At 62.6% G+C, this 57,671-nt stretch carries 44 protein-coding genes (2 of these 44 cut by a window edge); 24 read left to right on the top strand and 20 right to left on the bottom strand.

What is annotated here, in order from left to right; genetic code table 11:
- Positions 1-466, bottom strand: the 5' portion of a protein-coding gene (locus tag ACEW7X_RS03755) for a MarR family winged helix-turn-helix transcriptional regulator (RefSeq protein WP_127773275.1). Its footprint begins 29 nt before the window's first position; only the first 466 of its 495 coding nucleotides appear in the window; the start codon lies at positions 464-466; its stop codon lies off the left edge, out of view.
- A 270-nt stretch (positions 467-736) separates the two neighbouring features.
- Between ACEW7X_RS03755 and ACEW7X_RS03750 the strand changes: the two genes are divergently transcribed.
- From ACEW7X_RS03750 to ACEW7X_RS03735, 4 genes are all read left to right on the top strand, one after another.
- Positions 737-1,525: a crotonase/enoyl-CoA hydratase family protein gene (locus tag ACEW7X_RS03750; RefSeq protein WP_253103190.1), complete on the top strand. Its 789-nt coding sequence runs from the start codon at positions 737-739 to the stop codon at positions 1,523-1,525.
- Positions 1,526-1,685: 160 nt separating this feature from the next.
- Complete coding sequence (locus tag ACEW7X_RS03745; RefSeq protein WP_253103188.1) at positions 1,686-3,965, top strand: acetate--CoA ligase family protein; 2,280 nt, start codon at positions 1,686-1,688, stop codon at positions 3,963-3,965.
- Between the two features lie 81 nt (positions 3,966-4,046).
- Positions 4,047-5,228, top strand: coding sequence for a thiolase domain-containing protein (locus tag ACEW7X_RS03740; protein WP_068374867.1), 1,182 nt, complete (start codon positions 4,047-4,049; stop codon positions 5,226-5,228).
- 3 nt (positions 5,229-5,231) lie between these two features.
- A complete protein-coding gene (locus ACEW7X_RS03735) occupies positions 5,232-5,615 on the top strand; it encodes a Zn-ribbon domain-containing OB-fold protein (protein WP_068374868.1) in 384 nt (127 codons plus the stop codon).
- Positions 5,616-5,728: 113 nt separating this feature from the next.
- Here ACEW7X_RS03735 and ACEW7X_RS03730 read toward each other — a convergent pair whose 3' ends face one another.
- Positions 5,729-7,021, bottom strand: coding sequence for a DUF445 family protein (locus tag ACEW7X_RS03730; RefSeq protein ID WP_253103186.1), 1,293 nt, complete (start codon positions 7,019-7,021; stop codon positions 5,729-5,731).
- A gap of 253 nt (positions 7,022-7,274) precedes the next feature.
- On the opposite strand from ACEW7X_RS03730, the gene ACEW7X_RS03725 reads away from it, so the two are divergent.
- From ACEW7X_RS03725 to ACEW7X_RS03710, 4 genes are all read left to right on the top strand, one after another.
- Complete coding sequence (locus tag ACEW7X_RS03725; protein ID WP_068374877.1) at positions 7,275-8,138, top strand: helix-turn-helix transcriptional regulator; 864 nt, start codon at positions 7,275-7,277, stop codon at positions 8,136-8,138.
- Positions 8,139-8,330: 192 nt separating this feature from the next.
- Positions 8,331-8,966 (top strand): LysE family translocator, encoded by a 636-nt coding sequence (locus tag ACEW7X_RS03720; protein ID WP_420177617.1) that lies wholly within the window; start codon positions 8,331-8,333, stop codon positions 8,964-8,966.
- A gap of 34 nt (positions 8,967-9,000) precedes the next feature.
- Positions 9,001-9,495 carry a MarR family winged helix-turn-helix transcriptional regulator gene (locus tag ACEW7X_RS03715; RefSeq protein ID WP_420177616.1) on the top strand — a complete coding sequence of 165 codons (495 nt, stop codon included), beginning with the start codon at positions 9,001-9,003 and terminating at the stop codon, positions 9,493-9,495.
- Positions 9,492-10,685 carry a multidrug effflux MFS transporter gene (locus tag ACEW7X_RS03710; RefSeq protein ID WP_068374882.1) on the top strand — a complete coding sequence of 398 codons (1,194 nt, stop codon included), beginning with the start codon at positions 9,492-9,494 and terminating at the stop codon, positions 10,683-10,685. Before ACEW7X_RS03715 ends, ACEW7X_RS03710 begins: the two co-directional genes overlap by 4 nt.
- 25 nt (positions 10,686-10,710) lie before the next feature.
- Here the strand turns inward: ACEW7X_RS03710 and ACEW7X_RS03705 are convergent, their stop codons facing one another.
- Both ACEW7X_RS03705 and ACEW7X_RS03700 read right to left on the bottom strand, forming a co-directional pair.
- A complete protein-coding gene (locus ACEW7X_RS03705; protein ID WP_415358842.1) occupies positions 10,711-11,919 on the bottom strand; it encodes an MFS transporter in 1,209 nt (402 codons plus the stop codon).
- Positions 11,920-12,064: 145 nt separating this feature from the next.
- Positions 12,065-13,474, bottom strand: coding sequence for a diguanylate cyclase (locus tag ACEW7X_RS03700; RefSeq protein WP_130487296.1), 1,410 nt, complete (start codon positions 13,472-13,474; stop codon positions 12,065-12,067).
- Positions 13,475-13,712: 238 nt separating this feature from the next.
- Here ACEW7X_RS03700 and ACEW7X_RS03695 point away from each other — a divergent pair, with 238 nt between their 5' ends.
- The 3 genes from ACEW7X_RS03695 (at position 13,713) to ACEW7X_RS03685 (ending at position 18,493) form a co-directional block, all read left to right on the top strand.
- On the top strand, positions 13,713-14,873 hold the full coding sequence (locus ACEW7X_RS03695; protein WP_083969752.1) for an efflux RND transporter periplasmic adaptor subunit: 1,161 nt from the start codon (positions 13,713-13,715) through the stop codon (positions 14,871-14,873).
- Entirely contained in the window at positions 14,870-17,977 is a 3,108-nt protein-coding gene (locus ACEW7X_RS03690; RefSeq protein WP_420177615.1) for an efflux RND transporter permease subunit, read from the top strand. The genes ACEW7X_RS03695 and ACEW7X_RS03690 overlap by 4 nt, the downstream gene beginning before the upstream one ends.
- A 129-nt stretch (positions 17,978-18,106) precedes the next feature.
- Positions 18,107-18,493 carry a thioredoxin family protein gene (locus tag ACEW7X_RS03685; protein WP_127773263.1) on the top strand — a complete coding sequence of 129 codons (387 nt, stop codon included), beginning with the start codon at positions 18,107-18,109 and terminating at the stop codon, positions 18,491-18,493.
- Between the two features lie 71 nt (positions 18,494-18,564).
- Here the strand turns inward: ACEW7X_RS03685 and ACEW7X_RS03680 are convergent, their stop codons facing one another.
- From ACEW7X_RS03680 to ACEW7X_RS03670, 3 genes are all read right to left on the bottom strand, one after another.
- On the bottom strand, positions 18,565-20,025 hold the full coding sequence (locus ACEW7X_RS03680; RefSeq protein WP_134838100.1) for a DEAD/DEAH box helicase: 1,461 nt from the start codon (positions 20,023-20,025) through the stop codon (positions 18,565-18,567).
- A 278-nt stretch (positions 20,026-20,303) separates the two neighbouring features.
- The gene (locus ACEW7X_RS03675; protein WP_165390040.1) at positions 20,304-20,639 is read right to left on the bottom strand and encodes an AzlD domain-containing protein; all 336 of its coding nucleotides are present in this window, start codon (positions 20,637-20,639) and stop codon (positions 20,304-20,306) included.
- A complete protein-coding gene (locus tag ACEW7X_RS03670) occupies positions 20,636-21,349 on the bottom strand; it encodes an AzlC family ABC transporter permease (protein ID WP_257740794.1) in 714 nt (237 codons plus the stop codon). The genes ACEW7X_RS03675 and ACEW7X_RS03670 overlap by 4 nt, the downstream gene beginning before the upstream one ends.
- A gap of 300 nt (positions 21,350-21,649) precedes the next feature.
- Here ACEW7X_RS03670 and ACEW7X_RS03665 point away from each other — a divergent pair, with 300 nt between their 5' ends.
- The 3 genes from ACEW7X_RS03665 to ACEW7X_RS03655 all read left to right on the top strand — a co-directional run bounded on the left by ACEW7X_RS03665 (position 21,650) and on the right by ACEW7X_RS03655 (position 23,545).
- Positions 21,650-21,880 carry a zinc-finger domain-containing protein gene (locus tag ACEW7X_RS03665; protein WP_127773262.1) on the top strand — a complete coding sequence of 77 codons (231 nt, stop codon included), beginning with the start codon at positions 21,650-21,652 and terminating at the stop codon, positions 21,878-21,880.
- Positions 21,881-21,907: 27 nt separating this feature from the next.
- On the top strand, positions 21,908-22,330 hold the full coding sequence (locus tag ACEW7X_RS03660) for a YybH family protein (RefSeq protein ID WP_068374901.1): 423 nt from the start codon (positions 21,908-21,910) through the stop codon (positions 22,328-22,330).
- A gap of 123 nt (positions 22,331-22,453) precedes the next feature.
- Positions 22,454-23,545 (top strand): YheT family hydrolase, encoded by a 1,092-nt coding sequence (locus ACEW7X_RS03655; RefSeq protein WP_068374904.1) that lies wholly within the window; start codon positions 22,454-22,456, stop codon positions 23,543-23,545.
- A gap of 6 nt (positions 23,546-23,551) precedes the next feature.
- On the opposite strand, the gene ACEW7X_RS03650 is transcribed toward ACEW7X_RS03655, so the two are convergent.
- Positions 23,552-26,065 (bottom strand): TonB-dependent siderophore receptor, encoded by a 2,514-nt coding sequence (locus ACEW7X_RS03650; protein ID WP_134838098.1) that lies wholly within the window; start codon positions 26,063-26,065, stop codon positions 23,552-23,554.
- A 577-nt stretch (positions 26,066-26,642) separates the two neighbouring features.
- Here ACEW7X_RS03650 and ACEW7X_RS03645 point away from each other — a divergent pair.
- Positions 26,643-28,553 carry a hypothetical protein gene (locus ACEW7X_RS03645; RefSeq protein WP_420177614.1) on the top strand — a complete coding sequence of 637 codons (1,911 nt, stop codon included), beginning with the start codon at positions 26,643-26,645 and terminating at the stop codon, positions 28,551-28,553.
- 55 nt (positions 28,554-28,608) lie between these two features.
- Complete coding sequence (locus tag ACEW7X_RS03640; protein WP_339138053.1) at positions 28,609-30,570, top strand: hypothetical protein; 1,962 nt, start codon at positions 28,609-28,611, stop codon at positions 30,568-30,570.
- Positions 30,571-30,702: 132 nt separating this feature from the next.
- Here the strand turns inward: ACEW7X_RS03640 and ACEW7X_RS03635 are convergent, their stop codons facing one another.
- Entirely contained in the window at positions 30,703-31,557 is an 855-nt protein-coding gene (locus ACEW7X_RS03635; RefSeq protein ID WP_165390042.1) for a helix-turn-helix transcriptional regulator, read from the bottom strand.
- Positions 31,558-31,763: 206 nt separating this feature from the next.
- On the opposite strand from ACEW7X_RS03635, the gene ACEW7X_RS03630 reads away from it, so the two are divergent.
- A complete protein-coding gene (locus ACEW7X_RS03630; RefSeq protein WP_165390043.1) occupies positions 31,764-32,711 on the top strand; it encodes an alpha/beta hydrolase in 948 nt (315 codons plus the stop codon).
- 33 nt (positions 32,712-32,744) lie between these two features.
- Here the strand turns inward: ACEW7X_RS03630 and ACEW7X_RS03625 are convergent, their stop codons facing one another.
- Both ACEW7X_RS03625 and ACEW7X_RS03620 read right to left on the bottom strand, forming a co-directional pair.
- Positions 32,745-34,280 (bottom strand): M48 family metalloprotease, encoded by a 1,536-nt coding sequence (locus ACEW7X_RS03625; protein WP_130487347.1) that lies wholly within the window; start codon positions 34,278-34,280, stop codon positions 32,745-32,747.
- A 219-nt stretch (positions 34,281-34,499) separates the two neighbouring features.
- Complete coding sequence (locus tag ACEW7X_RS03620) at positions 34,500-34,829, bottom strand: hypothetical protein (RefSeq protein ID WP_068374925.1); 330 nt, start codon at positions 34,827-34,829, stop codon at positions 34,500-34,502.
- A 600-nt stretch (positions 34,830-35,429) separates the two neighbouring features.
- On the opposite strand from ACEW7X_RS03620, the gene ACEW7X_RS03615 reads away from it, so the two are divergent.
- The 6 genes from ACEW7X_RS03615 (at position 35,430) to ruvA (ending at position 40,846) form a co-directional block, all read left to right on the top strand.
- Positions 35,430-36,578: an FAD-dependent monooxygenase gene (locus ACEW7X_RS03615; RefSeq protein WP_253103170.1), complete on the top strand. Its 1,149-nt coding sequence runs from the start codon at positions 35,430-35,432 to the stop codon at positions 36,576-36,578.
- Between the two features lie 92 nt (positions 36,579-36,670).
- Positions 36,671-37,696 (top strand): tRNA dihydrouridine synthase DusB, encoded by a 1,026-nt coding sequence (dusB, locus tag ACEW7X_RS03610; protein WP_068374935.1) that lies wholly within the window; start codon positions 36,671-36,673, stop codon positions 37,694-37,696.
- Positions 37,697-37,722: 26 nt separating this feature from the next.
- Positions 37,723-37,965, top strand: coding sequence for a helix-turn-helix domain-containing protein (locus tag ACEW7X_RS03605; RefSeq protein ID WP_068374937.1), 243 nt, complete (start codon positions 37,723-37,725; stop codon positions 37,963-37,965).
- Positions 37,966-38,001: 36 nt separating this feature from the next.
- Entirely contained in the window at positions 38,002-39,594 is a 1,593-nt protein-coding gene (gene purH, locus ACEW7X_RS03600; protein WP_134838094.1) for a bifunctional phosphoribosylaminoimidazolecarboxamide formyltransferase/IMP cyclohydrolase, read from the top strand.
- A gap of 6 nt (positions 39,595-39,600) precedes the next feature.
- On the top strand, positions 39,601-40,149 hold the full coding sequence (gene ruvC / locus ACEW7X_RS03595; RefSeq protein ID WP_068374944.1) for a crossover junction endodeoxyribonuclease RuvC: 549 nt from the start codon (positions 39,601-39,603) through the stop codon (positions 40,147-40,149).
- A 121-nt stretch (positions 40,150-40,270) separates the two neighbouring features.
- Positions 40,271-40,846: a Holliday junction branch migration protein RuvA gene (ruvA, locus tag ACEW7X_RS03590; RefSeq protein WP_130487309.1), complete on the top strand. Its 576-nt coding sequence runs from the start codon at positions 40,271-40,273 to the stop codon at positions 40,844-40,846.
- Between the two features lie 79 nt (positions 40,847-40,925).
- Here the strand turns inward: ruvA and ACEW7X_RS03585 are convergent, their stop codons facing one another.
- Positions 40,926-42,209 (bottom strand): hemolysin family protein, encoded by a 1,284-nt coding sequence (locus ACEW7X_RS03585; RefSeq protein ID WP_068374960.1) that lies wholly within the window; start codon positions 42,207-42,209, stop codon positions 40,926-40,928.
- Between the two features lie 99 nt (positions 42,210-42,308).
- Positions 42,309-43,283 carry a threo-3-hydroxy-L-aspartate ammonia-lyase gene (locus ACEW7X_RS03580; protein WP_068375099.1) on the bottom strand — a complete coding sequence of 325 codons (975 nt, stop codon included), beginning with the start codon at positions 43,281-43,283 and terminating at the stop codon, positions 42,309-42,311.
- A 228-nt stretch (positions 43,284-43,511) separates the two neighbouring features.
- On the opposite strand from ACEW7X_RS03580, the gene ruvB reads away from it, so the two are divergent.
- The gene (gene ruvB / locus ACEW7X_RS03575) at positions 43,512-44,585 is read left to right on the top strand and encodes a Holliday junction branch migration DNA helicase RuvB (RefSeq protein WP_068374963.1); all 1,074 of its coding nucleotides are present in this window, start codon (positions 43,512-43,514) and stop codon (positions 44,583-44,585) included.
- Positions 44,586-44,672: 87 nt separating this feature from the next.
- Here the strand turns inward: ruvB and ACEW7X_RS03570 are convergent, their stop codons facing one another.
- The 7 genes from ACEW7X_RS03570 to ACEW7X_RS03540 form a co-directional block, all read right to left on the bottom strand.
- Positions 44,673-47,090 carry a membrane-bound PQQ-dependent dehydrogenase, glucose/quinate/shikimate family gene (locus ACEW7X_RS03570; protein WP_420177613.1) on the bottom strand — a complete coding sequence of 806 codons (2,418 nt, stop codon included), beginning with the start codon at positions 47,088-47,090 and terminating at the stop codon, positions 44,673-44,675.
- 450 nt (positions 47,091-47,540) lie between these two features.
- Positions 47,541-49,436 carry a S9 family peptidase gene (locus tag ACEW7X_RS03565; RefSeq protein WP_420177612.1) on the bottom strand — a complete coding sequence of 632 codons (1,896 nt, stop codon included), beginning with the start codon at positions 49,434-49,436 and terminating at the stop codon, positions 47,541-47,543.
- Positions 49,437-49,828: 392 nt separating this feature from the next.
- Positions 49,829-52,243: a PKD domain-containing protein gene (locus tag ACEW7X_RS03560; protein WP_153044160.1), complete on the bottom strand. Its 2,415-nt coding sequence runs from the start codon at positions 52,241-52,243 to the stop codon at positions 49,829-49,831.
- Positions 52,244-52,291: 48 nt separating this feature from the next.
- A complete protein-coding gene (locus ACEW7X_RS03555; protein WP_420177611.1) occupies positions 52,292-55,123 on the bottom strand; it encodes a TonB-dependent receptor domain-containing protein in 2,832 nt (943 codons plus the stop codon).
- 181 nt (positions 55,124-55,304) lie between these two features.
- Positions 55,305-56,297 (bottom strand): FecR domain-containing protein, encoded by a 993-nt coding sequence (locus ACEW7X_RS03550; protein WP_420177610.1) that lies wholly within the window; start codon positions 56,295-56,297, stop codon positions 55,305-55,307.
- Positions 56,298-56,320: 23 nt separating this feature from the next.
- Positions 56,321-56,827 carry a sigma-70 family RNA polymerase sigma factor gene (locus tag ACEW7X_RS03545; protein WP_134838090.1) on the bottom strand — a complete coding sequence of 169 codons (507 nt, stop codon included), beginning with the start codon at positions 56,825-56,827 and terminating at the stop codon, positions 56,321-56,323.
- 197 nt (positions 56,828-57,024) lie between these two features.
- Positions 57,025-57,671 carry the 3' end of a PKD domain-containing protein gene (locus ACEW7X_RS03540; RefSeq protein WP_420177609.1) on the bottom strand. Its footprint extends 1,984 nt past the window's final position, so the window shows 647 of its 2,631 coding nt (coding positions 1,985-2,631); the start codon falls outside the window, past its right edge; its stop codon occupies positions 57,025-57,027.

The raw sequence follows: 57,671 nt of genomic DNA, 5'->3' as shown, positions 1-57,671 counted from the left end.
CAAGCAAACGCATCAACTGTTGCCGCTCGCCGGTGTCCAGCCGTTCTGCCAGCGCACGCTCGTAGGTATCCATTTTCCGCCGCAGTGCCAGCAGCTCTTCGCGTCCCGCGCCCGTCACCGCCAGCGCATGGCTGCGCCGGTCGCCTGGTACCGGGCAACGCTGCACAAAACCATGGCGCTCCAGCGTATCTATCACCTTGACCACGCTGGCACGGTTGACCTGCAGGTGTTCCGCCAGCGCCGACTGGTTCATTCCTGGATGCGTGGCGATCAACGATAGCGCGGTAATTCGCGCAGGCGTCAGTGCATCCGCACCCAGTATGCCGAACAACAGCTCGTAGGAACGAACCTGTGCGCGCCTCAGCGCATAGCCCAGCGCGTCGCGGCACAGATCCAGCGCCGCATCCTCCGGCGCGGCAGGCGCCTGCCCGCCAGTAGCCAGCACCCGGTCGTCAGCGTTCATCATCCCATGCCTCCCCGCCTCGGCGCATGCACCCTCCGGCCACAATATAAATTATAAAAAAACAAAATATCTAATTTCAGGGTCTGTATTCCCATCTGGAAAACCGCTCGCCAATTAAGGGAAAAACCTATGAAAAATTGCGTTGCCTAGCCCTTGCAGCAAAAAGAATAGCATGACAGACTGTTATCCAACATAACAGTTAATAAAGATAATTAAATAGCTACGGACATACCGCGTCTGCAACAACGCGTCCGGACCTGCCAGGAGAAGACAATGCCCACCCCCCGGAACACCCCGCTGGTGACACTGGAGATAGACGGCGCCATCGCCACTATCACCCTCAACCGGCCGGAGAAATGCAACGCGCTCAGCATGGGCGTCATCCGTGAACTGCAGGAGTGCTTCGCCGGGCTGCCCGGTAGCGTCCGGGCTGCCATCCTCAACGGCGCAGGGACGCACTTCAGTGCTGGGCTGGACCTGAGCGAACTCGCCGACACCAGCACGGCCGAAGGCATACAGCAGTCGCTGGCCTGGTATGAGGCATTCTCGCGCATTCAATTCGGCCGCGTCCCGGTGGTGGCCGTGCTGCATGGCGCAGTCGTCGGCGGCGGGCTGGAGCTGGCCAGCACGCTGCACGTCCGCATTGCAGAGGAAAGCGCCTATTTCGGCTTGCCGGAAGGACAGCGCGGCATTTTCCTGGGCGGCGGAGGTTCGGTACGAATCGCCAAGCTGATCGGTTTTTCCCGAGTCACCGAAATGATGCTGACGGGCCATGTCCTGGACGCACGCGAAGCCCATGCCAGCGGCCTGGTGCATTACGTCACGCCGCCCGGCGCAGGCCTGGCCAAGGCCAGGGAATTGGCGGAACGCATCGCAGGCAATGCGCCGATGTCCAATTTTTCCATCCTCAATGCCCTGCCCCTGATCGCCGAACAGCCCATGTCCCACGGATTGTTCACCGAGGCGCTCATGGCGGCGATCGCGCAAGGAGAACCGGCCGCCAAGGAACGCCTGCAGGCATTCCTGCAAAAACGTGCCGCCAAAGTAATGCCCGGCCATTAAGGCAGCCTGCTGCCGCCGGCATGCCGCACGCCACCGATCCCGCGCCTGCGGCAGCGATACATAACAAGAAGCAGCCCCACCGCTGGCCGCGCCCCATGCGCCCGCCCCCCCAGGCTGGCGTTACGGCGGCGTGCAACCAGTCCTGTTGCCCGAGGAGACCATGAAACCCACCCCCAACACGGCGCCCCACGCCCCCGACACGGCCACGCCGGATATCCGCCCGTTCTTCCGCCCAGCTTCCGTCGCCATTATCGGCATGTCCAGCAAGCCCGGTTCCGCCGGGCAGGTGGTACTGGCCAACCTGCTTAATGGCGGCTACCAAGGACCGATTCATCTGGTGGGCCGCAGCGGCGGCATGCTGGACGGCCGGCCGGTGCTCACCGATATCTCGCAGTTGCCGGACGGTATTGAACTCGCCATCCTGATGCTGCCCTCCGAGGCTGTGCGCGACGCGGTGCAGGCCTGCGTCGCCAAAGGCATACGGGGCGCCGTCTGTTTCGCCTCGGGCTTTGCGGAAATGGGCGAGGCCGGCCGCCAGCAACAGCAGGAAATCGCCGCCATAGCCCGCGCGGGCGGCCTGGCCCTGCTGGGCCCCAACACCGTGGGCTATTTCAACTACGCCGATGCGTTCTACGTGATGATGGTGCCCTTGGTTCTGCCACCGCGCCTGAACCCGGAAGATGGCCCGGCCATCGCCATCGTGGCCCAGAGCGGCGGCGTGGGCGCCCATATCGCCGCCTCGCTGCTGGCACGTGGCGTACCGCTGTCATACATGATGACCACCGGCAACGAAGCCCAGACCGGACTGGCGGAAATGGTGCGTTTCTATGCCGCAGACCCGTATACCGGCGCCATTGTCATTTACGCCGAGCAAATCCGTTCAGCCGCCGATTTCCTGGATGCCGCCCGTGCGGCGCGAACGCAGGGCAAGCCTGTCATCATGCTGCACCCAGGCCGCAGCGAGCAATCCCAGGCAGCGGCGCAATCCCATACCGGCGCTCTCGCTGGCAACCACGCCGCCATGCGCTTGATGGCCCGTCATGCCGGCGTGCTGGTGGTGGACACCCTGGAAGAAGTCATTGACGTCGGCCAATTGATGCTGCGTTACCCCACCCCGCCCACCGGCGGACTGGGGCTGGTCACCGCCTCGGGGGCCATCTGCGGCCTGGCGCAAGACTATGTGGACACCCTGGGCCTGGCCATGCCGCCGCTCTCCCCGGCGCAGGCCGAAACGCTGCGCGGGCACTTGCCGGCTTTCCTGCCATCGCGCAATCCGCTGGATATCGGCACTTTATCCGCCTACCAGCCCTCGATTCTGGAGACCGGTGTGGCCGCACTGCTGGCCGATCCCGGCATAGGCAGCCTGCTGGCCTCCATGCCCATGCCCGAACCGGCCGCCTCGGTTGAATGGCTGAACTACTTTCTGGCGGGCGCCGCAGACAGCGGCAAACCGGCGATCTATGTCATGCAAAATGAGGACACGCCACCGGCAGCCGACTTTATTGCGCTGGCGCGCAAACATCGCGCCGTCATCATGCGCTCCCCGGAGCGCGCCTTGCGGGCGCTGGCTTGCGTCACCCGCTTCGGCCTCGAACAGTCCACCGCTCAGTCCACCGCTCAAGCCGCGGCACAGACCGCTACACACACTGCTGCACAAACCGCCAAGCAGCCCGCCATGAACACGCCTGGCGCCATGGCTGCTCCCGCTGCCACCGCCACTGCCATCATTACCTCTCGCGCCCATGCCTCCAGCGCCCCGCCCGAGCCATGGCCTGCGATGGCGCCAGGCGCCCAAGCCGAATGGCTGGGCAAGCAGGTTTTGCGGACGCTTTCCATTGCCACGCCGCCGGGAGACCTGGCGCGCTCCCTGGAAGACGCCCTGCATATTGCTGCCGGTATCGGCTATCCCGTCGCCCTCAAGGCCCAGGCTGCCCATCTGACACACAAAAGCGACGCCGGCGGCGTCTTATTGAATATTGCCGATGCGGACGCCCTGCGCGCGGCCTGGCAGACTTTGCAGGACAACATCCGGCGTGCCGCGCCAGATGTGGAACTGGACGGCGCTTTGGTCGAGAAAATGGGCGCGCGCGGCCTCGAACTCGTGGTTGGCGCCAGCCGTGACCCGCAGTGGGGGCCGATTCTGATGGTTGGCCTGGGCGGTATTTGGGTCGAAGCGCTGGGCGACGTGCAATTGCTGCCGCCAGACCTGCCGCAGGACGCCATCATCAGCAAGCTGCTGGCTCTCAAGGGCCATCAGCTGCTGCGCGGGTTCCGCGGCCAGCCTGCCGTGGATCTGCCCGCCGTGGCCAAGGCCGTCGCGCAGATCGGGCACTTGATGCTGACGCGCCCTGAGATTGCGGAAATAGACATCAACCCCCTGGTGGCCTACCCGGAAGGCCAGGGCGTCATGGCGCTTGATGCGCTGCTGGTGACCCGCTGAACCCGCGGCATGGCGCCTGCCAAACACGCGCCATGCCTTCGTCCGGCAGCGCCGCCCCGCTGCCACACAAGGAAACCGAGCATGAAAGGACAGGCATATATCGTTGGTGCCTACGAGCACCCAAGCCGCGACGCCGCTGACAAAACCCTGGCCCAGCTGCATATTGAATCCGCGCTGGGCGCGCTGGCCGATGCCGGGCTGAGCCTGCAGGATGTGGACGGCTATTTCTGCGCCGGAGATGTGCCGGGCTGGGAGTCCCCCGGCTCCGGCCCGATGTCTGTCGTGGAATACCTGGGACTGAACCTACGGCACCTGGACACCACCGAGACCTGGGGCTCGGCCTACATCAATCACGTCGCCCATGCGGTGCAGGCCATTGCCGCCGGCAAGTGCCGCGTGGCGCTCATCACCCAGGGCGGCCGGCCAAGGGCGGAAAAATTGCCCCCCGAGGCCGCCATGCGCCTGCAGCCGCAGCACGCCCCGGAAGCGCAGTTCGAACTGCCCTACGGCGCCGTGGTCACCAATGTGTATGGCATGTGCGCCGCGCGCCACATGCATGAACACGGCACGACCGCCGAACAGCTGGCCTGGATCAAGGTCGCCGCGTCCCACCACGCCAGCCACAATCCGCATGCCATGCGGCAGGAAATCGTGACCGTACAGGATGTGCTGGATTCCCCTGTCATCGCCACGCCGCTGCACCGGCTGGACTGCTGCATCATCAGCGACGGCGGCGGCGCGCTGGTGCTGGCGCACCCGGATATCGCCCGCAGCCTGAAACGCCCGCTCGTCACGCCCACTGGCGCGGGCTTCAACGTGCGCCACCTCAATGGCGGCTATTTCGACATCCTGGCTTCGGGCGGCGTGCGCAGCGGCGCCGAGGCCTTTGCCCAGGCCGGCGTGCGGCCTGCGGACATCCAGTACGCCTCGCTCTACGACAGCTTTACCATCACTGTCCTGATCCAGCTGGAAAACCTGGGCTTCTGCGCCCCCGGCACCGGCGGACGCTTCGTCGCCGATGGCGGGCTGATTTCAGGTACCGGACGCCTGGCGGTCAATACGGACGGCGGCGGCCTGTGCAACAACCATCCCGGCAACCGGGGCGGCATGACGCGCCTGCTGGAAGCCGTGCGCCAACTGCGCGGCGAAGCCCACCCGGCCGTCCAGGTGCCCGATTGCCGGCTAGCGCTCGCGCACGGCACCGGCGGGCAACTGGGCGGCCGCCACGGCAGCGCCACCATGATTCTGGAACGTGAGGACTGATCCATGAGCTCCCGCAACATCATCCCTCCCCAGCCCAACCCGGAAACGGCGGCATACTGGCAAGCAGCCAATCAGGGCAAACTGATGCTCAAGCGCTGCTGCGACACGGGCACCGCCTTTTACTACCCGCGCGACCATAGTCCCTTTACCGGCGGCGCGACCGAATGGTTCGAAGCCAGCGGCCAGGCCACGCTATACAGCTACAGCATTTTGCTGCGCAGCCCGGCGCCCTATTGCCTGGCTTATGTGCAACTGGCCGAAGGCCCCCTCATGATGAGCAACATCCTCACCGAGGATTTCAACAGCCTGAGCATTGGCCAGGCCCTGCGCCTGGACTTCCTGGACAGCGGCAACGGCCAGCAACTGCCGGTGTTCCGCCCGGCCTGAAGCCGTCCCTCGCCGCCGCAGGCCTATGTGTGAACCGCAGGCCTGTGTGAAACATTGATGCCTGCCGCCTGGGGCAAGCGTCCGCCAGACCTGGGGGCACCTTGCCCCCAGGTCTAGGCTGCCATCAACAAGACCAGCGCATGCAGGGCCAGGCCGATCAGGCCGCCGACCAGCGTGCCGCTGAAGCGGATGTACTGCAAGTCGCTGCCCACGCTGCGCTCCAGCTCCTGCACGAGCTGGCGCTCGTCCCAGTTCCGTACCGTCCGGGAAATGTGCTCGGTCACGCCATCGCGCAGCCGGTCGGCCAGTTTGGCGGCATTGCTCAAGATGTGCTCGTTCAGGGCATCGCGCAGCGAGTCATCATCACGCAACCGTTCCCCGAAACCGGCCAGCGCTTTTTCCAGATGACGGCCTATGGCCGAATCCGGCGCGGCCAGATCGGCCCGCAGCAAGGCCATGATGTCTGCCCACACGCCGTCGATATAGGCCTGCACCTGCCCATGCGCCAGCAGACGCTGCTTCATGGCATCCACCTGCTCGGCCAGCGCCGGGTCGCTGCCCAGGCGGCGCACGTAATCCGCCACCCAGGCTTCATAGTCGCGCCGCAACGGGTGCCCAGGCTCTTCCAGCACGGCCTGCATTTCCTCCAGCAGCGCCCGCGCCAGGCGGTCGGCCAGGCGGCCGGACAGTTCGTCCACCGACGTCACCGCCCCCACCACCTTGAGCAAGGTGGGCCATTCGCGGCTGGCATAACGCACCATCATCGCAGAGATGCGCTGCTTGACGGCCTCGTCGCCGATGTAGCCGCCCAACTGGCGCAGCGCTTCGTCCAGCAGTACCTGGTGACGGCCGTCGCGCGTCAGTAGATTCAAAATTTCGCTGGCGGTGCCCGCCGCATTCCAGCGCAGCAAATAGCCGCGCAGCGAATCGGTCAGCGCCGCCTTGACGGCCTTGTCATCCAGCAAGTCCAGGCCCTGCAAGGCCGTCTGGCGCAGGCCCGCCCCCAGGCGCTCACGTTGTGCCGGCTCAGCCAGCCAGGCGCCCAGGCGGGCGGCAGGGTCGAACAACTTCAGTTTTTCCAGCAGGGTTTCCGGCGCCAGGAAATGGTCACGCACAAACACGGCCAAGCTGTCGCCGATCCGTTCCTTCTTGTTCGGAATAATGGCGGTATGAGGCAAGGGCAGGCCCAGCGGGTGGCGAAACAGGGCAACCACAGCGAACCAGTCGGCCAGCGCCCCGACCGTGGCCGCTTCACAGAAGGCGCGCAACCACGCCCAGCCGCCCTGGCCGCCCATCAGGTGGCTGGTGATGAAACCCGCCAGGGTCAGCGCCAGCAAACCCAGCGCACGCCGCTTCATGCGGCGCAGCGTACGATTCTGTTGCTCCAGCGCAGCGCTGTCTGTCATGACTGTCCGTCCGTGAAGCCCTGCATTGTCCGGCCCGCTCCGTTCCGGCCATCGACCGCAACGAGGCCTCGCCTTGGCGGGCCGTGGGCTGAAAGAAATGAATGCGAATAAGGAATACGCATAATATTAGGCTACTGCGATAGCCGGTATCCGCCCTGTTTTCTCAAGCGCCCGGTCTGTCTGCCCCAAAACGTGCACTGCGTTTCCCTGTTGTCCTTCACGATCCCGCCAGCGGGCCTGTCCCGTCCTGCCCATGCCATCCACCGCCACTGCCATCCCGCCCGTTCCTGCCGCCGATGTCCGGCTCTGGCGCGACCCCCTGCTGCCGCATGTCGAACTGCGGCAGGCCAGCCACAGCCGTGCCTGCTATGTGCCCCACAGCCACCCCAGCTATTCCATAGGCGCAATCGACAGCGGTCATAGCCTGTTCACCGGCGCCCAGGGCGGCCTGCGGCGTACCGGCCCCGGCACCCTGGTGTACGTACCGCCAGCGCATGTCCATGCCTGCAATCCGGCCTCCCTGGAAAGCTGGAGTTATCACATGCTGCACCTGGATGCCGCCTGGATGGAAGACCTGCGCATCGAACACGCAGCACTATCGGGTGCGTCGCATGCGCCCCGGTACATGGATCAGGTCATGCTGGCCACCGCGCCACCACGGTATGCGGCCTATCGCCAGCTGGCGCAAATACTGGGCACTGGCCAGCCAGCTTGCGCCAAGGATGCCGCACTCATTGAATTCGTCATGGACAGCGATACCCGGCCAGCCGCTGCCCCCTTGCCACCGCTGGCCCGCTGCGCCCCCGGCCCGGCACTGCTGCGGGTGATGGACGCCTTGCGCGACGACCCGGCGGCCAATCCGTCGCTGGCCGGGCTGGCCGCCCTGGCCGGCATGGGCCGCTACCAGCTGATACGCGCCTTCCGCGCAGCGACGGGCATGACACCCCATGCCTACCAGCTGGATTTCCGCATCAATCAGGCGCGAGACTGGCTGCGCCAGGGCGCCAGTCTGGCCGATACGGCCTATCGGCTGGGCTTCGCGGACCAGAGCCATTTCCAGCGCATGTTCAAGGCCCGCGCCGCCATGCCGCCTGGCCGCTACCGCAGCGGCGCCTAGCGCGGCCGCCCACCGGGGCGCGGTCATACCGGCGGCTGCCGCCAGCCTCTCTCGCTGCTCCTTCCGCAGCCCCCGCCCAGGGGCGCCACGCCTGCTGGCGGCAGGGGTACGCCATATCCGCCGCAATTTCATTCAATACCTGATCCCGGACACCGGACACACTGGCGGCCATCGCCTCTGCCTGTCCTTGCCATGTCCACCTTTCTTCTGATTGCCACCGCCCATTTCTTCGCCCTCCTTGCTCCCGGCCCGGATTTCCTGCTGATCACCCGTCTCGCCGCTGGCAATGGCCTGCGCGTCGCAGCCAGCGCCTGCCTGGGCATCGCCCTCGCCAATGGCCTGTTCATCGCCATCGCATTCGCCGGGCTGGATCTGCTGAAACCGGACACAGTGTTGTTTCGCGGCCTGCAGATGGCAGGCGGCGCCTATCTGCTTTACCTGGCGCTGGCCTTGATGCGCAGCAGCAAGCCCACCTCACCCGGCGCAGAGCGCCAATTGCCCGCCCATGCGCCACGCTTGTCCTGGGCGCGCGCGCTGGGCATGGGCGGGCTATCGGCCCTGCTCAACCCGAAAAACGCATTGTTCTACGGCAGCCTGGCCTCCATGCTCGCCAGTACCCATACCCCGTCACTCTGGCTCTGGCTATGCGGCATCTGGATGTTCTGCGTCGTGCTGGCCTGGGATCTGCTGGTCGCCGCGCTCATCGGCAACCCTTGGGCGCAGCGCCACTATCATCGCTGGCTGCCAGTGGTAGAACGGATCTGCGGCCTTTTACTCGGCTTGCTGGGCCTGCTGATGTTATGGCAGGGATTAACTCCAAAAAAATAGATTGCATACCATCAATTGATATATAATCTATTTTATGGACACACACCCTGACTCTCTTTCAGGCGCGCAGGATTCCCCTCACGTCAATGCCAACACTACCTTTCCGTCGCTGGTCAGCTGTGTCGCGCGCCAATGGCGCCGCGCACTGGATGCCGAATTGCAGCCTCTGGGGCTGACCGAGGCAACCTGGCGTGCCCTGCTGCATGCGTCTCGCGCAGCCGCGCCGCTGCATCAAAAAGATCTGGCTCGCACCATGGGGCTGGACAGCTCCTCAGTGGTGCGCCTGCTCGTCACCCTGGAGCGCGACGGCCACATCGTGCGCGTCGAAGACGCCGACGACAAGCGTGCCAAGCGCATCCTGCTGACCGAATCCGGCCGGGCGCTCAGCCTGCGGGTTGAAAGCATCGCCGGCGAAGTCCGCGCCCGGCTGCTGGGCGGGCTGCCCGAAGACGAGCTCGCCCTGGCCATGAAAGTCCTGCGCCAGGTATCCGCCACCCTGGCCGCCAACAACAGCGATACCCAATCATGATGTCCGCGCCTCAGGGCCGGCCGCCATTCTGGCTGCTGGCCGTCATTACCATCGCCAGCACCATGGCGATGAATCTGTTCGTCCCGGCCCTGCCCGCCGCCGGGCTGGAACTACATGCCAGCAACGGCGCCATGCAGGCCACCATCAGCGTCTATATCCTGGGTTTGTCGGCCGGCCAGCTGGTGTACGGCCCGATAGCAGACAGTATCGGCCGCCGCCCGACACTGATGGCCGGCCTGATCCTGTACGTTGCCGGCAGCCTGCTCGCGGCGTTTGCCGGCAGCCTGTCAGGCTTGCTCGGCGCACGGCTGCTGCAGGCACTGGGCGGCTGCGCCGGCCTGGCGCTGGGGCGCGCCATCGCCCGCGATACTTCGGAAGCCCATGACGCGGTACGCCGCCTGGCGCTGCTCAATCTGATGATGATGCTGGGCCCCAGCCTGGCGCCGCTGCTGGGCGGCATCATGACCAGTCACACCGGATGGCGCACCGTTTTCTACATGATGACCGTAATCGGCGCGGCCACGCTGGTGCTGTCCTGGCGCCTGCTGCCCGAAACCCTGCCCAGTGCCAACCGCCAGACCTTCCACCTGGGCCAGGTCGCGCGCAACTACCACACCCTGCTGCACTCACGCGCCTTCGTCTATCTGTCCATCGGCGGCGGGCTGACCACCACCAGCATGCATGCCTTTATCTCTAGCGCTCCCTTCATCTTCCACGACCGGCTGGGCCGCCCGCTACATGAAGTCGGCCTCTACCTGTGCGCGCTCATCTTCGGCATGTCGCTGGGCAATGCCGTGACCAGCCGGCTGGTCACGCGCATGGCCGCCAATCGCCTGCTGATCGGCGGCACCCTGCTGAGCCTGGCTGCCGCTGCCTCTCTGGCCGCCCAGGTTGCCATCGGCCACCTGAGCGTCACCGGCATCCTGTTGAGCATGACCGCCCTGACCTGCGGCGCTGGCATCGCCAGCCCGGCCATCCTGACCAAAGCAATCAGCGTCGATGCCAAACTGATCGGTTCGGCTTCCGGGCTGTACGGCAGCACACAGATGCTGATGGGTGCCATCTGTACCGGGCTGGCAGCCGCCATCGGCAACCCGGCAGTCGGCGCTGCCGCCGTGCTGCTGGGTGCAGCGATACTGGCCCAGGTCTGCCTGCGGCGCGGGCTGCAACACCTGCCGCCCGAGGCCTGAACCCCTTGCCGCCCCGGCGCTGCCGTCAGGCGCTGGGGGTGCTGCCCCGCGCATAGCGCGCATCCAGCCACAAGGCGAAGAAATTCAGGCAGCCTATCCCTGCTCCCGTCAGGCAGACGGCCTGCCAGCCGCCATGTTGCCACGCCAGGGAACCCAGGGCGGAACCCAGCGCCGCCCCCCCGAAATAACAGGTCATGTAGACTGCATTGATGCGCGAACGGGCCTCTGGCAACAGGCGGTAGATCACATGCTGGCTACTGATGTGTATGCCCTGCAAGGCCAGGTCTATCATCAATACCCCAGCCAGAAACCAGGCCAGGGAATCACGGCCCAGCCAGAGCATGCCCCACCCCAGCACCAACAAGACCGCGGAAGTCCGCATCGTCGTCTGGCCCCAGCCGCGATCCGCCAGGCGGCCCGCTACATTGGCCATCAGGGCGCCGGCCACGCCAGCCAGTCCAACCAGCCCGATGGCCATGTCCGACAATCCGTGCCCTGGACCGGCCAGCAGCAACGCCATCGTGGAAAACAGCACACTGACTGCGCCAAAGGAAATTCCGCCCATCAAGGCCGTGCTGCGCAGCCGTGGCAGACGCACCAGCAAGCCCCCCAGCGAACGCAGCGTCGCCAGATAACTGGTGCGCGCTGCGGTCGCCGGAGCATCGGGCAGGGAACGCCACAGTGCCAGCGCCACCAGCAGCATGGCCACGCCGCCTACGCGGTACACCAGTTGCCAGCCCCCTGCTTCCGACAGCACGCCAGCCACGCTGCGCGCCAGCAGAATGCCCATCAGCAGGCCGCTCATGACCAGCCCCACCGCCCTGCCGCTGGCGCCCGGCGCGGCCAGCGCAGCTGCCATCGGCACCAGCACCTGGGCCGCCACCGAAAACAGGCCCGTCAGCAAGGTCCCCACGGCCAGCCAGGCAAACGAGGCGGAAAAACCGCTGAGGAACAAGCCCGCGGCGGCCAATAGCATCATCACAACGGCCAGGCGACGACGGGCCAGCATGTCACCCAGCGGCACCAGCAGAAACAAGCCGACGCCATAGGAGACCTGGGCGATGGTCACCGTAATGGATGAGGTGGATTCCGACACGCCGAAAGACCGGGCAATGGAATTGAGCAGCGGCTGATTGAAATAATTGGCCCCCGCGCACAGGCCACAGGCAATAGCCATCAACAGCAGGATACCGCTGGACAACACCGGTGTACCTCCGGCAGTTGCCGCCTGCACGGGCTGCGCGCGCAAATTTCCCTCCGACACTGCTTCTCCTTTTTGCATGGGCAAGCCGGCCTCGACGGGCCGAACGCTGCATCCGGCGCCAGGCAGCGCCATCTGCCCGGAAGCCGGGCGCGCGGCCGGATGCGCGCCCGATACTCTACTCCAGGCCCCGGCTCAACTCCACCCGGTTGCGTCCCAGATGCTTGGCACGGTACAGCGCCTGGTCTGCCGCCTTGAGCAGCAACAGATAATCCGGGTGCCCGGCATACAGGGCCACCCCTATGCTCAAAGTCATGTTCAGATGAATATCCTGCCCCAGTGGAATCCGCTCGTTTTCAGCCCGGCGCCGCAGGTTCTCGGCGACCAGCATGGCCGTTTCCGGCTCGACATCCACCAGCACGACCAGGAACTCCTCCCCGCCCAGGCGGAACAGGTAGTCGCTGCTGCGCACCGCCTGCGACATGAACAGCCCGACGTGGCGCAACGCCGCGTCGCCACCATCGTGACCGTACTCGTCGTTGATACGCTTGAAGTGGTCGATATCCACCATGAGCACCGCCAGGCCGCAGCCATTGGTACGGGCGAATTCGATCTCGCGATTCATGATCACCTGGAGATACTTCCGGTTCAGCAGCCGCGTCAGCACGTCCCGGCCAGACTCCAGGTAGCCGGCCTGCTGAAACAGGCCTTCAAGCAAAAAACCCACCGTGCGGCAATGGTCACGGATCCGTCGCAGCACCTCCACCTGGCCGGCGTCCTTGCCTTCGCTGCTGCCGGCCATGCTGCCCAACTGGCTTGCGGCGGCATCGACCCGGTCGATTTCCGCAAGAATGGACGCCACATCCGCGCTGCCTTCGAAGGCATGAGCCGCCTTGTGCGTAAACCACAGCCCGAACTCGGACTTGCCCAGCAGGGGCAGGTTGGCGCGCGCCTGGTTCACTGCGACTTCATACATGAACTGGTTTTCCCAGCCCAGCAGCGCCGCACGCTGTTTTTCGCGCTCGGCGCCGATATCCTGGGAAATCGCAAACAGCCGGTAGGCTTCCTCCGCCCGGGAATTGCGGTCGTGCGACACAGCATAGGACTGGCACATCACTTCCATGGCCAGCGACGTCAGCTCCGCCACATAGGCCACGGCATTCGTGCGCTGCACCACATCGACATCCTGCAGGCGCGCGAAAATGGCTTCATTGAGCGCCCGCGTGCCCCGCATGACCAAATGCGTAGGAATGCCGATACGGGCATGCACGCCGCCGACACGTTTCTGGTAGGCGACAGTGCCTTCGTAATCCCCATTCAGGGCTACCGAAAATACCCCTTCCAGCCAGGCTTGCAAAGCCGGGTGCAAACGATTCTGCACCAGTTGGGCAGACAGGAAAAACGAGGCAGCGGCATCTTGCATCATCTGCTCATAGAACCGCGTCGCCAGAAATGCCTTGTGCTCCCGGACGATGCCCTGCACCAGCACCCAGATGTCTTCCCCGTAACGACCACAAATGCGGCGCCAATCGGCAACCCACTCCTCAGGCGAGGTATTTTTTCTTAACATTTCAAAACCTTGCTTCATGTATCAATATTCTGGCATGGAAGCGAACTCGGCTGGAAGATACGACCAGAAAAAAACGACCAGAAACTATCCAGAAAATGCCATGCGGAGTCAAAACATTGGGAATATCCGATGGCTGCCAATGCCAAAAGACCTCGCCCGGCATGGCTGAAACAAGGCGGAACAAGAAGCAACCGTATTTCCGTCCTCTTTTCAACAGCGCTGGCATAATTCAGCCGACCGTCCCTGGTGCCTGGACATGAACCCCGATCTCACCTCGCCTAACGCCATGCCGACCTGCTCCCGACCTGCGCTCCCTTCTGCCCGACGCGTCATGCCCGGCATGATGCTGGCCATGACCCTGGCCCTGGCCGGCCTGCTTGCCGCCTGCGAGCGCACGCCTCCGGCAGCGCCCGGCGCCGTTCCGGTACGCCTGGAGTCCGTGGGCAGCCGCGCCCCTGCTGCAGCTATCTCTCTGCCCGGCGTCGTCGCGGCACGCACGGAAAGCCAGCTGGGCCTGCGGGTTGGCGGCCGCCTGGCCAGCCGTCCCGTCGACCGTGGCGCCACAGTCCGCCAGGGCGATATCCTTGCCACCCTGGACCCCATCCCCCTGCAACTGGCGGTACAGGCCGCCGAAGCCCAGTTGGCACAGGCGCGCAGCGCACTGGAACAGGCACGCAGCGACGTCACGCGCAACCGCCAGCTGGTGGCGCGCGGCGCCATCGCCAGGGCCGATTTCGAACGCATGGAAACGGCAGCTGCCACCGCCGCCGCGCAATCACGGGCAGCCGCCAGCCAACTGGAGCGTGCCCGTACCGACCTGGGCGACGCAACCTTGCGCGCCCCGCATGACGGCGTGGTGACCGCCGCCTGGGCCGAACCGGGCCAGGTCATTGCCGCCGGCGCGCCGGTTGTCTCACTCGCCTATGCCGGAGAACTGGAAATCCAGGCAGACCTGCCGGAACATCTGGTTGCCAGCATCTCGCCCGGCGCCGCTGCGCAAGTGGCCCTCCTGGAACAGCCGGCGCAGCAGTTTCCTGCCAGCGTGCGAGAAGTCTCGCCCGCTGCCGACACCACCACGCGCACCTTCAGGGTACGCCTGACCGTACCAGGCCTGGACCAAGCCGCACGCCTGGGCATGAGCGCCACAGTGACCCTGCCGCGGCAGGCAACGGGTGACACTCCCGCCTGGACCTTGCCACTTTCTGCCCTGTTGCAGCAGGACGGCCAGACCTCAGTCTGGGTCCTGCCGCCGGAATCCTCCCGGCTGGAACTTCGCCCCGTCACCGTGGGCCGCCTGGGCGCCGATGATTTCACCGTCACCGCCGGCCTGGCGGCCGGTGAGCGCGTTGTGACGGCTGGTGTCCATCGCCTGGACGCTCAGCTGGAAGTCAAACCCTGGGACGGCCGCCTGCCATGAGCCATTTCAACCTGTCGGCCTGGGGGCTGCGTCACGGTGCCCTGGTGCTGTTCGCCATGCTGATGTCGCTGGTGCTGGGCGTCCAGGCCTATTTTCAGCTGGGACGCTCGGAGGACCCGGAAATGACCATCATGGTCATGACCCTGGATGTCGCGTGGCCAGGCGCCAGCACCGAGGAAATGCAACAGCAGGTGGTGGAAAAAATCCAGCGCACGCTGCAGGAAGTGCCCTACTACGACTACGTCAACAGCTATGTCCGCCCCGGCCGCGCCACTCTCTTCCTGGTCCTGAAGGACTGGGCCGGCAAGGAAGCCATTCATGAAAGCTGGTACCAGGCCAGGAAACGCGTCGGCGACATGCTTTACACCTTGCCCGAGGGCGTCATCGGCCCATTCTTCAACGACGACTTCGGCGACACCTTCGGCTCCATCTATGCTTTCCATGCCGATGGCTTCGACGACGCCACCATGAAGCAGGTGCTGCTGGCCGCACGCGAGCACGTGCTGGCCCTGCCGGATGTCTCCAAGGCCACGCTGCTGGGCGTGCAGGACCAGCGCTTCTACCTGGAATTCAGCCACGCCCGGCTGGCGCAACTCGGCCTGTCACCGGACCAGGTGCTGGCCAGCCTGGCGCAACGCAATATCGTCATGCCTGCCGGCACGGTAGAAGGCCCGCGCGCGCGCATCGCCGCACGCGTGGACGGCGCCGTGCGCAGCATCGAGGATATCGAGAACACGCCAGTTTCCGCCAATGGCCGGACTTTCCGCCTGGGAGACATCGCAACCGTCACCCGGGGCTTCATTGACCCGCCCGAGTCCTCGATGCGCCGTGACGGCGAGCGCGTCACCGGGCTGGCGGTTTCCATGGTCGAAGGAGGCGACATCCTGAGGCTGGGGCGGCAATTGCAGGAAACGATGGATGCATTCCAGCGCCAGCTGCCCGCCGGCATCCAGATCGAGAAAATCGTCGACCAGCCCACCCTGGTGGATCACTCCATCAACGAATTCCTCGGCCACTTCCTGCTGGCGCTGGCGATCGTGCTGGCGGTCAGCCTCATGGCCCTGGGGCTGCGCACCGGCATCGTCGTTGCGCTCTCGGTGCCATTGGTGCTGGGCATCACCTTCTTCATCATGTGGCGCATGGGCATACATTTGCACCGGGTATCGCTCGGCGCGCTGATCATCGCGCTGGGCCTGCTGGTCGATGACGCCATCATCGCCGTAGAAATGATGCTGGTGAAAATGGAACAAGGCTGGGACCGCTTCCGCGCCGCTTCCTTTGCCTGGACGTCCACGGCCTTCCCGATGCTGACCGGCACCCTGATTACTGTCGCCGGTTTCGTCCCGGTCGGTTTCGCACGCTCTTCGACCAGCGAATTCACGCAATCCATCTTCTGGGTGGTCGGCATTTCGCTGATCGTATCGTGGCTTGTGGCCGTCCTCTTCACGCCCTACCTGGGCGCCAAGCTGCTGCCCGACATGCCGGCGCACAGCGGCCAATCCAAGCCGGAAAGCCCCGCGCGCCAGCGCATGCGCCGCTGGTTCGCATCCCACATAGACTGGTGCGTGGCGCATCGCAAGACCGTGCTCATCACCACCACCCTGGCATTCTTTGCCTCGGTTGCCGCATTCACCCTGGTGCCCAAGCAATTCTTCCCGGATTCACCGCGCGAGGAAATCCTGATCGACGTTCACCTGGAAGAAGGCGCCAGCTACGCCGCCACGCTGTCCGAAACCCTGGCCGTCGAGCAAATGCTGCGCGACGATGCACGCGTCGGCCATTACACCGCCTATGTCGGCGGCGGCGCCCCGCGCTTCTACCTGGCGCTGGAACCGGAATTGCCCAAGCTGAACTACGCCCAGCTGATCGTCTACCCGAAAGATATCCGCGATACGCCTACGCTGGCCCATGAACTGCGCGAACAGTTGCGCGAACGCTTCGCCCATATCCGTACCCGCGTCTACCTGCTGGAACTCGGACCGCCCGTCGGCTACCCGGTACAGTTCCGCGTGCGCGGCGCCGACCCCGACACCGTGCGCGGCATCGCCTACCAGGTACGCGACATCATGCGCGGGCATCCGCATATCCGCGATGTCAACCTGCAGTGGAATGAACGGACCAAGGCCGTCCGCCTGGTGGTCGACCAGGACCGGGCCCAGGCGCTGGGCCTGAGTACCCAGGCCATTGCCCAGACGCTACAGACCATGTTGAGCGGCCATACCGTCACCCAAGTGCGCGAAGGCGACGAACTGATAGATGTAGTGGCCCGCGCCGTTCCGGGCGAACGCCTGGACGCCGCCAGGCTGGACGAAATCAGCCTGCGCAGCGCCAGCGGCGCCGTCGTGCCGCTGGGCCAGGTGGCCCGCCTGCAGCCGGAGCTGGAAGAAGGCGGCCTTTGGCTGCGCGACCGCCTGCCAACGCTCTCGGTCCGGGCAGACGTGGCCGACGCCCAAGCGCCCGACGTCTCGGCCGAAATCGAACCCATGCTGGCGGAACTACGCGCCAGCCTGCCGGTGGGCTACACCATAGACACTGGCGGCTCATTCGAAGAAAGCGCCAAGGCCAACGGCGCCATCGCGCTGGTGATACCGCTGATGTTGCTGCTCTGGGCGATGTTCCTCATGATCCAGCTGCAAAGCTTCAGCCGCATGTTCATGGTGCTGCTCACTGCGCCGCTGGGCATGATGGGGGTCAGCCTGGGCCTGCTGATCACGCAAGTCCCCTTCGGCTTCGTCGCCACCCTGGGCGTCATTGCCCTGGCCGGCATGGTCATGCGCAATGCCGTGATCCTGGTCGACCAGATCGACCGCGACATCGCGCAAGGAGATCCCCGCTGGGAAGCCATCATCCATGCCACCATGCGCCGCACCCGCCCGGTCGTCCTGACTGCGCTGGCGGCCATCCTGGCCATGATCCCCCTGACGCTCTCGGTGCTCTGGCGGCCCATGGCGATTTCCATCATGGGCGGCCTGGCGGTAGCCACAGTGCTCACGCTGTTCGTCGTGCCGGCACTCTATGCCGCCTGGTTCCACGTGCGGCGCGATGAGCCGGCCGCGCCCGCCAGCGGCACGCCCTCCGCCCCGGATACATCAACCCCGCATTGAGCCCTGCTTCCCGCACCCGCCTGCCCGCGCCACTTTTCCGGCGCAGGCAAGCGGCGTCCGGCCATGCCTGGGCGCACCCAACAGCAGCGGGACTCGCGCTATGATGGACGCTCACTCTAGCGTGCCGACATGCCTGTCCTGTTCCCCCATTCCGCCCCTGTTTCCGGCGCCGCTCCTGCGACGGCGCGACGACTGATCGCCTGTTTCTGCGCCGACTGGTGCGACACCTGTCGGGCCTACCTGCCTGCGCTCGAAGCCTTGTCGGAAAAATACCCGGAAGACTGCTTCGCCTGGATAGATATCGAAGACCAGCCGGAATTCCTGGGAGACGTGGATGTGGAGAACTTCCCCACGTTACTGGTCATGGAAGGCACGCGCACGATTTTCTTCGGCCCCATGCTGCCGCATATCGGGCACCTGGACCGCCTGCTCGCCCAGCCGCCCGCCGACGCCAACGTCAGCCACGATCTGCCGGACGTACGCGCCCTGTTGCAACAGGCCGTCGAGGCGTCCTGACCGAAACCAAGCGATAGGAATTTGCAGAACCGGTATCAGAGCGCGCCGCATGGCGCGCCCGACCATCAATATCAACGGCGCGGATTGCCCGAACCACCCAGCAGCACGCCCACATTGCGGGCCTTGGCCGGCACATGCCCGGCGGAATGTTCCGCCTCGGCCGGTTTGCTGCCTTCGCTGCGCGGCGCAGTCGGTGTCGCCGGCTCGTAGGGCTTGACGAAGAACTCATCAACCGGCGCGGCGCTGACGCCGTATGCGCCACTGCTGCGGCCAGGACGTGCCGAGTGCGACGAATGACCTGAATGGCTCGAGGACTGTCCGGGTACGCGGCTACGGCTGCGGCTGGCTGCCGGCAGGGCCAGCTCACCTCGCGGCACCGGACGGCGGATCAGCTTTTCCACATCCTGCAACAGGCGCTCATCGCCTGCCGCATAGAAGGAAATCGCCTCGCCGCTCGCACCTGCCCGACCGGTACGGCCAATGCGGTGCACGTAATCTTCGGCGTTGTACGGCAAATCGTAGTTGATGACGCAAGGCACTCCGGCAACATCCAGGCCGCGCGCGGCAACATCGGTCGCCACCAGCACTTCCAGCTCGCCCGCCTTGAACGCCTCCAGCGCCTTCATGCGGTCGGCCTGGCTTTTATCGCCGTGAATGGATTCCGCCCGCACGCCATCACGAGCCAGTTCACGCGCCAGCCGCGCCGTGCCGATCTTCGTGTTGGAAAACACGATGACCTGACGCAGATTACGCGACTTCACCAGATGGACCACGGCTGCCCGCTTGTCCTCGCTGCGGATCGCGTAGGCGATCTGCGTCACGGTGTCGGCGGTGGCATTGCGGCCAGCCACTTCGATTTCCACCGGGTTCTGCAGGAAAGTGCGGCCCAGCTTGCGGATTTCATTACTGAAGGTGGCCGAGAACAACAGCGTCTGGCGTTGTGTCGGCAAGAGCTTGATGATGCGATCCAGGTCGGGCAGGAAGCCCATGTCCAGCATGCGATCGGCTTCGTCCAGCACCAGCAGCTGAACCTGCGACAGGTTCACGGTTTTCTGTTCGACGTGATCCAGCAGGCGCCCGGGCGTCGCGATCAGCACTTCGCAGCCACGCCGCAGCGCTTCCTTCTGCGGGCCGATATCAACCCCGCCGAACACCACGGTGGAGCGCAAGGGCGTGTGCTGGCTGTAGCGCCGCACATTTTCCGCCACCTGGTCCGCGAGCTCACGGGTAGGCGCCAGCATCAGGGCGCGTACCGGGTGACGCGCCGGCGACGCGCTGTGCGTGGCCAGCGGCATGAGACGATGCAGAATCGGCAGCGTGAATGCCGCCGTCTTGCCGGTGCCCGTCTGTGCCGCTCCCATCACGTCACGGCCACTGAGCACCTGCGGAATGGCCTGGGCCTGGATAGGCGTAGGCGTGAGATAGCCGGTATCGGCCACGGCCCGCAAAAGATCGGGATGCAAGCCGAAATCTGCGAAAGTCTGCGTGGATGTATCGTCCTCCGGTACGGAGGGAGTCTGTGTCTGGGTCATCAATCGAAGGTTTTGCATAGCCGGCCTGGGCCGGGCATCATGCGTCGCCGCAGTCGGAGCGCGTCATCGCGCCTGAAGAAAACAGCTCCGTGGGTGCAAGGGGCCACTGCAAATCCATGCAAATGACCGCCGCAGCCGGGAACCGCTACCGTGCCAGGCTGGACTGCGATCCTGCCACCCGGCACCGGGCAAAGGCGTCATTTTAGCGCAGTGTTCAAAATATGCCCGTCCGCTGTTGCAAGCGGTGCACAGAAAACGCGAATTCGGCGCGGCGCCGCCTATAGAAACAACGCCCGCAGGCCCCACAACGCCACCATGCCACCCAGAATCATATAGACCGTATTGCGCGTCCACAGGAAAATCGCGATGCCGGCCAGGCCCGCGAACAGCCGCACATCCAGCACCGGCCCCTGGCCCTGCGCCCAGGGCAGCAGTTCCGGCACGATAATCGCAGTCAGCGCGGCGGCCGGCGCGTAACGCAGCGCCTGGCGCACGGTATCGGGCAAAGGCAGGCGGTCGCCAAACAGCATGTAGCCGCTGCGGCTGATCAGGCTGCACAGCACCAGCACGGCGATCACGCCATAGGCATAGGAAGCCGGAACATTTTCCATCATTGCTCCTTGGCGCCGCCAGCGCGACGATTCAGACGGTTCTCGGCCAGGATGCCTGCCACGATGCCTGCGACCACAGCAGCCGCCAGGCCCAGGCGCAGCGGCCAGTTCTGCCCCACCCACGCAACCACCGAGGCCACAATGACAGTCAAGGCCATCGGTCGAGTACGGACCAGTGGCACGAGGATAGCCAGCAACGCCAGGACGGCGGCGAACTCCAGCGACCAATCCGACGGAATGACGCCGCCCAGGAACACGCCGATCAGCGAGAAAAACTGCCAGTTGAGCCAGGCCGGCACGATCATGCCAATGTAGAACCACACCTGTTCGCGCTGCCCCGTCGGCGGCGCCTTGCCGTAGCGCGACATGAATACCACGAAGGTCAGGTCTGTCGTGAAGTAGCCAAGCGTCAGGCGCTGGCGCCAGGGCAGCTGGCGGAAATAGGGTTGCAGCGCAGCGCCAAAAATCACGAAGCGCAGGTTCACCATGAGCGCAGCGGCCAGGATCAGCAGCAGCGGTTCGCCGGCGGCAATCATGGGCAGGGACAGCAGCTGCGCCGAACCGGCGTAGACCAGCACCGTCATCCAGGTTGCCGCCCATTCGCTCAGCCCCGACTTGACCAGCGCCACGCCTGTCACCAGGCCCCAGGTGCCGCTGGCCACCAGCGTCGGCAATATCGCCTGGACGCCCTCCATGAAACTTTCACGACGCATATGCCTGCGCCGCATTTCCAGCGCATCATCCCTGCCTTCCACTTCCTGTCTCCTTCCTCGCCCATCGTGCGGGCGGGCCTGCATTCTTTTTATCCCTGACCAGACGCCTGCGCCGATGCCGGCCGCCGCGCCATGAGCGTGGCAAGAAAGCACCAGCGGTAAAACCCTTGCTTTTGAACGCACTTTGCGCCGGTCACGTTGATACAATGACGCCTGAGTTTTCATTGCCTGAATTTCAGGCGCCAGCGTAGCATGCCGGCAGCGCATGCCACCCGCGCCCACCATTATGCAGGAACAAGCATGAGCATCAATCAGACCTCCTCCGCCGGCGCGGCCGACACGCACGCGCCCGAAGCCATCGAAGTCGACGCCGACGCACTCCCGGTTTACTGTCCCGGCCCGCATGCTCCGGCCTGGAGCATGCACCCGCGCGTCTTCCTGGACGTCACCCGCACCGGCTCGGCCAGCTGTCCGTACTGCGGCGCGGTATACCGGCTCAAGCCCGGCGCTGCCGCACCGCACCACCACTGATCCAGTCTTCCATGTACCGCTGCCATCATGTTCGCCACGCCCGACGAAGCCGAACACGCGTTTTATGAAGCCCTGACGCGCCAGGATATTTCCGGCGTCATGCAGGTATGGGCCGACGACGAGGAGATCATCTGCATCTCCCCGAACGGCTCACGCATCATAGGACAGACCGCCGTGCTCCAGGCGATGCGCGAACTTTTCCGCCGCGGTGCAGTCTCCCTACGTCCCGTACGCTGCGCCGCGACCCTCAATATGATGAGCGCGGTCCACGTTCTGGTGGAACAGACCACCGAACGCAGCAGCGTCGGCCTGAAAATCGCCACGCATCATGTCACGCACGTTTTCCACAAAGGACCGACAGGCTGGAGACTGGTTCTGCACCACGCTTCCCTGGCGCCGGATACCGGCGGCCTGCTGCCCCTGCATGAAATACCGGACATCGTGCACTGACGCGCTCCCGCGACCGGCTCGCCGGCGCTCCTTGCCGCCCGCCCCGGCGGCGCGACCGACAATATCGCCCATGCCGCGCCTGCCTGCCCGCTTCGCCCGCCCTGCCCCCACCGGGGGACAGCCATGAGCGCCCGCCTGGATCTCGCCGCCAGCCATGCGCCGATCTGGCTGCCAGAAGGCCACAGCCAGACCATCTACAGCGCTACGCTGGCGCATTACCATCGGATTGCATTCCTGCGGCAACGCATCGAAACCCCGGATGGCGATTTCCTCGATTTCGACTGGAGCGGCCCCGGCCTGTTTCCGCGCCGGGCCCCGGCCGGCACCCCGCCGACCAACGACGGCCTGCTGCCACGCGGCGCAGCGCTGCGCTGGATGCAGCCGTCCGATTGGGAAAAGCTGCCCACGCTGGATGCACTCCCCGCCCTGGTCCTGTTCCACGGGTTGGAAGGCAGCAGCAGTAGCCATTACGCGCAATCCATCGCCCAGTATTTCCGGGCCCGGGGCTGGGTTGTCGTGATCCCGCATTTCCGCGGCTGCTCGGGCGCGCCCAACCGCCTGGCACGCGCCTATCATTCCGGTGACAGCCAGGAAATCGGCTTCATCCTGGACACCCTGCGCACGGCGCTGCCGCACGCACGCTGGCATGCAGCAGGGGTTTCCCTGGGCGGCAACGCCTTGCTGAAATACCTGGGCGAGCAAGGCGCCGATGCAGGCTGGCTGAATGCCTGCGCCGGCATTTCCGTGCCGCTGGACCTGGTCGCGGCCGGCGAGCACCTGTCGGACAACCGCTTCAACCGTTATGTCTACGGCGGCATGTTCCTGCGGGCGCTCAAGCGCAAGGTGATGCAGAAAGCGCAGTGGTTCCCCGGCGTCATCGACGTCATGCGGGTCACCCAGGCGCGCCACCTGCGTGACTTCGACGACGCCTACACCGCCCCCATGCACGGTTTCGAGAATGCCCACGACTACTGGGCACGCTCGTCGAGCAAACAATTCCTGCCCGGCATTGCCGTGCCGACGCTGGTCCTGAATGCCCGCAATGACCCATTCCTGCCCGAAAGCGCCCTGCCCGGCCCCTCAGAGGCCTCGGATGCAGTACTGCTGCATCAACCGGCAGACGGCGGTCACGGAGGTTTCCCCAGCGGCAATTTCCCTTGCCACCTGAACTGGCTGCCACAGCGGCTGGCCCGCTTTTTCGACACCCAGGATTGACCGAGCCTAAAAGCGATAATTCACACTGGCCACTACACTGCGCGGCGTGCCGTAAAAGCTACCATAGCCATTCACGCGATACACCTTGTCGAAAATATTGCTGGCGTTGATCCCTAAGGTGAAATGCGAGTTCAGCCGGTAACGCGCCATCAGGTCCACCACCGCAAAGGCATCCTGAATATAGGCATCGTCAATGGCTTTGCGCACGGCAGGGTCATTGGAAACATCTGAAAAGCCACCATCGGTCACGGTTTTGCTGCGCCATACCACACTACCGCCCAAGGTGAGCCGGTCGGTCAGATCATAGCTGGTGAAAAGCTTGAACAGATGTTCCGGATTGTTATAAGCGTACGGGAACTTATAGGTTTCCGCGCCCTGGCTGCCCCGCTGAACCAAGCTGCCATCGGCCAACCAATCCCAGTAAGTGGCTGCGCCATATTCCCCATTCTTGGTATGAGCGTAGCTATACGACGCGGAAATCATCCACCTGGGTGTCAGCCTGCCACTGAGCGACATTTCACCGCCTTGCAAAATCATGCCATGGTCGCAGGGACTGCTGGGCGTAATATTAAAACCGTCAAGCAGGGGATGATTCGGCACGTAATACCCTTTCGGATACTCTCCTGGCGCCAGATTGCGATAGTCGGTAATACTCATTTCGCAGGCCAGGTTTTCCTGCTTCATGCGGTACAGCGCAAAATGCAAGTTCAGCGTGTCATCGAAAAACCCGGCGTTCAGGCCCAATTCAATAGTATTACCCTTGATGGCAGGCAGGGGCTTACCCCACATGTCAAACATGGTGTACGGGTCAGTGTGAGGTTTATGGATGCCGGTGTAGCTCAGGTAGGTCAGCACTTGGGGCGTCAGGTCAAACAGCACGCCAGCATAGGGCACAAATTTGCCGTCATCGCGATAGGTGATGCTCGATTCTTCATAGAACACGTCGGTTCGGTACGGCGGCCGCCTGAGTTCGTTCGTATCCAACCGGTAGATGGAATAGTCACGCTTCCACTGACTGTAGCGCGTACCCAATACCATTTTCAGGCGGTCGGTCAGCGACAGTTGCGTAGAAATCAGGGCACCCCACGAACGTTCCTTCAGATCGGAGTAGCCATCCAGAAAATACAACTCATTGGCGCAATACTCATACACTTCCGCACTGCTGGTCACGCAGGAACCACGCGGTAAGGGAATATAGCCATCATTCCATTTGCTGATATTCCACGCGCCGGTCACGGCTGTGGGCGAGGCGAAAGAGCCATATTTGGGCAGATGCAGATCGCCGTCGTAGCCACTGAGGCCCAGCACCAGTTTGTGGGTACGATTCCAGGCATCGAAATTGCCGGACACCGTCAGATCCAGATTATGCATGCGGCCATCGTTTTTGCGATGGGCATAGGCCATGGAAGCCAGATCATTCTCAGGGTCGTAAAAAGCATTGAAGCCAGCATCGCTGTAGTTGGCGGCACCCAGAGCGCCATACAGGTTATCGGTATCAATATCGGAATAGGCGTAGTTCAGCCTGGCGTCCCAGCGATCGTTGAAATGATGACGCAACTCGGCAAAGGAATTCACATACTGCGCATCAGAATAGGTCCACTGGGTAGCCGGGTTGTAGGAACGATCGAAATGCGTGAACAGCACCCGGTCGCTGGTATGCGCCTTGGATGCCAACACCGGGCCGACCGGCGCTGCGTTGGTGGAATGCTGGTAGGAAAAACTGCTGCCCAGCGCCAGCGTGGTGGCTGGTGTCAGGTCGGCCTCGACAATGCCATACAACGTGGTGGATTCGGTTTCCACCCGATCTACCCAATGCTTGCCCCCGGACTGAATCGCGATCAGCCGGCCGCGCAAGCTGCCCGCTGTATTCAGCGGGCCGGAAAGATCGGCGTGCGCGCGATATCGTTCCCAGCTGCCATAGCTGACCCCGGCGTTGGCCTGGAAGTCATCAGTCGGACGTTTGCGCCGAAAGCTGATGCTGGCGCTGGGATCGCCAATACCGGAAGTCAGGCCGGTGGAACCACGCACCATATCCACGCTTTCATAGATGCCGGTATCGAACGCTGATAGCATGTCCGGCCCTAGACTGCCGGCCCGGATAGGCACGTCGTCAATCTGGAAATTCATAATTTGAAAGCCACGGGTGTGATAGCTCACCTTGCCAATACCCGGCACACCATGCTGTTCGACCACCACGCCGGGCATCTGCTCCAGTGCCTCCAGCCCTATGGTCAGGTTCTGGTCTTCCATCTGTTTTTGAGTCATGACGGTCACACTCTGCGGTGTTTCCTTCAGCGACAGATCCAGGCGGGTCGCGCTCTTGTTGCTTCTGACTGTGTAATTGGTGGTCTTATCGTCTTCAGGCTGCGAGCCGGTCACTTCAATGGCGGGTAATACCGTCGCGGTTTCAGCATTCGTCGCCGTGTCAACAGCAGTGCTGCCGGACTCAGCGGCGGCAGGCACGGAAAAACTGGCGCAGCCAATCAAGGTAACGGCTAACAGCGACGGATGATTACGCATGGGAATAACTCGTGGCCGAACAAGGAGAGAAGGCGCAAACCGGCGCGCCGTCGTTCTGATGACTCAAAGACAAATGAGATGGATTAAATTCTCGTTCTAGTATAGGTGGCCGCCACTCCAGGGTTTGGCAGGGAAGCAATCTTTACCCCGCACAAAAATTTTTCAAAAAAAGCACCAAGCCGGGATGTGAACAACTCCGACCTGAAGGATGAACCTGGACATGACACAGTCCCTGCGGACTGTGTCATGCCTGGTGAATCCGAGCGGCATGCAGGCCGCGAGGTGGGCGAACCTGGACATGACACAGTCCCTGCGGACTGTGTCATGTCTGGTGAATCCAAGCGGCATGCAGGCCACATGTGGACCAGGCTTGCGCGCTGGCGCGTGGTCCGCCCGGGAAAAAACCCGGGAAACGCGCCTAAGGCAAATACATTGTTTCAGCGGTACAAAAACCCTTTTTGTGCCAAACCAATCCATGCTCCCTGCATAAAATTTAAGGCAGTTGGAAATCATTGGCATTCCTTATTCTGGCACGCCACGCAGCCTCTCCGTTACCAAATATCTGGAAACACAAGCTATGTTGATACGCAAAAAAGCTTTATGGCTGGCCTTGTTCGGCAGCCTGGCACTCTCCGCCTGCGGCGGCGGCGACGGTTCTGGGACACCTGAACAACCTGTCAACCCTGAACCCGAAGTGCCCGTCGTGCCTGAAGTGCCCGCGGAACCAGAAGAACCGGCAGAGGTCATCAAAGGGCTGAACCTGCGCGTCAATTACCTGGCAAAAGACGTCACGCTGGAAGTCAAGCTGAACGATGGCCCGCTGCAAACCTTCACCGGCACGGCCGATGCGCGCCAGAACGTGGTGTTGAGCAACAAGCTGAAAGCCGGCGATGTGCTGGAACTGGGCTTGCCCTCCGTCAACATATTCGATAACGCACCCTATGCCTGCGAATTCGTTTCGAACGCTTCCATGCAGGGGACGCTGTCGGATATCGCGGGCCAGGGGCCCAACCAGAAAATCACCCTGACCGGCACGCCGGAAAATACCCTGTATGAAATCGACTGCGGCCGGATTCACATGATTCCAGCGGCCTATGCCGGTAAATTGGGTGAAGAGCGCTATGGCTGGCGCCGCCTGAACCTGGATAGCAGCCGCAGCCGCTGGCTGCTGGGTTCAAACGAGAAAGCGGTGGTTTACGTGAATCGCGCCGATGAAACCGGGGTGGGTAGCAAGATTGCCAGCATGGCGGTGCATTGGGACGCTGAAGTATGGCGATTTGTTGGCACCACAGAGCAGGGAACAAGCAGCTATAACTATTACAGCGGCGGCACTGCTGCACTAGAACAAACCAATATACCCCTGCCTGGCTACCAGTCTCTTTGGAATAATCCAGACGATTACCCTGTCTGGATGACGATTGATGGCGCTTCGCTTGGCAGCACAAACGATATCGGTCTCTCCTATTATCTCGACGCCAGCAAAGACCAGCCCGAAGATTGCGGCATTTGGCGCTGGCGCGCGTACTTTGGCAGTTGGGGCGCCTGGAAACTGAACGAAACAGAATGCGGTAGCTTTGGCGCCGCCATGGACTTTAATCAGCGCTCCGCCATTTATACGCTGGGCGATAACGTCGTGTATTACCGCGCCGAGACAGGCCTGCTGGAAACCTTTATGTCGCCAGGCGCGACCATCGGCACAGTCGCCAACCCTTCCAAGGCCCCCACCCTGGCCGGCAACAAACTTTACTTCCCGTATACCAACGGGGCGAACGGTTCCATTGCCGTGAGCGACGGCACCACGCTCAGCAGCTTCACTGCCGCTGTGAACGACGCCCCAGGCCTGCGCGCAGCCCTGGGCAATAAGCTGGTGTTTACCTCCATCCAGGGCGACGAGCTCTGGGTTACCGATGGCACGCCAGCGGGCACGGTATTGGTCAAGCGCATCCGCAATGACGGCAAAAGCGCAGCGTTCCATGCGCTGACCAGCGTCGGCAATAAGGTCTTTTTCATTGCCGATAGCGGCAACGGCAAACGGCTGTGGGTCAGCGACGGCACCGGTGCCGGCACGCGCATCGTGGACGACAGCCTGGCCGTCACCCAGCATGAGCAGGTGGCCGTCGCCGGTGACCACCTGGTGTTCCTGGCGGGCTCGCCCAGCGTGAATAACGCGACGGACAACAAGCTCTACGGCACCGATGGCGTCACCGTAGGACGACTGGTAACCGATGAACTGCTGAAAAAATACAAACTCGATTCGTCGAATGTGTTGCCTTGCGTGGCCACGTGCAAGGACGCCTCGACGCTGGCCTTTCATCAAGTCGGCCAGCAGCTGCTGCTGCAAATCAATGGCGGCCTGACGGCGCCGGTAGAGGGCGCCAGCAGCAAGCAGACAGTCTACTACTGGCTGACCGACGGTACGGCAGCCGGCACCCGGCCCTTGCGGGATGATGAGGGCAAGGCGGTTGTCAGCCACCTGACGCCGAAGTAAGCAAACCTTGTGCCGGCACGCATGTGTCGGCGTCCTTGCCCCATGCGCCTGCCGCATGGGGCAATTGACATTTCTTGCTCAGACGAAACAAACCGGTTTTTCCGTCCCCAAACATCCGGAAGCACGAGCTATGTTGATACGCAATAAAACTTTATGGCTGGCCCTGTTCGGCAGTCTGGTACTGACCGGCTGCCCCAGCGGAGGCGCGGACGCCCCTCCCCCCCCTACTCCTAACATCCCCGATGAAGAACCGGAAGAATCGGTAGAAGGACTAAACCTGCGCGTCAGCCAATTGGCCAAAGACGTGACGCTGGAAGTCAAGCTGAACCATGCCACGCTGAAAACCTTCACCGGCACGGGTGAAGCGCAGCAGAACTTGGTGCTGAGCAAGCTGCAAGCCGGCGACGTGCTGGAACTGGGCTTGCCCTCCGTCAACATACTCGATAACGCGCCCTATGCCTGCGAATTCGCTGCCAATGCCTCCATGGATGGCACGCTGTCAGATATCTCGGGCCAGGGGCTCAACCAGAAAGTCACCCTGACCGGCACGCCGGAAAACGCGCTGTATGAAGTGGATTGCGGCCGGATTCACATCGTGCCTGCCGCCTATTCCGGTGACTTCAATCGAGCACGCTATGGCTGGCGCAGCCTGAACCTGGATAGCGGCCGCAGCCGCTGGCTGGCGGGCGAAGGCGGTGAACCGGTGGTATACGTCACTAACGCGGATGAGACGGATGGGAGTCGTCAGCAATTTGGCCACATGGAAGTCCATTGGAATGAAGACACATGGCGTTTTGTCGGCGCAAAAGCGCAGGGGACAACAAGCTATGTCTATGGCAGTACCGGCAATGTTGGTATAGAGCAAAGCAATGCGCCTGTGGCTAATTTCTTGGCGCTTTCGAATAATTTCGGCACATATCCTGTCTGGACCACAATTCGTGGCGCTATCTTTGATGGCGAGAAAAATTACGCTCTTTCCAATCATTATTATGATGACGGCAAAAACAAGCCGGAAGATTGCGGCGTCTGGCGCTGGTACATGTTCCTGGGAACGGCTGGCGCCCGCAACCTGAACTCGGAATTTTGCAACAGCAGCTTCCTCGCTCTCAAGGAGCGCTCGGCCGTCTACGCGCTGGGCGATACCGCCGTGCAGTTTCTCATCAACACCGGGGAGCTGAAAACGATAGGGGCAGCAAGCGCGACAATCGGAACACTCCCCAATCGTTACAGCTACCCCATTCAGGCCGAGAATAAACTTTACTTCCCAGGTAGCAATATCGAAGAAAATGCCAATGTCATTTCTGTAACCGATGGCACGACACTGAGCAGCTTCGATACCAATGTGAGACCATCATCTGGTTTGGGCGGCGCCGTGCCCTTGCGCAATCAGCTGATTTTTATATCAAAAGACGCGGACGAACTCTGGATGACCGATGGAACGGCTGCGGGCACGAAATTGGTAAAGCGTCTGAGTGATAAGAAAACATCCCCGGGTTTCAGTGCTTTCAAAACCGCAGGCAATAAAGTATTTTTCTTGTACACGGACCAAAGAAACACCAGGCTATGGGTCAGCGACGGCACCGAAGCCGGCACCCACGTCGTGGACGATAACCTGGCTATCCAACGAATTGAGAATGGCATAGCTGTCGCAGGTGATCGCCTGGTATTTCTGGCGGGTTCGCCAAACCTGAATAGCTGGACGGATAATAAGCTCTACAGCACAGACGGCACGACAGTGGAACGGCTGGTACCCGATGAACTACTGGAAAAATATGACTTGCCTTTAACGAGTCTTCTGCCTTGCGCAGGTTGCAACCCTCAAACCGTGTTTTACCATTCCGTCGGCGGTCAGTTGCTGCTGCAAGTAGGCGGTGCCAGTATTCCCCCGGCAAACGGCGAAAGCAGCAAACGCTCGGTTCATTACTATCTGACCGACGGTACGGCAGCCGGCACCCGGCCCCTGCGGGATGAGCATGGCAAGTCGTTTGTGAGGTATTTACTGTCTATTCCTGACTAAAACGAAAACGCAAATTTCTGACCAAAGCGCTCACGCTGGCACAGCCATGCCGGCGTGAGTACCGCCCGCAAGAATTCCGCCTGCGGGACAGTCTGTTGGGGCTTGCGCTTCGACCGTTACAACCGTCTTGAACTACGGTTTTTCCGTTTTCTCAGACTGCCCCAGGGACGACTCTTTGAGCTGCTGCGGGGATAATTGATACATTTTCTTGAATGCCCGACTGAAGCTGTCGATACGATCATAGCCGCAGAAGTAAGCGACATCGCCCACCTTCTCGCCGGCCAGCAGCAGGCTGGCAGCCTGTTTCAGCCGCTGGTTGCGGATAAACTCACCAATGCTTTGCTGATAGGCTTCTTTGAATTCGTGTTGCAAGGTGGTTGGGTTGCTATGACACAAGCGCGCAATTTCCTTGATGCTCAGGCCATCTGTATTACCGTTCATGATTAATCGGAAAAGCCGTTTTACCCGTTCGCTGGGTTCACGTTGACTGAAACAGTCTTCCGGCCTGGCGAAGGAGAACTGCCGAAACACTTCAAAAATCAGTTCCGTGATCAAACGCTCCTGCTGCAGGCTGGCAAGCAGACCGTTTTTGTCTGATAGCTGATTCAGGCAGCGGATCAAGTGCCGCATGTAGTCGGTCACGACAAAGTAACTGGTGCGCAACAGCGACAGGCCATTTATGGACTCATCGCCAGTCAGGCGATCAAACCAGCTTTCATCCAGGAAGAGAACAAATTCTTCCTGGTTTCCCTGGTGATAAATTTTCTTCCCTGCCAAACTCTCCAGCACCGGAAGCAGAATGCCAGAGTTCTTATGCTGTGCCTGAAGACGAATTTCACTACCATTGAACGACAGGTGTGTTTCCCCTTGCAAAGCAAAAACCAGCCGAATTTTTGGACGGAATTCAAGATTATCCAATTGGACATTATGACTGATACGAATTCTCGAGCTTTTGAATTCGTAATCCCGACCACTTTTCTTGTACATTATTTGTCCGGTCAACCCATTACTGTCTGGCGGAAGTGAGCCATTGAAGGTCGGAGAAAGTATAACCATAGTCGTCACACAAATAATGTTTTGGCGTAATGAAAAAACGCTTACGGCCAAACTAGCAAGCGACCGATAGTATACAATCAAATGATAACGATTTTCAGTTCCGGCCACCCTTGCAATTGTAACTAAAAATGAAAAAAATGTCGATTAAGAAATGGATTCTAATATTATTATTGCTAATATTAGTGATTATTGCGGTTCCGATCTGGCAAGTTTCACACAAGATGTACAACATGTTCACTGCGATGCAGGCCGTCATTCCGCAGGCGGAAGAAGTACACATCACGTCAAAGCATACGGGCAAAAAGTACCGCATCCAGATAGCCCGTCTCGGTAACCCCGAGGCAGAACGCTACGACGTACTTTATGTGCTTGATGGCGATCATATTTTTCCAGGGATGGTCACGCTGGCGTCCGCCATGCAGATGAACGCCGAAGAAAACGCCGCCAGACCGATCATTATGGTCGGCATTGGCTACCCCAATGGCCTGGACTTATCACAACGCGCCGAGGACTACACACCGCCAGCAGCAGACTATTCAAATACGGGTGACAACCATACTGACCGTTTTGGCGGCGCGGAGAAATTCCATCGTTTTCTGGAAGAGGAATTAAAACCAGAGGTAGAAAGCCGTTTCCCGATTGATAAGAATAACCAGAGTTTATTCGGGCATTCTTACGGCGGCTTATTTACCTTGTACAGCCTGTTCGCTTATCCTGGCGCATTCACCAACTATCTTTCGTCCAGTCCATCCACCTGGTGGAACAACAGCACCATTACGCGTTATCAGCATTCTTTTGTGGAAAGCTACAAGCCTGGCAAATCCATCCGTGCGCAGGTGATGGTAGGCGAATATGAAGAAACGCCTTCTCCCTGGTTGAAAGATCCCGTGCGCAGCAAAAAACTGCAACAACGCCAGATGGTGAGCCGAGCTCACGCAATCGTGAATGAGGTAAAGGAAAAGAATCTGGAAAACCTTGGAATTGATTTTATTGAGTTTGCCGAAGAAACTCACTCAACCGCAGCGGCACGTGGAGCGCTGGAAGCCTTGAAATTTGCTTTCCGCAACCATACCAACCCCCAATAACCCATCTTCCGCCATGAACAGACCGCGCACAAGTCAGGATGCACGAAAACGCTCCAACAGCACACGTTCATCCTCCAGCTGACGCTGGATATCATTGATTTCCGCGTCGATCTGCGATTGCTCATAGAAATCGCTGGTCATGCCTCGCGCCTGGCGCAACTGTCCCACCGCTGCGGCCAGCGCGCCAGTTTCGCGGTAGTAGCGCGCCATGTCGCGCCGCGCCTGGGCTTTGCGGCCCAACTGCTCCAGGCTCTGAGCCCGCAACTGATACAACAGTGAATCCCGCAATACCGGCCGGTCGTCCTTCAGGCGTTCGTCCAGGAAAGCCACGGCCCCGGCATGATCGCCGGCACGCTGCAAGGCCTGCGCGTTCAGGCGCACCATCAACTGCTGTTCCGGCCAGCGCTTCCAGGCCGCTGCGGCCAGTTGCCGCGCGTCCTGCTTGCCGGCCCAGGCGATCTCTACCTCCAGCGCCGCCTGCTGCGGTGTTTCCATGCCGTCTGCTCGCGAAGCCGCAAGCAGGCGCCCCGCGCCCTCCAGATCGTTGCGCTGCAGGGCCAGCAAAGCCTGGCCGTAGAGCGCCGACGCCCGGCGCACGCCGCTATCCGCCCTGGCCTCGTCGCGTAGCTGGGCCTCGACCCGCTGGCGCGCCTGCGGATCGCTGGCCTGCTGCACCCGCAGGCGCGCCCGCAGGAACCAGAAAGCCGGGCTGCTGGCATGATTCACGGGCGGCAACATGCGCACCCGGTTCTGCATGTCCGACATGCGGTCCAGAGACAGGGGGTGAGTGCTGGCATAGGCGCCGCCCCCGGTCCCCTCGTTCAGGCGCGAGGCATTCATGAGCCGGGCGAACATATGCACCATGCCGTTGGGGTCGTAGCCCGCCTTGCGCAGCATTTCGACGCCGGCGCGATCGGCCTCGCGCTCGGCATCCCGCGAGAAGCCCAGCTGGCGGTCGATGGCGGCGGCCTGCCCGAAGGCCGCCAGGCCGGTCGCCAGGTCGGCGCCACCGCCAGCCACGGCCGCCAGCAACGCTGCAGCCACCGCCGCCATCATCACGCCGCTGTTCTGCGATTGCTGGGTCAGGCCACGGGCGATGTGGCGCTGGCTGACGTGGCCGATTTCGTGCGCTACCACGCCCGCCAGTTCAGATTCGGACTCGGAAGAAACGATCAGGCCGCTGTGTACCCCGATATAGCCGCCCGGCATGGCGAATGCGTTGATGGTCGGGTCTTTCAGGCCGAAGATCTGCACCGGGATTTGACCATTTGGCGCGAACTTCGCCAGGCCCTCCCCCAACTCCGTCAGGTACTGGATGAGATCGGCATCGCCAATGTACGACGGGTCCATCCTGCCCTGCACCATGATGGCGTCGCCCAGGCGGCGCTCCTGCAGCGGTGACAGCTCGGTCGCCGATGCCGCCCCCATCGACGGCAGCCCGACGGGCTGGGCCGGAACGGATGGAACCGTGCACAGCGCGGCAAGCGACAGAACACAGGCCAGCACACGCTGCCCGGGACGCACGGCGAAAGCAGGGGCCGGTCCGTGCCGGCGCGAGGCAATCTTCATCTTCATGCTGATTATGATAACGGTGCGGCCCGCAGGTTCCGTAACAATCGGCGTCCTGCCTGTCCATCCGGCGATTTTCCCGGCCGCCCCGGCAGCCGCTGGCCACGGCGCAGACAACAAAAAACCCATGGCTGCCTGGGCAGCCATGGGCATCATACGGGCAGGCTATCGGGTTGGCCATCTTGCGGCCTGTCGCAGATGGCGGCGTAGCGCAGTGGTTCAGGCCGGAACACCGGCATCGACATCCAGGCGGCGCACGCCCGGATGCTGCCGCAAACGACGCACCTGGCACATCATCGCCGCACGGCGCTCCGGAGGACAATCAACATCCAGGTAGGCATGAACGCTGCCGTCCACCATGCCCGGTCCGACACGCAAGGCGGAGACTTCCAGGCCAGCATCACGCAGGTCCAGACAGATCTGGCGACGCAAGTCGCCCAGACGCGAGGCTTCGCAGTCCAGCATCAGGCGTTGCATGGAACGATGCTGGGTACGGGTTGCGGCGCCAGCCAGTCCAGCACGGCGCAGATAGAGATCGAAAATTCGCATGGCAGTCTCCCATTTGGGTGCCGGACGCTCGCGCGGCCGACGCGGTTCGACGACCGGCCATGCATCGTATCGACGCAACGGCCGGCAACTGGGATCGGACACACAGACAGCGCAGACACGCCTGAAAGGCGGTCAAGAAAGCGGGAAACGTGAGCGGTACGGGATACCCGCAGAATGCTCAAACGAAACACTAAGACGCGCTACCTGCCGGGCTAAGCCAGCAGGCAGGAAACCTGTTGCTGGTCAGGCCGGAAGCAAGGTGTCGGATCGGCTACTTTCGCCAGGATCAGTGGACACAAATGCCCCTCGTTGTGGAAAGGAATAAGAGCATAACATTTTTATCATTTAAAAACAAGGTGTTAAGCGCTTGTTTTTTGTTATTCCCGTTATCCCGGGCTACACTGCCTGTATGGTGGGCGCTAGTTGCCTCCGGCAAGCCTGTTCCCACCACCATCGGCGGCGCTGGCCGCCAAGAATCAGAACAGTCTGACCCTGCTTGCCGACCGGCGGGCGGCGGCCAGGCTTATCGTCAGAATCCGGGCCAAGCGGCGTCCAGCCTGAGCCGTGGCAGTGTTCCGGGTCCAGGCAGGAGAATATTCCATGTACGACGTCGCCATCCTGGGCGCCGGGCCTGTCGGCATCGCCCTTGCCCTGCTGCTGGCGCAGCAGGCCTCGCAACCCGAACGCATCCTGCTGCTGGCCAGCGATCGTCCCGCTGCCGGTGCCCCGGCCTGCGGCCCGGATCCGCGCACGCTCGCCTTGAACCATGGCAGCCGTATGCTGCTGGAACCGCTGGGCGCCTGGCCCGCCAGCGCGGCAGATATCCATACCGTGCATGTATCGCAGAAAGGCCGCCTGGGGCGCACGCTGATCCAGGCCAGCGAACTGCATGTGCCTCGCCTCGGCAGCGTACTGACCTACAGCGACCTGCAGGACAGCCTGCTCCAGGCGCTGGAAGCCAGCCGCGTGACGGTACGCCATGGCGTACCGGCGACCGTGGGCCTGCAAGACAACGATGGCGTCAGCATACAGCAAGGCGAACAACACTATCGCGCAGCACTGGCGGTACGTGCCGATGGCCTGCCGGGCGAACCTATCCCGTCGGACAACGCCCAACACGCCATCCTGACGCTGGCGCGCGCCACCTTGCCCCGCCTGGGCTGGGCCTGGGAACGTTTTACACGCTCAGGCCCGCTGGCCTTGCTGCCCCACCCGGCCGGCCCGGCCGTCCATGCGGTTGTCTGGTGCCTGCCGGCCAGCGACGCGCAACGCATCGCTCATTTCGATGACGCGCACTTCTCCGAAGAACTGACCCGCCACTTCGGCACCCGGCTGGGACGCCTGGAGGTCATGGGCAGCCGCGCCACCTTCCCCCTGGCGCCCTCACACGCCGCCCAATTGCGCGACGGACGCGCACTGGTCATCGGCAACGCTGCCCAGACCCTGCATCCCGTGGCGGGCCAGGGCCTGAATCTCGGTCTGCGCGATGCGGCCCGCCTGGCGCAAAGCCTGGCGCCCTGGCTGCAAGGCCGTACCGGCGCGCTGGACGGCGCGCTGCAGGAATACGAAGCAGCACGCGAGCCTGACCGCGAACTGACAATACGCCTGACAGGCCTGCTGCCCCGCATCTTCTCCACCCAGACGGCTGTGGTGGAACACGCCAGCGGCGCAGGCCTGCTTGCGCTCGACCTGCTACCCGCGCTACGCGCCCCGCTGGCACGCCATTTGCTGCAAGGCCTGCGCACCTGAATCCCCGCCGCAGGGCATCGCGGCATGGCGCCAGACGGGCAAAGCAAGCCCGGCGCCCCGACTGCGCCCCGGCATGGTTAAAATCCCTCCTTATGCGCATAGGCCCCTGGTCCCTTCCCAACAACGTTTTCGTCGCCCCGATGGCGGGCGTGACGGACCGCCCATTCCGCCAGCTTTGCAAAAAGCTGGGGGCAGGCTATGCCGTGTCGGAAATGGCCGCGAGTAATCCGCGCCTCTGGGAAAGCGTCAAAACATCAAGACGCCTGGACCATGAAGGCGAAATCGCGCCGGTAGCTGTGCAAATTGCCGGCGCCGACCCCGCCATGATGGCCGAGGCAGCGGTATTCAATATCGGCAAGGGCGCCCGCATCATAGACATCAATATGGGCTGCCCGGTCAAAAAGGTCTGCAACGCCGCCTCCGGCTCCGCCCTGCTGCGCGATGAAGACCTGGTGGCGCGCATTCTCGACAGCGTGGTGCGCGCCTGCGAACCGCTGGGCATTCCAGTCACGCTCAAGACCCGTACCGGCTGGGACCGCGACAACCGCAACGCGCTGCGCATTGCGCGCCTGGCCGAAGACACCGGCATCGCCGCACTGACCTTGCATGGCCGCACCCGCGCCGACCTCTACACTGGCGAAGCCGAATACGACACGATCCGCGCCGTGCGCGCGGAAATCCGCATTCCCCTGATCGCCAACGGCGACATCGACAGTCCTGAAAAAGCCAGGCACGTCCTCGACTACACTGGCGCCGACGCGGTCATGATAGGCCGCGCGGCCCAGGGCCGCCCCTGGTTGTTCCGCAACATCGACCATTACCTGCGTACCGGCGAACAACTGCCTCCGCCCAGCTGGCAGGCCATGCGCGAACTGCTGCTGGAACACCTGGACGACCACTACCGTTTTTATGGCGAGCACACTGGCGTGCGCACCGCCCGCAAGCACATCGGCTGGTATCTGGCCGGCCTGCCCGGCGCGCAGGCATTCTGCGCCGTGATGAACCGTCTTGACGATACCCGCGCACAATGGCGCGCCGTCGCCGACTGGTTCGACCAGAACATGCGCACCTGCGACCCGCACGCCCCCGTTATCGCCACTGGCCCCCTGGCCGCCTGACGCGGCCATCACTCTTTTATCTGAACATGAGCAAGCAAGATGTCCTCGAAGAATGTGTGCGCACCAGCCTGGAGCGCTACTTCGCCGACCTGGAGGGGGATGCCCCCCAGAACATGTGGAACATGGTGATGACCGCCGTTGAGCGGCCCGTGCTCGAGGTCGTCATGAAGCAGGCCGGCGGCAACCAGTCGCGTGCATCCGAAATGCTGGGCATCACCCGCAACACCTTGCGCAAGAAGCTCCAGGCGCACAGCCTGATCCCGAACTGACCGGCCCTCCGAATTCCCCTACTTTTCATTCCAACCATGAAAATCCAAACCGCCCTGCTCTCCGTCTCCGACAAAGCCGGTATTGTCGATTTCGCCCGCGCGCTGGCCGCACGCGGCATCAAGCTGCTGTCCACCGGCGGCACCGCCAAGCTGCTGGCAGAAGCCGGCCTGGCCGTGACCGAAGTGGCCCAGCATACCGGCAGCCCGGAAATCCTGGATGGCCGCGTCAAGACGCTGCACCCGAAAATCCACGGTGGGTTGCTGGCACGCCGCGACAACGCGGAGCACCTGAGCACCATTGAAGAACACGGGATCGAGCGCATCGACCTGCTGGTGGTGAACCTCTACCCCTTCCGCGAAACCGTCGCCAAGCCTGGCTGCACCTTTGCCGATGCCGTCGAAAACATCGACATCGGCGGCCCCGCCATGCTGCGTGCGGCAGCCAAGAACCATGGCACGGAAGCCGGCGGCGTGACGGTCGTGATCGACCCGGCCGACTACGGCCGCGTGCTGGAAGGCATCGACAGCCCGGCAGGCACCCCGTCCTACTCGCTGCGCCTGGAACTGGCCGGCAAGGTCTATGCCCACACCGCCGCCTATGACGGTGCCATTGCCGCCTACCTGAGCAGCCTGGCGGAAACCGCACCGGCCCAGGACGCCGCACCGGCCCGCGATGCGTGGCCCCGCACCCTGACGCTGCAGGTTCGCCGCGAACAGGCGCTGCGCTATGGCGAGAACCCTCACCAGCACGCCGCCTTCTACGTCGACCCCGTGCGCTCGGCAGGCCTGCTGGGCAACTATCGCCAGCTGCAGGGCAAGGAATTGTCCTACAACAACATTGCCGACGCCGATGCCGCCTGGGAAGCCGTCCGCAGCTTCGACAGCACGGCCTGCGTCATCGTCAAGCACGCCAACCCCTGCGGCGTCGCACTGGGCGCCAACACGTTGGCCGCCTACCAGGGCGCCTTGCGCACCGATCCGACCTCCGCTTTCGGCGGCATCATCGCCTTCAACCGTCCGGTAGACGCTGCCACGGCAGAAGCCGTCAGCGGACAGTTCGTGGAAGTCGTGCTGGCACCGGAATATGACGGCGCCGCGCTGGCCATCTTCGCTGCCAAGAAAAATGTGCGTGTACTGCAGGTGCCGCTGGGCGCCGGCCAGAACGATTTCGACGTCAAGCGCGTGGGCGGCGGCTGGCTGCTGCAAAGCCCCGACAACCACGTACTGACGCGTGACAACCTCAAGGTCGTCACCAAGCTGGCCCCCACCGAGGAACAGCTGCGCGACTTGATGTTCGCCTGGAACGTGGCCAAGTACGTGAAGTCCAACGCCATCGTGTTCGTCGCCAATGGCGCCACCGTGGGTGTGGGCGCAGGCCAGATGAGCCGCGTGGATTCGGCCCGCATCGCCTCCATCAAGGCGGAGAACGCCGGTCTGAGCATCCAGGGTTCGGCCGTGGCCTCCGACGCATTCTTCCCGTTCCGTGACGGCCTGGATGTCGTCGTGGACGCAGGCGCCAGCTGCGTGATCCAGCCGGGCGGCAGCGTGCGCGACGATGAAGTCATCGCCGCCGCCGACGAACGTGGCATTGCCATGGTGTTCACCGGCATCCGCCACTTCCGCCACTAAGACGCCATGCGCATCCTGGGCGTGGACCCTGGCCTGCGGCGTACCGGCTTCGGCGTCATCGACGTCGCCGGACCCCGCCTGTCCTACGTGGCCAGCGGCACGATCGTGGTTCCCACGACGCTGCCGCTGTCCGAACGCCTGCGCGTCATCCTCGACAATCTGCGCGAGGTGGCGCGCGACACCCGCCCGGATGTCGCTGCGCTGGAAATCGTTTTTCTCAATACCAATCCGTCTTCCACACTGCTGCTGGGCCAGGCACGCGGCGCGGCACTGTGCGCGCTGGCGGACAGCGCCCTGAGCGTGCATGAATACACGGCCCTGCAGATCAAGAAGTCTGTGGTCGGCACGGGCCGCGCCGCCAAGGAACAGGTGCAGCACATGGTGCGGCATCTGCTGGCCCTGGATGGCAACCCGGCGCCCGACTCCGCCGATGCGCTGGCCTGTGCCATCTGCCACGCGCACATAGGCGCCATGCAGGACCAGCTGGACGCCCAGGGCCACGCGCTGGCAGCGCGCCAGTTCCGGCCGGCCTACCGCAACGGCAGGCTGCGCTGAAGCGCTGCGGCAAAAACGCCGCAGCCCTTGCCGTCTCGTTTATCATCCACGCATTCCCTGCCCTGGCCGCCAGTTTTCGGTGGCTGGCGGCATACGCGCATTCACCTGAGGACGACCCGCCATGATTGGCCGCATCACCGGCACCCTGCTGGAAAAATCCCCGCCCACGATCTGCGTCGATACCGGCGGCGTGGGCTACGACATCGACGTGCCCATGAGCACGCTCTACAACCTGCCGGACGTGGGCGCCAAGGTCACGCTCTACACCCATCTGAGTATTCGCGAAGATGCGCATGTCCTGTTCGGTTTCGGCACGCCAGCCGAACGCGCCACCTTCCGCCAGCTGGTCAAAGTCACCGGCATCGGCGCACGCACGGCGCTGGGCATCCTGTCCGGCCTGAGCGTGGAGGAACTGTCGCAGGCCGTCACCCTGCAGGAAACCGCGCGCCTGACGCGCGTACCCGGCATCGGCAAGAAAACCGCTGAACGCCTGCTGCTGGAATTGAAGGGCAAGCTGGGGGCCGACCTGGGCCATGTCCAGGGCAGCGCCGCGCCCAGCAATCAGTCCGATATCCTGAATGCCCTGCTGGCACTGGGATACTCGGAACGTGAATCGCTGGCCGCACTCAAGAAGCTGCCTGCCGATGTGGACGTGTCCAGCGGCATCAAGCTCGCCCTGCAAGGCCTGGTGCGCTGAGCCGTCTCCCCTTGCGCGGCAAGGGCCGGGCGCGACTGACCGTCTGCCCGGACCGCCACAGCTTGCCGCCAGGCCATGCCTACAGCCGCGTCACCATGACCTGGTCGATGCGGAAGCTATCCACATCCATGACCTCGAAGCGGTAGCCGCCCCAACTGATCGTATCCGTGCGGCGCGGCACGCGCCGCAACATCACCATCAGGAAGCCCGCCAGGGTTTCGTACTCCCCTTCTTCTGGCAGCTCATCCAGCCCCAGCACGCGTTGCACATCCTGGATCGGCGTCACGCCGTCAATAAGCCAGGAATGGTCATCACGGCGAATGATCTGCTCTTCATCCCAGGGCGACACCAGGTCGCCCATGACCGTGCTCATGACGTCATTGAGCGTCACCAGACCGACCACCAGGCTGTATTCGTTCACGATCATGGCGAAGTCCTCGCCAACCTGGCGGAACTGCTCCAGCACTTCGGCCAGGGTCAGGCGATCCGGCACCAGCAGCACCTTGCGCAACAGGCCGGGATCATCCAGACGCAAGGGCTGGTTGTTCAAGACCCGCTGAAACAGATCCTTGGCATCGACATAGCCCACCACGTGGTCGATATTGCCGCGGCAGACCGGATAGGTGGAATAGGGCTCCGCCGCAATCCGCAGGCGGATGACGTCGTCCGGGTCGTCAATCAGGAAATAGGCAATGCGTTCGCGCTGCGTCATGGCGCTGGGCACCAGGCGCGTGCCCAGTTCGAATACATTTTCTATTACCTGCTGCTCACCGGCAGCCAGGACGCCGGAACGCGTGCCCGCTTCCGCCAGCGCCAGGATGTCGTCGGTCGTCACGCTTTCCTCGCGTCGGTCCGGCACCCGCAGGAAACGCAAGGTACGATAGGTCAGCCAGGAATAAAAGCGCACCAACGGCCGAAACAGAATAGTCAGCCACACCATGGGACGCACGACGCGGACCGCCACCAGTTCGGGCAGGATCATGCCAAGCTGGCGCGGCACCAGGTCGGTCAACAGGATGAACAACGACGTCACCAACGAGAACGACACCAGAAAGCCCAGCGTATTGGCCCAGGATGGCGTCATCCACAAGCCGAAAAAAGCGGTCAGGTAGGGATTGAAAAGCGCCTCGCCGACAATACCGCCAAGAATAGCCAGCGTATTGGTGCCTATCTGCACCACAGTGAAGTAATGGCCGGGCTGCTCCTGGGTGCGCAGGACTGCGGTCGCCCGGGAATCGCCGGCTTCTTCCAGGCGTTGCAGGCGCAGGCGCCGCGAGGCCGCCATGGAAATTTCCGCCAGCGAAAAGAAAGCACTGGCAACAATAAGCAGGACTAGCAGGAAAAGATTCTGGGTAAAACTCATAGGCTTGGATGCACGCCGCCCGACAGGACGGCTTCAGGCACGAGGGGTAAACCCCTCGTGGAGGATACCAGCTTCATGCTGCCCACGGTAGCGAGCCCCTCAGGCGGCCGCCAGGTAGCCGGCCAAGGCGGTCATATCCACATTTCCGCCGCTCAGGATGGCTGCGGCCCGCTGTCCGGGGCGCAGCGCGATCTTGCCATGCAGCAATGCGGCAGCCCCCAGGCAGCCCGTGGGTTCCACGATCAGCTTGAGCCGCTGTGCCAGGAACACCAGCGTTTCGCGCAGTTCCTCATCCGTGACCGTCACCACGTCATCGACGTCACGGCAAAGAATCGCAAACGTCCTGTCGCCCAGGTGAGTGGTAGTCGCGCCATCGGCAATCGTGCGTGGCGCGGTAATGTGGTGCAGCACGCCGGAGCGCAGGGATTGCTGCGCATCATTGCCCAGCGCAGGCTCCACACCGATCAGCCGCGCGCCTGGACGCAGGGCCCGCAAGGCCAGCGCACTGCCGGAAATCAGGCCGCCACCGCCAATAGGCGTCACGAGCAGATCCAGGTCGGTCTGGTCCTGCAACAATTCCAGCGCCGCCGTGCCCTGCCCGGCAATGACATCGGCGTGGTCATAGGGCGACAGCAGCACCCGGCCTTCGTCCCGGACGAAAGCCTCTGCCATGGCGATACGGTCATCCTTGTAGCGGTCATAAGTCAGAACCTGCCCGCCATAGCCTTCGGTAGCCGCCCGCTTGGCCATGGGCGCATCAGCCGGCATGAGGATCACCGCATGCGTGCCCAGCAGCCTGGCGGCCAATGCCACCGCCTGCGCATGGTTGCCGGAAGAATAGGCCACCACGCCAGCCCGGCGCTGCTCTTCGCTCAGGCGCGCGATCGCGTAGTAGGCGCCCCGGAACTTGAACGCCCCGGTACGTTGAAAATTCTCGCACTTGAAAAACAGCTGCGCCCCCGCCCGAGCGTCCGCCAATGGCGAGCGCAGCACCGGCGTGCGATTCACCACGCCATCCAGTACGGCGCTCGCGCGGATCACGTCCTGGTAATTGGGAAGGTCTAAAGCGGTCATTTCCTGACAATCGTCCTGCATGAAAAACGCACGGCACCCAGGCAGGGCCCCCTGCCAGGTCACGCCGTGCGAAACCATCATCGTGCCACAAACCGCGCAAGGTGGTACATGTTGCGGCACAAAAACACTGCATGAATCCCGTGCTTCCGGCTCTCGGCAGGATCAGCAGAAGATTCACTGGACATATCATCAGGTGCTACCATGGCAACTGGACAGAAATCGTGCGCCATGGCCATCCAATCAGACTCCCTCTCCGCCCGCAGCGAGACCACCCGCCTGGTCACGCCCCATGCCGTCACACCGAATGAAGAATCGGTGGAGCGTGCCCTGCGTCCCAAGGCACTGTCCGACTATGTCGGCCAGCAGCGCGTACGCGACCAGCTCGACATTTTCATCCAGGCGGCGCGCAACCGCGGCGAAGCGCTGGATCACGTGCTGCTGTTCGGCCCGCCGGGCCTGGGCAAGACCACGCTGGCCCACATTGTCGCCCACGAAATGGGCGTGCAGCTGCGCCAGACCTCCGGCCCCGTGCTGGAACGCCCGGGCGACCTCGCCGCGCTGCTGACCAACCTGGAACGCAATGACGTCCTGTTCATCGACGAAATCCACCGGCTGTCTCCCGTGGTCGAGGAAATCCTCTACCCCGCGCTGGAAGACTTCCAGATCGACATCCTCATCGGCGAAGGCCCGGCGGCGCGCAGCGTCAAGCTCGACCTGCAACCCTTCACGCTGGTGGGCGCCACGACACGCGCAGGCATGCTCACCAACCCGCTGCGCGACCGCTTCGGCATCGTGGCGCGGCTGGAGTTCTACAACGCGCAGGACCTGACCCACATCGTCACGCGCAGCGCCGGCCTGCTGCAAGCCACCATTACTCCCGAAGGGGCCGCCGAAGTCGCACGGCGCTCACGCGGTACGCCCCGCATTGCCAACCGGCTGCTGCGGCGCGTGCGCGACTACGCTGAAGTCAAGGGTGGCGGCATCATCTCGGCGGAAATCGCCCAGGCCGCGCTCGGCATGCTGGAAGTCGATCCGCAAGGCCTGGACCTGATGGACCGCAAGCTGCTGGAAGCCATCGTGCACAAATTCGATGGCGGCCCGGTCGGCGTGGACAGCCTGGCTGCCGCCATCGGCGAAGAGCGCGACACCATTGAAGATGTCATCGAACCCTACCTGATCCAGCACGGCTTCCTGCAGCGCACCTCGCGCGGCCGGATTGCCACGCAGACCACCTGGCGCCACCTGGGGCTGACGCCGCCGCCAGGCACCATGAGCAGCACGGGCAGCCTGTTCGATATCTGACCCGCCACGGTTGCAGGGCTTCAGCCGCACAGGCGGCTTCCAGTATCAGCCTGCCGCCGCAGCGGCAGGCTCTCCCAAGGATGGCGGTCAGTCAGGCAAGGCATAGGCCATGACGTAATCCCCGCGATCCGGCTGGCCGCGTGAACCACTGGCCGTAAAGACAATGTACTGCTTGCCGGTTTTGGGAGACACATACGTCATTGGCGTTGCCTGCCCGCCAACCGGCAGGCGCTCTTTCCAGACTTCCTTGCCTGTCCTGGCATCCATGGCGCGCACGTAGTAATCCTGTGTGCCGGTAAAGAAAACCAGGTCGCCCTGGGTAGCCAGGCCTGCGCCCATGGTCGGCATACCGACCGGCACGGGCAGGTGCGTCTTGATACCCATCGGCCCGGAATCACGTGTGGTGCCCAGCGGAATCTGCCAGACGATCTCGCGGGTTTCCAGGTCTATGGCCGTCATCGTGCCCAGCGGCGGCGGCGTGCACGGCACGCCCAGGCCGGACATGAAGTTGGTCAGGCGGTTGATGTAGGGCGTGCCGAACTGCGGATAATTCCCCAGGCCGCCAAAATACTGCGGGTCATTTTCCGGGTCGCGCGGCACCAGCCAGGAAACAATCGCCGTGCGGATGTCGTTGACGATCAAGTAGTTGTGCTTCTCGTCGACAGTGGCGCTGCCCCAGTTGAAACCGCCCAGGTTGCCGGGATACTGGATGATGGGATGCGTGGACTGCGGCGTGAAGTCGCCGTCATAGCGTGCCCGCTTGAAAGCAATGCGGCAGGCCAGCTGATCCAGCATCGTCATGCCCCACATATCGCTTTCCTTCAGTACCGGATGACGGATGGCCGGCATGCCCACGGAATAGGGCTGGGTCGGACTGATGCGCTCGCCCTGCGGCAGGTCGTGCGTGGGCACAGGCTTCTCCACCACTTCCGCAATGGGCTGCCCGGTACGCCGGTCGAGCATGAAGATCTCTCCACGCTTGGTCAGCTGGATCAGCGCGGGCGTCACCCCTCCCTTGCCATCAGGGATGTCATAGAGCGCCGGCTGCGACGGCAGGTCGTAATCCCAGAGGTCATGGTGTACCGTCTGGTAATGCCATTTTTCCTTGCCGCTCACATAGTCGAGCGCCACCACGGCCGAACTGTATTCGTCATCCGCCTCGGTACGGTGGCCGCCCCAGAAATCCGGCGTCGCATTGCCCAGCGGCAGATAGACCATGCCCAGGTCTTCATCAGCCGCGATTGACGTCCAGACATTCGGCGTGCCCTTGGTATAGGTTTCCCCCGGTGGCGGCAATTTGGTGATGGCCGGATTGCCCAGATCCCAGGCCCAGATCAGCGCACCGGTACGCACGTCGAAACCGCGTACCACGCCCGAGGGCTCGCCCACCGCCTGATTGTCCTTGACCCGCGCCCCTACCACGATCAAGCCGTTCTCGATCACCAGCGGCCCGGTATTGTTGAAGTAAAAACGCGGGTCGAAGTCTCCCAGCCCGGTGCGCAGGCTGATGGCGCCATGTTCACCGAAGTCCTCGCAAGGCTTGCCGGTACTGGCATCCAGGGCCATCATTCGAGCGTCGGCAGTGGTGAGATAAATACGCTGTTCGCATGCCCCCTGCGGCAAGGAGGCAGACGGCGGCACGCCCTCGAAGATCGCCCGCTTGGGTGCATAACTGTTCTTCGCCAGATCGGCATACCCCAGGCTGCGGCAACGCAGGAATTCAGGTCCGTCACCCTTGGGGTCGAAGGACCACTTCTGTTCGCCGGTATCCACGTCCAGCGCCAGCACCCGGTTGCGGGGCGTGCAGACATACAGCGTATCGCCGATCTGCAAAGGCGTGTTCTGGTCTTCGTACTGACCGGTCGCAATGTCACCGGTATGCGCAGACCAGGCCAATTTCAGCTTGCCGACGTTATCCGCATTGATCTGCGAAATCGCCGCGTAGCGGCGGCCAGCCTCGCTGCCGGCGTAATGCGTCCAGTCCCTGGGTGCATCGGCCTGTTGTGCGCCCTCACGCGCTTCGCCGCGCGCCAGTTGTCCAGCGGAAGGCTCTGTGACGCCGTGCGGCACCAGCATCAGGCCCAGCATCGCGACCAGCACCAGTGCGCAAACCGCCCCCAAGGGCCGCCCGAGGCGCGCCCAGGCGCCGGACTCGGCATTGCGTCGAGCAAAGGGCGCCGTCCAGAACACCAGCATCCCCAGCCCCACAGGCAGCATGATGCGCGGGAACCACTGCCAGAATACGTTGCCGGCTTCCCAGGCCGCCCAGCCCGTGCACAGCAACAACGAGACCAAATAGACCCAGGCACCCGCCGAACGGCGTACAAACAGCAAGGCCGCGGCCACCAGCCACAACAGGCCGATAACGATATACGCGGCGCTGCCCCCCAGCGCGACCAACTGTGCGCCTCCGTACAACAGATAGAGTGAGATCAACAGCAGAAAGACACTGACCAGCCGGAGCCAGAAGACCTGGCCACGGCTCGGTGCCATCGAAGCAGTCATGGCGATTCCCTTGCAAGTGTTGAAAGACTTCCCCCCTTGCACCAGGCATCCGAGGGACGATTTGCCGCACGCCAAAAAGAGCGCCTGCTCTTCCCGGGCACGCGGCCCGGCCCTGGCAAGCCCATCGCACTGCACGGCCTGCCACGGCTCGCACAACAACGCATGATCAAAGATACTGCTGCCTGCCCACCGCGAACAGGGGGCTTTTGTAAAGAGAGGCATCAGGAACGGCGGCATCGCCCCGATTCCATCCAGCCCCCTACCCCAACACCAGCCATTCGCGAGCCTGGCTGGCGTACCGACGCAAAAAAGGGGCGGAATTGCTTCCGCCCCTTTTTACTGTCGCATCCTGCCAAGCACAGCGACCATGGTCATGCAGCCCTTGCACTGCTGCCTGGCTGGCAACCAGCCTGGCAGCCGGCCCCGCCATGCAAAAGCCTGGCTAAGGGTTCAAGGCTTCAGGTACTTTTTCAGGAAGGCTTCCATGGCGGCGTAGAACTCGAACTTGTTCTCGTCATTGTGGAAACCATGGCCTTCGTTGTCCTTGACCATGTACTCCACATCCACGCCACGCTGGCGCAGCGCTTCAACCATCTGGTCGCTTTCCGCCTTGTTCACGCGCGGATCACGGGCGCCCTGGGCCACGAACAACGGGGTCTTGATCCGGTCGGCATGCAAGGCCGGGGACGTTGCCGCCAGGCGTTCCTTGTCACGCACGGGGTCGCCCACCATGTCCCGCATTTTTTCCAGCATGGGCTTCCAGTACGGCGGAATCGTTTCCATGAAGGTGAACAGATTCGACACCCCGACATAATCCACGGCGGCCGCATACAGATCCGGCGTGAACGCCACCCCTGCCAGCGTGGCGTAACCGCCATAGCTGCCGCCATAGATACCCACGCGCTTGGGATCGGCAATCCCCTGCTCGATCAGCCATTGCACGCCATCGGTAATATCATCCTGCATGGCCAGACCCCATTGGCCAAACCCGGCTTCCCAGAATTCGCGGCCATAACCCGTGGAGCCCCGGTAGTTCATTTGCAGCACGCAATAACCGCGATTGGCCAGGAACTGCACTTCCGGGTTGTAGCCCCAGCTGTCACGCACCCATGGCCCGCCGTGCGGGTTGACAATGCACGCCAGGTTCTTGGGCTCGCGGCCGACCGGCAGCGTGAGATAGCCATGAATCGTCAGGCCGTCGCGGCTCTTGTACTGGATGGGCCTGCTTTGCGCCATTTGCCCTTCGGGCAGCGCAGGGTTGATGTCCGCCAGCTTGGCGAGCTTGTCGGCCTTGGCGTCATACAGATAGCGCGAACCCGGCGTGCGGTCGTTGTAGGCGGCCACGATGAAAATATTCTCGTCGCGGCTATGGCCTTGCAAAGCCACTTCATAGCCTGGCAAATGACGGCGCAACGCAGCATCCAGCGCACGCGTCGGCTCATCGAAGAAATGCTCACGGGCCTTGTCGGTCTCCCAGGAAACCTCGGTCAGCACCTTGCGCAGGCGCGAATACGACGCGCCGCCGATATCCACTTCGTCATGGGCATAGACCAGCTCTTCGGCATCCGGCTTGGCCGGGTCGATAATGACCAGCGCAGACTTGTCGCGCCCGCGATTGCTGAGCGCGTACATCTTCTTGTTGTCGAAGGTGAAAAACAGCGGGCTGACTTCCGTGCGGTAGTTCGTCGTGATCAGCGGCTTGAATTCATCGGCTTCGCGGTCGCGATACAGCAAGGCGGTTTCCAGGCCATCGCTGGCCACCGCCACGCGCACCTTGCCCTGGTGGTCTGTCAGCCAGCCCACGATATTGCCCGGATTGGAAGCCACCAGTTCCGACTTACCCGTGCGCACGTTGACACGGTACACATCGAAGACTTCCGGCTGGCGCTGGTTGTGCGTCAGCAGTACGTGGTCGGGGTCATCTTCCAGGTCGTCGATGATGCCAGCGCGCACATTCTCGAACGGCGTCAGGTCACGTACGTCTCCGGTCTTGGCATCAACGGCAAGCACGTGAAAGTTCTCATCACCGCCGAAATCCTTGGAAAACAGGATGGTATCCGAGCCTTTCCAGAAGTAGCCGCCGATATCCCTGGCAGTTTCGGACGTCAGGCGGCGCGGTTCGCCCGCAGGCGCCAGGCCATCGAGCGCCTGCACGAAAATGTTCATGCGCGGCGGCTGGCCATCCACCGCCACCGGCTGCATGAAGCCCAGCGATTTGCCATCATCCGCCAGGCGGAAATAGCCTTTCTCCGGGTTGCGGAAGAAATCCTGCAGGGGAAATTGGGGCGCCACCTGAACAGGAGGCCGGGAACTCGGGGAGGGATCAGTCGCTGCGTTGGCGGTCATGGAAACAGTCATGAAAAAGGAAAAGAAACATGCCAGGGCACGAAACGGAGGACGCGTTAGCACGATGGAATTGCCCTTCTAGGAAAAGCGGTTTGCATTGTTGCCAGATGGCCGCCCGGCGCTGACAGCAGGGCTGGAACTGGCCTGACTTTCTATGCGACAAACGAAAACGGTAACAGTTCCAGTCTAACGCATCGCCTCCCCAATCACATTTCAGTCCATTGCGAAAGCCCGCCAGGCTTGATCACCGGTGCGCCGCCATGGCCTGCGCCGCCCTGCCATGCGCCCGCGCCCCTGCCTGGGCCGCAAAAAAATCGCCAGGCCTTTTTCAAGGCCTGGCGATCACGCGCCCGGCGGCCGTCCCGGTCAAGGAGACGGCTGTTCAGCGGGCATCACTTTTTGGGCTTGAACCCGTTTTTCACATGGAAGCGGAAATCCGGACGTTCCTGGATCTCGAAGAACCATTCCGCGTCGGTATTCGGACTGGTATTGGTGTCACGCAAAGCGAAACGCACCGAGGTCCCCTGACGAATGATCTGGCCATTTTCCAGCCCATCCACATAGACTTTGCCATCTCCCGTCCCATCGCCGCTCTGGGACGTTCCCAGGCCGGTCACGGTGTAGTCCCCGCCAAAGGCCGTCAACGTATAGAACAAGGACTTATTCCAGTTGCTGGCCGCATTGAAGTTCGTATAAATCTGATGGCTGTGCGGCAAGGCCTGTTGAATACGGACATTGTCGGAACCCGGCTGCGCCGCCTCCGGCTTCGCGCCCGTCGCATTGAATTCCAGCAGCAGCGTCGGGAAGTTCTGGCGTTCAACAGCCTTGAAATGCTTCACCACAGGTTCGGAGCGAGCCATGCCATCGCTGGTGACAAAAGTGGCCGTATACATGCCCGGCTTCTCCACTTTGATCAAGCCTGACTGGCTCAGGATTGCATCCGCAGACCCATTGCCTTCTGGCTGTTCCAGCGACCACAGGTGGTACAGATTGTCGCTATCAGGGTCTATGACGCCATTTGCCTGGAGTCTCACCTGGACACCCGCCACTATGGGCTGATCTTCAGATCCCAGCGCGAAATCAGGGCAAACCGTATATTTGTTATGAAAACTGCCATCCACGCACTGCCCGGCGGCGGCGACCACTGGCGGATTATTCTTGGACTTGGCCTGGCCCCTGGCGTACATCACATGACTGGCCTTGGAGCGCGCGCCTTTGCTATCCGTCACCACCAGGGTAGCCATATAGATGCCCGGCTTATCGGTCACCACATAACTCGCGATCTTGTCGCTGTTCTGAAGCACAGCCTTGCTGTCGTCGGGGCGATCTATCAAGGTCCACTGGTAAAACAGTTCGTCGCCATCCATGTCCGCGCTGCCTGTCGCATCAAACACCAGCCTGTCGCCTATCAGCACGGTTTGGATCTTGATCGTTGTGATGGCCGTCGGCGCACGGTTGGGCGCATCCTTGACCGTCAGCTCCGTCAACTCAGGATCGCTGCGCAATTTCGAGCCGCCGGCTTCCTCGGAAATCAGTTCGATGACATATTTGCCCAGCTTCGTCGGCGTAAACGACATGAACGAATGCTGTTCGGACAGATCGGGAGGCGTGAAATCGGCGGGCGTTTCCACCCAGCGGAAATAATGAGTCAGTGCTTCGCCATCCACGTCATAAGATACCGGTGATAGCCAGACCGGGTCCGAGCTTCGCTGGATATCGCGAGGCGCCTCCGGCGGCAGGAGACGGGCCACCGGTTTGCTATTGGGCACGCCCGCAGGCTTGGTGGTCTTGAACTTGACAGAGGTATCGGCTGTTGTCGTCCCGTCAAACGCAATCAGCTGAACCGACCAATCGCCCGACACATCCGGCGTAAAGGTCATTTTTTCACCCGCAAAGACTTGCTCGGGTGATTGGCGGGAAGCCTGCGGCTGCGAGAGGCCAACCACGCTGTAACCGGCGCCCGGGCTGTTATGGAACAGATACCAGCGGTAGCTGAGCTTGTCGCCATCGGGGTCGGTCGATGCGCTGGCATCCAGCACCACCGGCACACCGCGCTCGAATTGGTACCGGTAAGGCGGTTCGTCATTGGTGGGGGTGACCGCCGCGCCTCCTGCCGTCAGAACCTTGGCAACCGGAACAGGCGGCCGGTTGGTGGTTTTGATATTCACTTCCAGCTGGCGCGGCTCACTGGCCTGGCCATTATGGCTCACGCTCAAGGTCACCTGATAGCGCCCTTCCTTATCTGCGACAAAGCTGGGTTTGGCAGCGGCGGCATCATTAAGGACGGCCTGGCTGCCCTCGGGCGCCACGAGCGTCCACTGATATTGCAAGCTGCCCGTGGATCCGGTCGGCGCAACACTGCCGCTGCCATCCAGAATGACGGTTTGCCCCAGGCTGGCCTGGCCCGGCGCTTCGATAACGGCAACCGGCACATCCGTCGTCGCCGTAATGGTCACCGTATCCGGCACGCTGGCGCCAGTATTGTCACTGACCGTCAGGCTTGCCTTGTAATGACCCGGCATATCCGCGGTAAAACGGGGCTGCATGACATCGGCGGCGCTCAGGATCGCGCCGCTGCCCGGCGGCTGCTGTGTCATGGACCAGGCGTAAACCAGCGCGCCGCCCTCCGAACCATTGACGCTCGCGCCGCCATCCAGCGTCACGACGCTGCCCATTTTCACCGTCTGGGCCGCGCCCGCCTTGGCAACAGGGGCCGTGCGTGACGGACCGTCATCACCGCCACCGCCTCCGCACGCGGCAAGCGCGACAGGCAAGCTCAGCATCACAAAATAACTCTGTAGTTTCATAAGTGTCTCTATTAAAGGAAAGACAGCACGGCCATCAGGCGCCGGGCCTCAGAAATTCATGGTCACGCCCAGCCGCGCCGTGCGGCCAGGCGCAGGCACCAGGCCCAGGCTAAGCGGGTCCAGGTAGTACTGATCCGTCAGGTTGTCGATATTGAAATCGACCGAAAAAGCATCGCTGAAGCGATAGCTGGCATAGACATCAACCAATTGATAGGCATGCCACTGCACCGGCTGGACAAAACCACGGGCGGTGTCGTTGTTGAAGCGCGGCACTTGATTGCGCTTGCCCATCAGGGTGACCCGCGCGCCGACATCCAGCTTGCCTTCGAACAGGCGAGTGCCCAATTGCAGGCTGGCATGCCACTTGGGCGGGATCATGTCGTTGAAATAGGACGTGGCCAGGCCGTAATCCGTGCACTCGTGAATACGGTTGCTGCCGCCAATCTGGCAGACTTCGACAAAGTTGTAGCGCGTCCCGGACAAGCGTGTGTAAACCCAGCCCGCGTCATAATCCAGGGTTGCTTCCATGCCGCGCACCTTGACGCTTTCCACGTTACGCATGACAAAATCTTCGCCCGAATCTTCCCAGGTATTGGGGAAAGTGCGGGTCAGATAGTTTTTGGTGTGATTGCGGAAATACGCCAGTTTTGCCGCCAGCCTGTCATTGCTGACCAGCACCCCTTCAGTCAGCAGATTCATGCCAACCTCCCGGTTGATCGCATGCTCCGGCTTCAGGGCCACATCCTGGAGCGGCGCAGCCGACCAGCCCCGGGTGGACTCAAACAGGCTGGGCATGCGATAGGCCTCCGCATGGCGGGCATAAAACTGCAGCCCATTCATCCATGGCTCCCAGCTCACACTGAAAATAGGCGAAGTGCCGCTGGTGCGCACGTCATAGTATTGAGGATGGTCGCAAGGCCCAGTCCAGCCGCACTGCTCGGGCGGCACCGAAACTTTTCCCCCTTCGCAGCGCCCGTCAGCCCCAACCGACGTGCAAATCTCGGTATGGCGCGCCACCATGCGCTTGTTATCGTGACCACGCGCCCGCTGATAGCGCAGCCCGGCGTTCAGATTCCATTCCGGCGCGGGTTGCCAGTTCCAGTCCACAAACAGACTGGTTTCGTGGCGATAGCCGGAACGGCCCGAGGCGTAGAGCGCCTCGACACCCGGCTGCACCAGGCCGATATCCTCGCGCTGGTAAGAGCCGCCGTAATTCAGGCGGTGCTCCCCCAGAAACGTAAACTGCGATTCATTCGACAGGTCAGCGCCAAAGCGTTTGTAGCGTTCTTTTTCCGGGTCTTTTTCCTGGACGACTTGCCCGAGTTCATCCGAATAATTCCGGTTGACGCTGTCTGTATGGGTGTACCAGACACCGGTTTTCAGGTGAATCAGTGACGAGTCTGCGGGATCCCACTCATAGCGCGCGGTGGCAGTCTGCGCGGTCACTTCGCTGTTGCTGGTCTGGCGGATTTTGTCGAACCAGAGCAACTGCGAGGGCATCAGCTCGCCGTACTCGCTGTGATAACGCAAGTAGCTCAGTTCGACCTGCTGGTCCGCAGGCAGGCGCAGCTTGCCTTTCAGCAGTTGTGAATCACTGTTGCTATTGCTGTTGATGACCTGTTCGCCGCCATAGAAGCGCGTGGCGCCCTGATAGCCGATGGTGACCTTATCCAGAAACGGCTCGGACTCTTTGGCATAAGTCAGCTCAGGCGTCGGGCCATGTTTGCCGGCATAGTAAGTGCCCTGCCGGCGCTTGGAGTATGCGGCCACCAGATCAAGCGATTCAGTGCGCCAGGCTCCGGCGATGCTGGCGGCATAGCTGTAGGGGTCGAGCAAGGCTGGCCGGTCAAAAGCGCTTTCCGTCCGGTGGCTGTCCGGCATGGCAAACTGGCCGCCGCACACGGAAGGCACGGCGCAATTATCGTGAAACTTGCCGGTGTTCTGCACCCCGCCGGCCGTTCCCGGTGCGGGCGCGGCGCTGCTGTTGCCCGAGGTGCTGCCGCGCACGCGTATGCCCCAATCCTTGCCATCACGGATGATGTCGTCCGCATTGATGGTACGCATGGCCACCACGCCGCCAGTCGCCCCCACGCCGCCCACGCCATTGACCGGGCCTTTGCTGATTTCTATGCCGCCGATCAGGTCGGGATCCACATACGAACGGGACGATACGCCGGAGTAGCCGCGATAGACCGTGGTTTCCTGGCGTGCGCCATCCACCAGCACCGGCACCCGGCTTTGCCCCTGCATACCGCGGATATTCACATCCAGGCCGCCCGAGTTGCGGTTTTCGCCCACCAGCACGCCAGGCGTGCCCTGGAAAATATCGCCGATGGAGGTGCCGCGAAAGCGCTCTATGTCATCACGCGACAGATAGCTGACCGAGGCCGCCGTCCGATAGACCTCATCCTGCGGCCGGTGCTCGCCCTGCACGATGACGGTATCCAGCTCGGAAATGCCGGCATGTGGCGCGGGTTTCAAGGCGTAGCCGTTGGCACGCCGCTCGATCTCGAACCCGGTACCAGCAAGAATACGGGCAAAGCCCTGGGTCACGCTGAAATCCCCTTGCAAGCCCTGGCTGTGCAAGCCATCCAGCATCGCGGGATCAAAGGACAAGGGCACGCCAGCGCGCGCGGCAAATTCAGCCAACACATTGCTGAGCGTATCAGCAGCAATAACGTAGGACTGGCGAGGCGCCGCCCCCGGGGCGGCAAGCGCCTGGGCCTGCACCTCCATCTGGCTGCCGACCAGCATCGAAGCGCTCAACCCCAGCAGCACGTATCCCAGCCGGCTGGCGAGGACATGCCTGACATGGGCGCGAAGCGCCGCGCCCGGCGCAAGGCGGCGAATGCCCGGCCCTGCAATTGACAACTTGTTCACGTTTCATCCCTAGTGCTACGGAACCACGCGGCCAGCCAGGCCAGCCCGAGTTCCTTCACCTCATATACCGGATGAAAAGAGAACAGGTATCACTATGTTTTTTTATTTCTTCCATGGCGGCCCGGCAAACAATGCCGCCTCTGCCGCCAACCGCTGCTCCTTGCGGAGCCTGCGTGCGCTTTCAGCCCGCTTCGTCCTGCATCACCAGCGTGACCCAGTAGCGGGTGCGACGCAGCGCGTGCACAGGCAAGGTTTCGGCCAGCAATGCCAGGCTGGCATCGGTGTCGTCCACCGGGAAGGCACCCGATACCCGCAGGCCGGCGGCACGCTCTGAACAGCGCAGCAAGCCATGGCGATAGCGCCCCAGTTCCTGCAACAATTCCGCCAGGGGCATGTCGCGCACCAGCAGCATGCCATTGCGCCACATCAGCGCCGTTTCATCAACAGCCTGCGCCTGCGGCTCGCCATGCGCTCCAAACTTCAAGGACCGGCCTGGGGACAGAACCGCCAGCTGCGTCTCGCTGCCGGTACGCCTCACCAGCACCTGCCCCTCGAAAACTGCCACCTGGGTGCTGTCTTCATACTGCCGCACGCTATAGTGCGTTCCCAGGGCCTGCGCCGTGCCCTGCCCGGTCTGCACCAGGAAGGGCCGGGCATGCGCCTGAGTGTCCGGCTGCGTACGTATGAGGATTTCCCCAGCCAGCAGCCTCACCCTGCGCTCCGTGGCGCTGAACTGCACTTCGATGGCGCTAGCCGTATTCATGACGGCCAGACTGGCATCGGGCAGGATAATCTCGCGGATTTCACCGATACCGGTACGGTAATCCGCAGACAATTTCCAATGCGCCGGCGTATGGCGCAGAGACATCCAGGAGGCCGGCGCGATGATGGCCAATGACCCCAGGCCTGCCAGCATGCGCCGACGGTTGCGCCGGCGCTGCTCCATGCTGGCCGCCATTTCGGGAATCAGGCGTTGCCCCAGGGATTCCGGCACCTGCTCGAAGGTTCCCAGCACCACCTGCACGCGTCGCCAGGCTTCCGCATGCTGGCGGCTGCGTTCGCACCATGCCTTGAAACGACGGACTTCCTGGCTGTTCAGATCCCCTTCCTGCATGCGCATCAGCCAATCAGCGGCCTCGCCCAGCACGTCACCCGGAATGTCCTCTGCAGCCATGATTGTCCTCGTGGCGCTGCGGCTCACGCCAGCTCCAGGCAAGCGATCCAGGCGCGGCGCATATGGCGCTTGACCGAAATTTCGGCCATCCCCAGACGTTCACCGATCTCCGCATATTTCAGGCCGTCGATACGCGACAGCAGGAAAATCACACGAGTCTTCTCGGGCATGCCGGCCAGCATTGCATCTATGCGCAGCAGGGCTTCGCGTACCAATGCGATGTCTTCGGGCGAGGACACCAGAGGCTCGGGCTGGGCGGCCAACGCATCCAGGAAAGCCTGCTCGACAGCGCGATGACGCCAATGGTCGATCAGCAGGGCCTTGGCAATATGCGCCAGCAATGCCCGCGGTTCTTTATCCTGCTCCAGCGGCCTGCCGCGCGCCAACAGCCGCACGAAGGTATCCTGCGCGAAATCCGCCGCATCCACCGGTGATTCCACGCGGCGCTTCAACCATCCGACCAGCCAGCCGTAATGGCTGGCATAGAGCGTCTGCAAGCTGTCTTTGCCCGCCGTGGAACTTGAAGTCATGTCTGGCCTGCCTAACCGGGATAGAGAATAGGCTGATTATGATAATGCTTCCCATTGAATAAATCTGGAATCCGGAACAGTTCCTGCGCCGGGTATGTGCACAGGAACAACAAACCGCCAGGTCACGGGTGTGGTCTGGCGGTCGTTCAAACCCTCGGATAGCTGCCGGCAACAAGCGCCGGCAGTTCGTCACGGCATCATGGCAGGAAGGGAACATCCAGACGCTGCGAACGCGTGAAGCGGCCGGTAATGTCCGAACCCGTGCTGTTCTGCGTCAGCAGTTCCGGCACATGGAAGACCCAGGTGTAGTGGTACATATCCCCGCTCTGGGTATTCTGGCGGGTGCGACGCGGCGGCGACGGCGGCAACCGCAGCCCGAACACCACAGACTCGCCAGCCCGGATCACGGTCGGCAGATTGACGAACTCGGGCAGGTAGCTGGCCGAATTGGGGAAGTCGCCGGTATAAGCCGGCTGGCCCTCGGCCGCCGGATAGAACAGCTTGACCGAGCGTTCGACTTCCTTGATCGTGTAATCGCGGCCCACCGCTGTCAGCCGGTAGTACTCCATCACACCGCCCTGGCCGTATTCCTCATAAGAAGGCTTGCACGTGAAGGCGCACTCCCACTGGGTGTAATTCCCCTGATCCAAACGGTACAGCACATTGAAACCTTCACGGCCAGCTTCGCCCAGCTGCGGCGTCCAGTCATTGGCTGGCGACGCATGCTCCAGCTTCAGCGTGCTGAAGTCGGCAGGTTGCGGCTCTACCCTGACCGTCAGCGTTTGCGGTTCCGTCAGTTCAAAGCTGTCCGATACCTGCAGCGTGAATTTGTAATCGCCGGGAA

This window comes from Kerstersia gyiorum (genome assembly GCF_048595715.1).
GTDB lineage: Bacteria > Pseudomonadota > Gammaproteobacteria > Burkholderiales > Burkholderiaceae_B > Kerstersia > Kerstersia gyiorum.
Note: the sequence above shows the minus strand (reverse complement) of the source record. Positions and strands in the feature narration are given on the sequence as shown.

Coding starts and splice junctions, on each gene's coding strand:
- ACEW7X_RS03740 (WP_068374867.1), top strand. CDS start 4,047: ATGAAAGGACAGGCATATATCGTTGGTGCCTACGAGCACCCAAGCCGC.
- ACEW7X_RS03700 (WP_130487296.1), bottom strand. CDS start 13,474: ATGAAGCAAGGTTTTGAAATGTTAAGAAAAAATACCTCGCCTGAGGAG.
- ACEW7X_RS03570 (WP_420177613.1), bottom strand. CDS start 47,090: ATGACTGCTTCGATGGCACCGAGCCGTGGCCAGGTCTTCTGGCTCCGG.
- dusB (WP_068374935.1), top strand. CDS start 36,671: ATGCGCATAGGCCCCTGGTCCCTTCCCAACAACGTTTTCGTCGCCCCG.
- ACEW7X_RS03550 (WP_420177610.1), bottom strand. CDS start 56,297: ATGGCTGCAGAGGACATTCCGGGTGACGTGCTGGGCGAGGCCGCTGAT.
- ACEW7X_RS03585 (WP_068374960.1), bottom strand. CDS start 42,209: ATGAGTTTTACCCAGAATCTTTTCCTGCTAGTCCTGCTTATTGTTGCC.
- ACEW7X_RS03730 (WP_253103186.1), bottom strand. CDS start 7,021: ATGACAGACAGCGCTGCGCTGGAGCAACAGAATCGTACGCTGCGCCGC.
- ACEW7X_RS03660 (WP_068374901.1), top strand. CDS start 21,908: ATGTTCGCCACGCCCGACGAAGCCGAACACGCGTTTTATGAAGCCCTG.
- ACEW7X_RS03685 (WP_127773263.1), top strand. CDS start 18,107: ATGCCTGTCCTGTTCCCCCATTCCGCCCCTGTTTCCGGCGCCGCTCCT.
- ACEW7X_RS03675 (WP_165390040.1), bottom strand. CDS start 20,639: ATGATGGAAAATGTTCCGGCTTCCTATGCCTATGGCGTGATCGCCGTG.
- ACEW7X_RS03645 (WP_420177614.1), top strand. CDS start 26,643: ATGTTGATACGCAAAAAAGCTTTATGGCTGGCCTTGTTCGGCAGCCTG.
- ACEW7X_RS03715 (WP_420177616.1), top strand. CDS start 9,001: ATGGACACACACCCTGACTCTCTTTCAGGCGCGCAGGATTCCCCTCAC.
- ACEW7X_RS03580 (WP_068375099.1), bottom strand. CDS start 43,283: ATGACCGCTTTAGACCTTCCCAATTACCAGGACGTGATCCGCGCGAGC.
- ACEW7X_RS03615 (WP_253103170.1), top strand. CDS start 35,430: ATGTACGACGTCGCCATCCTGGGCGCCGGGCCTGTCGGCATCGCCCTT.
- ACEW7X_RS03690 (WP_420177615.1), top strand. CDS start 14,870: ATGAGCCATTTCAACCTGTCGGCCTGGGGGCTGCGTCACGGTGCCCTG.
- ACEW7X_RS03750 (WP_253103190.1), top strand. CDS start 737: ATGCCCACCCCCCGGAACACCCCGCTGGTGACACTGGAGATAGACGGC.
- ACEW7X_RS03720 (WP_420177617.1), top strand. CDS start 8,331: ATGTCCACCTTTCTTCTGATTGCCACCGCCCATTTCTTCGCCCTCCTT.
- ACEW7X_RS03545 (WP_134838090.1), bottom strand. CDS start 56,827: ATGACTTCAAGTTCCACGGCGGGCAAAGACAGCTTGCAGACGCTCTAT.
- ACEW7X_RS03735 (WP_068374868.1), top strand. CDS start 5,232: ATGAGCTCCCGCAACATCATCCCTCCCCAGCCCAACCCGGAAACGGCG.
- ACEW7X_RS03565 (WP_420177612.1), bottom strand. CDS start 49,436: ATGACCGCCAACGCAGCGACTGATCCCTCCCCGAGTTCCCGGCCTCCT.
- ACEW7X_RS03625 (WP_130487347.1), bottom strand. CDS start 34,280: ATGAAGATTGCCTCGCGCCGGCACGGACCGGCCCCTGCTTTCGCCGTG.
- ruvB (WP_068374963.1), top strand. CDS start 43,512: ATGGCCATCCAATCAGACTCCCTCTCCGCCCGCAGCGAGACCACCCGC.
- ACEW7X_RS03670 (WP_257740794.1), bottom strand. CDS start 21,349: ATGCGTCGTGAAAGTTTCATGGAGGGCGTCCAGGCGATATTGCCGACG.
- ACEW7X_RS03640 (WP_339138053.1), top strand. CDS start 28,609: ATGGGGCAATTGACATTTCTTGCTCAGACGAAACAAACCGGTTTTTCC.
- ACEW7X_RS03745 (WP_253103188.1), top strand. CDS start 1,686: ATGAAACCCACCCCCAACACGGCGCCCCACGCCCCCGACACGGCCACG.
- ACEW7X_RS03680 (WP_134838100.1), bottom strand. CDS start 20,025: ATGACCCAGACACAGACTCCCTCCGTACCGGAGGACGATACATCCACG.
- ACEW7X_RS03655 (WP_068374904.1), top strand. CDS start 22,454: ATGAGCGCCCGCCTGGATCTCGCCGCCAGCCATGCGCCGATCTGGCTG.
- purH (WP_134838094.1), top strand. CDS start 38,002: ATGAAAATCCAAACCGCCCTGCTCTCCGTCTCCGACAAAGCCGGTATT.
- ruvA (WP_130487309.1), top strand. CDS start 40,271: ATGATTGGCCGCATCACCGGCACCCTGCTGGAAAAATCCCCGCCCACG.
- ACEW7X_RS03630 (WP_165390043.1), top strand. CDS start 31,764: ATGTCGATTAAGAAATGGATTCTAATATTATTATTGCTAATATTAGTG.
- ACEW7X_RS03605 (WP_068374937.1), top strand. CDS start 37,723: ATGAGCAAGCAAGATGTCCTCGAAGAATGTGTGCGCACCAGCCTGGAG.
- ACEW7X_RS03665 (WP_127773262.1), top strand. CDS start 21,650: ATGAGCATCAATCAGACCTCCTCCGCCGGCGCGGCCGACACGCACGCG.
- ACEW7X_RS03710 (WP_068374882.1), top strand. CDS start 9,492: ATGATGTCCGCGCCTCAGGGCCGGCCGCCATTCTGGCTGCTGGCCGTC.
- ACEW7X_RS03635 (WP_165390042.1), bottom strand. CDS start 31,557: ATGTACAAGAAAAGTGGTCGGGATTACGAATTCAAAAGCTCGAGAATT.
- ACEW7X_RS03695 (WP_083969752.1), top strand. CDS start 13,713: ATGAACCCCGATCTCACCTCGCCTAACGCCATGCCGACCTGCTCCCGA.
- ACEW7X_RS03725 (WP_068374877.1), top strand. CDS start 7,275: ATGCCATCCACCGCCACTGCCATCCCGCCCGTTCCTGCCGCCGATGTC.
- ACEW7X_RS03620 (WP_068374925.1), bottom strand. CDS start 34,829: ATGCGAATTTTCGATCTCTATCTGCGCCGTGCTGGACTGGCTGGCGCC.
- ruvC (WP_068374944.1), top strand. CDS start 39,601: ATGCGCATCCTGGGCGTGGACCCTGGCCTGCGGCGTACCGGCTTCGGC.
- ACEW7X_RS03650 (WP_134838098.1), bottom strand. CDS start 26,065: ATGCGTAATCATCCGTCGCTGTTAGCCGTTACCTTGATTGGCTGCGCC.
- ACEW7X_RS03560 (WP_153044160.1), bottom strand. CDS start 52,243: ATGAAACTACAGAGTTATTTTGTGATGCTGAGCTTGCCTGTCGCGCTT.